Annotated in this window: 36 protein-coding genes (2 of these 36 cut by a window edge); 18 read left to right on the forward strand and 18 right to left on the reverse strand. The window is 64.5% G+C overall.

Features of this window, described 5'->3' with window-relative positions; all coding sequences use genetic code 11:
- From CH290_RS11145 to CH290_RS11170, 6 genes are all read left to right on the forward strand, one after another.
- Positions 1–343 carry the final stretch of a hypothetical protein gene (locus tag CH290_RS11145; protein WP_033188827.1) on the forward strand. It extends 983 nt beyond the left edge of the window, so 343 of the gene's 1,326 nt are visible here — the last part of the coding sequence; the start codon falls outside the window, past its left edge; it ends in the stop codon at positions 341–343.
- Positions 344–505: 162 nt separating this feature from the next.
- Positions 506–1,540: a substrate-binding domain-containing protein gene (locus CH290_RS11150; protein ID WP_441347084.1), complete on the forward strand. Its 1,035-nt coding sequence runs from the start codon at positions 506–508 to the stop codon at positions 1,538–1,540.
- Positions 1,541–1,603: 63 nt separating this feature from the next.
- Positions 1,604–2,662, forward strand: a complete 1,059-nt coding sequence (locus CH290_RS11155) for an ABC transporter permease (protein ID WP_019667632.1) — start codon at positions 1,604–1,606, stop codon at positions 2,660–2,662.
- A 6-nt stretch (positions 2,663–2,668) separates the two neighbouring features.
- The gene (locus CH290_RS11160; RefSeq protein ID WP_037181875.1) at positions 2,669–3,481 is read left to right on the forward strand and encodes an ATP-binding cassette domain-containing protein; all 813 of its coding nucleotides are present in this window, start codon (positions 2,669–2,671) and stop codon (positions 3,479–3,481) included.
- A gap of 184 nt (positions 3,482–3,665) precedes the next feature.
- Positions 3,666–4,076, forward strand: coding sequence for an MmcQ/YjbR family DNA-binding protein (locus CH290_RS11165; protein WP_033188864.1), 411 nt, complete (start codon positions 3,666–3,668; stop codon positions 4,074–4,076).
- Between the two features lie 26 nt (positions 4,077–4,102).
- Positions 4,103–4,759 (forward strand): nitroreductase family protein, encoded by a 657-nt coding sequence (locus CH290_RS11170; RefSeq protein ID WP_033188829.1) that lies wholly within the window; start codon positions 4,103–4,105, stop codon positions 4,757–4,759.
- A gap of 35 nt (positions 4,760–4,794) precedes the next feature.
- Here the strand turns inward: CH290_RS11170 and CH290_RS11175 are convergent, their stop codons facing one another.
- Positions 4,795–5,589, reverse strand: a complete 795-nt coding sequence (locus CH290_RS11175; RefSeq protein ID WP_033188830.1) for a HugZ family pyridoxamine 5'-phosphate oxidase — start codon at positions 5,587–5,589, stop codon at positions 4,795–4,797.
- A gap of 115 nt (positions 5,590–5,704) precedes the next feature.
- Between CH290_RS11175 and CH290_RS11180 the strand changes: the two genes are divergently transcribed.
- On the forward strand, positions 5,705–5,917 hold the full coding sequence (locus tag CH290_RS11180; RefSeq protein ID WP_230620921.1) for a hypothetical protein: 213 nt from the start codon (positions 5,705–5,707) through the stop codon (positions 5,915–5,917).
- Between the two features lie 94 nt (positions 5,918–6,011).
- Here CH290_RS11180 and CH290_RS11185 read toward each other — a convergent pair whose 3' ends face one another.
- Positions 6,012–6,281: a putative quinol monooxygenase gene (locus CH290_RS11185; RefSeq protein WP_019667638.1), complete on the reverse strand. Its 270-nt coding sequence runs from the start codon at positions 6,279–6,281 to the stop codon at positions 6,012–6,014.
- 49 nt (positions 6,282–6,330) lie between these two features.
- Here CH290_RS11185 and CH290_RS11190 point away from each other — a divergent pair, with 49 nt between their 5' ends.
- On the forward strand, positions 6,331–6,687 hold the full coding sequence (locus CH290_RS11190; protein ID WP_033188832.1) for a VOC family protein: 357 nt from the start codon (positions 6,331–6,333) through the stop codon (positions 6,685–6,687).
- Between the two features lie 72 nt (positions 6,688–6,759).
- Here the strand turns inward: CH290_RS11190 and helR are convergent, their stop codons facing one another.
- Both helR and CH290_RS11200 read right to left on the reverse strand, forming a co-directional pair.
- Positions 6,760–8,955, reverse strand: coding sequence for an RNA polymerase recycling motor ATPase HelR (helR, locus tag CH290_RS11195; RefSeq protein WP_033188833.1), 2,196 nt, complete (start codon positions 8,953–8,955; stop codon positions 6,760–6,762).
- Positions 8,956–9,269: 314 nt separating this feature from the next.
- On the reverse strand, positions 9,270–9,920 hold the full coding sequence (locus tag CH290_RS11200) for a DedA family protein (RefSeq protein WP_033188834.1): 651 nt from the start codon (positions 9,918–9,920) through the stop codon (positions 9,270–9,272).
- A 179-nt stretch (positions 9,921–10,099) separates the two neighbouring features.
- Here CH290_RS11200 and CH290_RS11205 point away from each other — a divergent pair, with 179 nt between their 5' ends.
- The 3 genes from CH290_RS11205 to CH290_RS11215 all read left to right on the forward strand — a co-directional run bounded on the left by CH290_RS11205 (position 10,100) and on the right by CH290_RS11215 (position 12,572).
- Positions 10,100–11,311 carry a sensor histidine kinase gene (locus CH290_RS11205; RefSeq protein ID WP_033188835.1) on the forward strand — a complete coding sequence of 404 codons (1,212 nt, stop codon included), beginning with the start codon at positions 10,100–10,102 and terminating at the stop codon, positions 11,309–11,311.
- Complete coding sequence (locus CH290_RS11210; RefSeq protein ID WP_019667643.1) at positions 11,302–11,946, forward strand: response regulator transcription factor; 645 nt, start codon at positions 11,302–11,304, stop codon at positions 11,944–11,946. The genes CH290_RS11205 and CH290_RS11210 overlap by 10 nt, the downstream gene beginning before the upstream one ends.
- Positions 11,947–12,023: 77 nt before the next feature.
- Complete coding sequence (locus CH290_RS11215; protein WP_033188836.1) at positions 12,024–12,572, forward strand: dihydrofolate reductase family protein; 549 nt, start codon at positions 12,024–12,026, stop codon at positions 12,570–12,572.
- Here CH290_RS11215 and CH290_RS11220 read toward each other — a convergent pair.
- From CH290_RS11220 to CH290_RS11235, 4 genes are all read right to left on the reverse strand, one after another.
- A complete protein-coding gene (locus CH290_RS11220) occupies positions 12,554–13,318 on the reverse strand; it encodes a YqjF family protein (RefSeq protein WP_230594365.1) in 765 nt (254 codons plus the stop codon). The two genes, CH290_RS11215 and CH290_RS11220, sit on opposite strands and share 19 nt — an antisense overlap.
- Before the next feature lie 338 nt (positions 13,319–13,656).
- Complete coding sequence (locus CH290_RS11225) at positions 13,657–14,211, reverse strand: alpha/beta hydrolase family protein (RefSeq protein WP_230620922.1); 555 nt, start codon at positions 14,209–14,211, stop codon at positions 13,657–13,659.
- Positions 14,212–14,705: 494 nt separating this feature from the next.
- A complete protein-coding gene (locus tag CH290_RS11230) occupies positions 14,706–15,200 on the reverse strand; it encodes a DUF6328 family protein (protein ID WP_033188839.1) in 495 nt (164 codons plus the stop codon).
- 26 nt (positions 15,201–15,226) lie between these two features.
- Positions 15,227–15,682 carry a tellurite resistance TerB family protein gene (locus CH290_RS11235; protein WP_033188865.1) on the reverse strand — a complete coding sequence of 152 codons (456 nt, stop codon included), beginning with the start codon at positions 15,680–15,682 and terminating at the stop codon, positions 15,227–15,229.
- Positions 15,683–15,853: 171 nt separating this feature from the next.
- On the opposite strand from CH290_RS11235, the gene CH290_RS11240 reads away from it, so the two are divergent.
- Both CH290_RS11240 and CH290_RS11245 read left to right on the forward strand, forming a co-directional pair.
- Positions 15,854–17,344, forward strand: a complete 1,491-nt coding sequence (locus tag CH290_RS11240) for an amidase (protein ID WP_020113221.1) — start codon at positions 15,854–15,856, stop codon at positions 17,342–17,344.
- A gap of 87 nt (positions 17,345–17,431) precedes the next feature.
- Entirely contained in the window at positions 17,432–17,710 is a 279-nt protein-coding gene (locus CH290_RS11245; protein ID WP_020113222.1) for a DUF7218 family protein, read from the forward strand.
- 29 nt (positions 17,711–17,739) lie between these two features.
- On the opposite strand, the gene CH290_RS11250 is transcribed toward CH290_RS11245, so the two are convergent.
- The 3 genes from CH290_RS11250 to CH290_RS11260 all read right to left on the reverse strand — a co-directional run bounded on the left by CH290_RS11250 (position 17,740) and on the right by CH290_RS11260 (position 19,006).
- Entirely contained in the window at positions 17,740–18,081 is a 342-nt protein-coding gene (locus tag CH290_RS11250; protein WP_020113223.1) for a GNAT family N-acetyltransferase, read from the reverse strand.
- Positions 18,081–18,575, reverse strand: a complete 495-nt coding sequence (locus CH290_RS11255; RefSeq protein ID WP_027499078.1) for a carboxymuconolactone decarboxylase family protein — start codon at positions 18,573–18,575, stop codon at positions 18,081–18,083. The genes CH290_RS11250 and CH290_RS11255 overlap by 1 nt, the downstream gene beginning before the upstream one ends.
- 98 nt (positions 18,576–18,673) lie before the next feature.
- The gene (locus CH290_RS11260) at positions 18,674–19,006 is read right to left on the reverse strand and encodes a hypothetical protein (protein WP_027499079.1); all 333 of its coding nucleotides are present in this window, start codon (positions 19,004–19,006) and stop codon (positions 18,674–18,676) included.
- A gap of 184 nt (positions 19,007–19,190) precedes the next feature.
- Here CH290_RS11260 and CH290_RS11270 point away from each other — a divergent pair, with 184 nt between their 5' ends.
- The 3 genes from CH290_RS11270 (at position 19,191) to pabB (ending at position 22,225) form a co-directional block, all read left to right on the forward strand.
- Positions 19,191–19,529 (forward strand): RNA polymerase-binding protein RbpA, encoded by a 339-nt coding sequence (locus CH290_RS11270; RefSeq protein ID WP_026348228.1) that lies wholly within the window; start codon positions 19,191–19,193, stop codon positions 19,527–19,529.
- A 289-nt stretch (positions 19,530–19,818) separates the two neighbouring features.
- The gene (locus CH290_RS11275) at positions 19,819–20,154 is read left to right on the forward strand and encodes a chorismate mutase (protein ID WP_020113226.1); all 336 of its coding nucleotides are present in this window, start codon (positions 19,819–19,821) and stop codon (positions 20,152–20,154) included.
- A 7-nt stretch (positions 20,155–20,161) separates the two neighbouring features.
- Entirely contained in the window at positions 20,162–22,225 is a 2,064-nt protein-coding gene (gene pabB / locus CH290_RS11280; protein ID WP_033188866.1) for an aminodeoxychorismate synthase component I, read from the forward strand.
- A 60-nt stretch (positions 22,226–22,285) separates the two neighbouring features.
- On the opposite strand, the gene CH290_RS11285 is transcribed toward pabB, so the two are convergent.
- From CH290_RS11285 to CH290_RS11315, 7 genes are all read right to left on the reverse strand, one after another.
- Positions 22,286–22,894: a DUF8020 domain-containing protein gene (locus tag CH290_RS11285; protein WP_019667657.1), complete on the reverse strand. Its 609-nt coding sequence runs from the start codon at positions 22,892–22,894 to the stop codon at positions 22,286–22,288.
- An 85-nt stretch (positions 22,895–22,979) separates the two neighbouring features.
- Positions 22,980–49,946 carry a non-ribosomal peptide synthase/polyketide synthase gene (locus CH290_RS11290; protein WP_094620646.1) on the reverse strand — a complete coding sequence of 8,989 codons (26,967 nt, stop codon included), beginning with the start codon at positions 49,944–49,946 and terminating at the stop codon, positions 22,980–22,982.
- A gap of 569 nt (positions 49,947–50,515) precedes the next feature.
- Entirely contained in the window at positions 50,516–52,117 is a 1,602-nt protein-coding gene (lnt, locus tag CH290_RS11295; RefSeq protein ID WP_033189725.1) for an apolipoprotein N-acyltransferase, read from the reverse strand.
- Positions 52,107–53,702 (reverse strand): amidohydrolase, encoded by a 1,596-nt coding sequence (locus CH290_RS11300; RefSeq protein WP_033189724.1) that lies wholly within the window; start codon positions 53,700–53,702, stop codon positions 52,107–52,109. Before CH290_RS11300 ends, lnt begins: the two co-directional genes overlap by 11 nt.
- A 17-nt stretch (positions 53,703–53,719) precedes the next feature.
- The gene (locus CH290_RS11305; RefSeq protein WP_179275334.1) at positions 53,720–54,205 is read right to left on the reverse strand and encodes an FxsA family protein; all 486 of its coding nucleotides are present in this window, start codon (positions 54,203–54,205) and stop codon (positions 53,720–53,722) included.
- A gap of 99 nt (positions 54,206–54,304) precedes the next feature.
- Positions 54,305–54,964 carry a response regulator gene (locus CH290_RS11310; RefSeq protein ID WP_027498505.1) on the reverse strand — a complete coding sequence of 220 codons (660 nt, stop codon included), beginning with the start codon at positions 54,962–54,964 and terminating at the stop codon, positions 54,305–54,307.
- Between the two features lie 15 nt (positions 54,965–54,979).
- The gene (locus CH290_RS11315) at positions 54,980–56,140 is read right to left on the reverse strand and encodes a sensor histidine kinase (RefSeq protein ID WP_020110050.1); all 1,161 of its coding nucleotides are present in this window, start codon (positions 56,138–56,140) and stop codon (positions 54,980–54,982) included.
- A 17-nt stretch (positions 56,141–56,157) separates the two neighbouring features.
- Here CH290_RS11315 and CH290_RS11320 point away from each other — a divergent pair, with 17 nt between their 5' ends.
- Together CH290_RS11320 and CH290_RS11325 are read left to right on the forward strand one after the other, a co-directional pair.
- Positions 56,158–56,925 carry a TSUP family transporter gene (locus CH290_RS11320; RefSeq protein WP_020110051.1) on the forward strand — a complete coding sequence of 256 codons (768 nt, stop codon included), beginning with the start codon at positions 56,158–56,160 and terminating at the stop codon, positions 56,923–56,925.
- A protein-coding gene (locus CH290_RS11325) for a TldD/PmbA family protein (protein WP_371828591.1) crosses the window boundary here: on the forward strand, positions 56,907–57,671 show its 5' portion. 807 nt of this gene lie beyond the right edge of the window; the window shows 765 of its 1,572 coding nt (coding positions 1–765); its start codon is at positions 56,907–56,909; its stop codon lies beyond the right edge, outside the window. The genes CH290_RS11320 and CH290_RS11325 overlap by 19 nt, the downstream gene beginning before the upstream one ends.

The raw sequence follows: 57,671 nt of genomic DNA on the forward strand, positions 1-57,671 counted from the left end.
CATCCCGATCGCATTCGGCTACGTGCTGGCTCACTACCTGACCTATTTCGTCGAGAAGGGCCAGAGCACCGTTCTGCTACTGACCGATCCGCTCGGTGACGGATGGGATCTGCTCGGGCAGCAGGGGTGGGAAGTGTCCTACGTGTTGTCCGAGCACCCTGGCGTCGTGTCCTCGATCAAGGTTCTGTGTGTTCTGCTCGGCCACATCCTCGGAGTCGCCGCCGCCCACGACGCATCCCTGCGAATTCTGCCGCGCGCCCACCGATTGAGTGGTCAGTTGGCTCTGATGGTGCTGATGGTCTTTTTCACCTTCGGGGGCCTGTTTCTGCTGTTCGGGGGCTGATTTCCGACCCGTCTCTTCTTACTCGAGCAACGAGTTAAATGAGCGAACTTTCTATTGTCAGGACAAATGCTTGACATTGGCGTGTGATCCGGATTACATATTGAGCGCAACATCGATTGGTTCACCCGTTCCATGGCGGAACGGCGTCGAGAAAGAGAATTGATGAAACTTCAGACGAGTCACGGCACTGGCCGACCAGGTTCACTCCGCGTGCTCCGTACCGGCGCCGTCCTCGGGTTGGCGCTGTGCGCCACCGTGGCTGCGGGATGCTCCAGCACCGGCGGTGCTCCGGAGAGCTCCGGCGGAGGCTCCAACGCAGGTACCGCCGACACACCCCGCGCGACCATCGCAATGATCACGCACGAAGTTCCCGGCGACACGTTCTGGGACCTGATCCGCAAGGGCGCAGAAGCCGCAGCTGCAAAGGACAACATCGAGCTTCGCTACTCCGCGGACCCGGAAGCTCCCAACCAGGCCAACCTCGTGCAGAGCGCCATCGACTCCGATGTCGACGGTATCGCCGTCACGTTGGCCAAGCCCGACGCCATGGCACCCGCCGTGGAAGCGGCCACCGCCGCTGGTATCCCCGTCGTCGCCTTCAACTCCGGCTACGACGCGTGGGAAGGTCAGGGCGTGCAGCAGTACTTCGGCCAGGACGAGACCCTCGCCGGACGCACGGCCGGTGAGCGACTCACCGCCGACGGCGCCAAGAAGGTCCTCTGCATCATTCAGGAGCAGGGACAGGTCGCCCTCGAGTCACGTTGTGCAGGCGTCACGCAGGGCTTCTCCGGTGGCAGCACCGAGATCCTGAACGTCAACAGCAAGGACATGCCGTCCGTCGAGGCGACAATCACCGCCAAGCTGCAGCAGGACCCGACCATCGACCACATCGTCGCGCTCGGTGCCCCCATCGCACTGACCGCCGTTCAGTCGAAGTCCAACGCCGGCAGCGATGCCACCGTCGTCACGTTCGACACCAACGCTGCCCTCGTCGACGCCATCAAGGCCGGCGACGTCCAGTGGGCCATCGACCAGCAGCCTTATCTGCAGGGCTACCTCGCAGTCGACTCGTTGTGGCTGTACCTGAACAACGGCAACACCATCGGAGGCGGCACCCCGGTTCTCACCGGTCCCGCGTTCATCGACTCGTCCAACATCGACGCCATAGCCGAGTACGCCCAGAACGGAACTCGCTAGGCGCGCGCCCGACGCGGCCACCCCTCGGCCGCGTCGGGCGCCACCAGCACGGAAGGATTTGTCATGAGCACACAGGCCGATTTGGATCTGTCCAAGCACACCGTCGTCACCGATGAGCGGGTGAAGAAGCAGAAGCCGTTGCAGCGGTTGCTGGTTCGTCCGGAGATCGGCGCGCTGTTCGGCGCGATCGTGATCTTCGTCTTCTTCTGCATCGTCGCTCCACCCTTCCGATCCCCGGAAGCTCTCGCCACCGTCCTCTACGCCTCGTCGACCATCGGCATCATGGCGATCGGAGTGTCGCTGTTGATGATCGGCGGAGAGTTCGACCTCTCCACCGGTGTCGCGGTGACGTTCTCCTCGATCATGGCCTCGATGATCGCCTACAACCTGCACCTGAACGTCTGGCTGGGATCGCTGCTGGCGCTCGTACTCGCTCTCGGGGTCGGATTCCTCAACGGCTATCTGGTGATGAAGACGAAGATTCCCTCGTTCCTGATCACCCTGTCGAGCTTCCTGATGCTGACCGGTATCAACCTCGCGGTCACCAAGCTCGTCACCGGGCAGGTCGCCACCCCGTCGATCTCGGACATGGCCGGCTTCGACTCGGCGAAGAAGGTCTTCGCCTCGTCCTTCCAGATCGGAGATGTCTCGATCCGCATCACCGTCGTCTGGTGGCTGTTGTTCACCGCCATCTCCACCTACGTGCTCATGAAGACCCGCATCGGCAACTGGATCTTCGCCGTCGGCGGCAACCAGGACTCGGCTCGCGCCATCGGTGTTCCCGTGACGAAGGTCAAGATCGGGCTGTTCATGTTCGTCGGATTCTGCGCCTGGTTCGTCGGCATGCACCTGCTGTTCGCGTTCAACACCGTCCAGTCCGGTCAGGGCGTGGGCAACGAATTCCTCTACATCATCGCCGCCGTCATCGGTGGCTGCCTGTTGACCGGTGGTTTCGGTACGACCATCGGAGCGATGATCGGCGCATTCATCTTCGGCATGGCCAACCAGGGCATCGTCTACGCCGGATGGAACCCGGACTGGTTCAAGTTCTTCCTCGGCGCGATGCTGCTGTTCGCCGTCATCGCGAACAATTCCTTCCGCAACTACGCAGCAAAAAGGTGACCGGTCATGACCACACACGCACAAACCCCGATCGAGAACGTCCCCTCGGGCGGCAAGACACCGCTCATCGAGCTCAAAGGCGTCGGTAAGTCCTACGGCAACATCATCGCCCTCAAGGACATCAACCTGCGCGTCGGCGCCGGCGAGGTCACCGGTGTTCTCGGTGACAACGGCGCCGGCAAGTCCACCTTGATCAAGATCATGGCGGGCCTGCACCAGCAGACCGAAGGCGAACTGCTCGTCGACGGTGTCGACACCAAGTTCAGTTCCCCGAAGGACGCACTGGGCAAGGGCATCGCGACGGTCTACCAGGACCTCGCGGTGGTCTCCCTGATGCCGGTCTGGCGCAACTTCTTCCTCGGCCAGGAACTGCGCAAAGGCCCGTTCCGGACACTCGACGCCACCGCGATGCGCGCGACGACCATCGAAGAGCTGCACAAGATGGGTATCGATCTGCCCGACGTGGATGCACCCATCGGATCGCTGTCCGGCGGCCAGCGTCAGTGTGTGGCGATCGCCCGAGCTATCTTCTTCGGCGCACGCGTGCTCATCCTCGACGAGCCGACCGCCGCGTTGGGTGTCAAGCAGTCCGGCATGGTTCTGCGATACATCTCCGCCGCGAAGGAGCAGGGCTTCGGCGTCGTGTTCATCACCCACAACCCGCATCACGCGTACATGGTGGGGGATCACTTCGTGCTCCTCAACCGTGGTCGCCAGAAGCTCGACTGCACCTACGACGAGATCAGCCTCGACGATCTCACCAAGGAAATGGCGGGCGGCGACGAACTCGAAACCCTCACCCATGAGCTGAGGCGCTGAGTCACGTCGCAATTCGGCGACATGGCCGCGTTCGACCGGGTCGGCCCGCTTGTCTCCCACCGGAGACAAGCGGGCCGACCCATTTCTCGTCCGCAATACGTACACGCAACCGCCGTGTGCGCGTCGGTGTCGCGCGATAGGTTCTCTGGCACGAGGCCCGACGAACACCTGCGGTGAGGCGAGCATGAGCGACTATCCCGATGTGCCGGAGAGCATCCTGAAGGTCATCAGAGCGGTGTGCTCGAGATTGCCCGAGACCGTCGAGGAGCGCGCGTGGACCGGGGTGCGCTGGCGGGTACGCACCAGGACGTTCGCGCACGTGTTGGTGGTCGAACCGGGCAGGCCGGCGTCCTACGCCGACGCTGCGGGACTCGCGGAACCCGCCACGGTGTTGACGTTCCGATCCGAGGCGCCCGAACTGGACGTGCTGCTGCGGTCCGGGCCGCCGTTCTTCGCGACGCCGTGGGGGCAGGACACGGTGGGAATGCTGGTCGACGACGCCGACGAGGACGAACTGTCCGAGCTGCTCACCGACAGCTACTGCCTGCTCGCTCCCAGGAAGTTGGCGGAGTCCGTGGATCGTCCGGGCACCTGAGTCGTGCCGGTGACACACTCGAAGACATGACAGCGTTCCCTGTACTCGACCTGACCCCGGACGAACTGCTGACCACGACCCGCACCGTGCGCAAAAGACTGGACCTCACCCGTGACGTCGACCCGAATCTGATTCGCGAATGTCTGGAGATCGCGTTGCAGGCACCGTCGGGTTCCAATCGGCAGGGCTGGCAGTGGATGGTCGTCACCGACCCCTCGCTGCGTACGCAACTGGGGGAGATCTACCGCCAGGAGACCGAGAAATACCTGGCGTCGCGGGCGTCGGCGGCGAAACTGTTCGCCGACGACCCCCAGCGAGCACCGGTGCAGAAGCGAGTCGGTGACAGCGTGGCCTGGCTGGGTGACCACATGGGGGAGGTGCCGGTTCTGCTCATCCCGTGTATCCGCGGGGCCGCCCGGCTCCCGGCCGGCAATCAAGCCGGCCTGTGGGGATCACTGCTGCCCGCCGCGTGGAGCTACGCGCTGGCCGCCCGAGCGCGAGGACTCGGCACGGCGTGGACGACGCTGCACCTGTCCCGGGAAGACGAGGTCGCAGAATTGCTGGGTATCCCGCAGGGCTTCCATCAGGCCGCGCTGATCCCCACTGCGTACTTCACCGGTGAGACGTTCAAGCCCGCTCCGCGTGAACCGATCGATTCGGTTCTGCACATGGACAGGTGGTAGGCGCGGTCGTCGGCGGGCCAGTGGTGCAGGGTACTTCAGCTGCGAGCCCTACGCGCGAGTTCGACAGTAGCTGCGCGGAGGTCGTCGATCTTGGTTATCGGTGACGCGTAGCCGACTCTGGTCGTGGCATGTCCACGAGGTGTGGTGACGCTGAGATCGAGGCCGTACCGATCGGCCGTCGTGCATGTGGCGACGGTTGCATCGGGATAACCGCCGAGGTTCTGCGCCATCGCCAGTAGCGAATCGGCATGATCCTCGTTGAGATGCGAGATCGCGTACGCCGCTCCGGGTGACACCGGATCGGCAGTGGCGGTCTCGTAGTCGGCGGCTGTGGCCGAGTCCATTCGCCCGTAACCTCCGACCCAGCGGGCTCGTTCGACTCGGAGCACCCACAGCGAGAAATCGCTGTAATCGATGTAGTACTTCGCCGCGGGCACAGCATCGAGGTGTGCGGCTCGAGCGGCGTCGAGTTCGGGTCCGGTGGGAGCGTCCACCCGGCCGGCAAGCGTCACCCGGGAGATCGCCAGAGGATCACTCGCGGTTTCCGGGGCGACGATCGAAACACTTGCGCGTCGATCACCGTGCAGGTTGCGTCCGTGTTCGGCCATCCGAGAGACACACAACACGGGCGAGCCACCCAGAAGTCCGTAGGTGACGTACGACGCCCACGGATCACCGTCGGCGGTCAGGGTGGCGAGCGTCGCGATGTTGGTCGACGCGGCGACGGTGCGAGCTTCCTCTGCAGGCGTCGGTCGGCGGACGTCCTCGACATCGACGAGCGGGGGAGGAGTCGACGGTGCATCACCTGGGTCGCCATGATCGAGTGCCATGCCGGGCAGTCTACGGAGTCGCCGTGTGGCACGGGCAACTGTGTGACGCCGTTTGGAGACCGACCCGTCTGGGCATGTCAAGGCCGTGATGAGGGTGTTGCGCACCAACCGGACGGTGCGAGCGGTAATGGCGGCGATGGGGTTGTTCGTGGTGGTCGCTGCAATCTGGGCCGGCGTGGGGTATGTCTACGCCGACGACAGTAAGGCAGCGTCGGCGACGACGGTCGGTTTGTGCGTGCTGGGTGTGGGGTGGCTTCTGGTGGCGCTGGCCGTGACGATCAAACTGGTTCGGCTCAAGCTGAGGCGCAAGGCCAGCACCGACGAGTAGTCGGGGGGCGCCCCGGATCGTTCGTCGATTCTGTACTGTCACGAAGTCACGAAGTCCCGAAGTCCCGAAGTCCCGAAGTCCCGCACTCCCGAAGTCACCGGCACTCGAACTCACGTACGTCGGCGGAGAGAATGGCGGCCTGCTGACCGGCATCGGGACCGGAGCCACGAAACGCGTGAAGATGCTCGACGTCGTCCCACCTCTCGTAGATGTCGATGCGCCCGCTGTCGAGCAGGTCGGCAGCGATGGAGAAGTCCAAGCACCCTTCCGATTCCCTGGCCAGCCGCACTACCTCCACACAATCGGACAGGTAGGAATCTCTGGAGTTCGGTTCCACGGTGAGGTGCCCTGCAACGATGATCATGTGGGTACCGACATCGCGGTAGCCGGAAACTCATCGCCGAGGAGCAGCCGTGCGGGCACGAAAGATCGTCACCAACCTCACCGTCCCCGACATCGATGCAGCGAAAGGCTTCTACGAGCAGTTCCTGGGCCTGGAGACCCAGGAATTCAATCTTGGATGGGTGGCACGGTTCACCGCACCCGACGGCGACACCAGCGTCCAGCTCGTCACCCGTGACCGAACCTCACCCGTCGACTCCGTGATGTCGGTGATGACCGACGATGTCGACGCCGCGTACGACGAAGCCGTCGGCGCCGGGTACGAGATCGTGCGTCCGGTGACGGACGAACCCTGGGGCGTGCGGAGGTTTCTCGTCCGCGCGCCGGACGGAAACGTCGTGAACATCGTCCGTCACCACGGCGACTAGGCCTTCACCCGGCGATGAGGGCTCCACGGCGATCAGGGCTTCACGGCGACTGAGCTTCACGGCGACTGGGCTTCACTGCTGTACGGACTCCAGTACCGCCAACGTGCGGGTCGCTCTGGTCATCGCGACGTACCGATCGACTGCGCCCTCGATGCCGCTGCCGAACGCGGCCGGTTCGACGAGAACCACCAGATCGAACTCGAGCCCTTTGGACAACGACGGGGTCAACGACCGGATGCGATCGGTCTCACGGAACGTCGCGGCTCCGATGACGCATCCGATGCCGTCCGGGTTGTCGGCGAGCCAACGCTCGGTGATCGACGCGAGTTCCGACGGGGCCCCGTACGTCACCGGGACACCGCCGGCCCGAATGGATGTGGGTACGTTCGCGTCGGGGAGCACTCGTCGAATCTCGGGTTCGGCGACGGCCATCACCTCCTCCGGGGTGCGGTAGTTGATGGTCAGTTCCTGGATGGTCACGCCTTTCGTGTCGGTGTCGGTGACGCGTCCGATGCCCACTCGTTCGAGTCGGTCCATCCACGTCTCGGTGAATCCGTGGCGCGCCTGCGCCCGGTCGCCGACGATGGTGAAGCTTCCGGACGGGCAGCGCTGCACCAGCATCTGCCATTCCGCGTCGGTCAATTCCTGTGCCTCGTCGACGACGATGTGCGCGAACGGCCCGGCCATTCGGTCCGGTTCGGTGTGCGGAAGCACGGAATCGTCGACCAAGGCGTCGCGAATTCCGTCCTGCCGGAGTTGGGCGTACAGGCCGTCCTCGTCGTCGAGCTGCAGGAGTTCCTCGACGACCCGGTCCATCCGCCGTCTCTCGGCGGCTGCCGCGGCCGCGCGTCGGCGCAGGATTCGCCCTGATTCGGGGTCGCCGAGGCGGCGACGGGCCGCATCCAGGATAGGAAGATCCGCCGTGGTCCATCGAGAAGGGTCGCTTCGCTGCAGAAGCGCGACTTCGGCCGAGGTCAGCCACGGCGCGCACAGACGCAGGTATGCGGGTACGGACCACAGGTCGGCCACCAGGTCGGCCGCCTCGACCGACGTCCACGAATTGTCCAGAGCTGCACGCAGTTCGTCGTTGGCCTGAAGCGACGCACGGACCTCGGACTCCGGGGCCTCACCGACGTACTTGTCGACGAGGATGCTCACCAGGACGTCCCACACGAGCTCCCGAGCGTCGTTGTGCGGCGTCGTCGAATCGGCGGCGTCGAACGCTTCTTTCCAATCGGCAGCCGAGAGGTGAAGATCCGCCCACTCCGTCTCCACCGTCATCGGCTTCGTGGGGGGCTGTTCGTAGAACCGAACAGCTCGTTCGACGGCCCCGACCATGTCCACCGATGATTTGAGCGCGGCGACGGCCTGGTCGTCCTCGGTTTCGGCGGTGTCGCCTTCGGCCACGAGGTCGGGCAGCGTGCACGTGAGCACGCCCTCCTCACCGAGGCTGGGAAGAACATCGGAAACGTAGTTCAGGTACGGCTTGTGCGGTCCGACGAAGAGCACCCCGCCCCGATTGTGGCCCAGCCGCGGATCCGAGTACAGCAGGTAGGCGGTGCGATGCAGCGCCACAACGGTTTTGCCGGTACCGGGACCGCCGTCGACCACGAGCGCACCGTCGGATCCTGCTCTGATGATCGCGTCCTGGTCGGCCTGAATGGTGCCGAGAACGTCACGCATCCTCGGAGACCGTGTGGCTCCGAGGCTCGCGATGAACGCAGATTGGTCGTCGAGTGCCGCAGATTCGGCGCCTTCGCCCGCGCGGTCGGTGAACACCTCGTCCCAGTAGTCGGCGACGCGGCCGTTCGCCCATCGGTATCGGCGACGTCCGACCAAGCCCATAGGGTTTCGATGAGTGGCACCGAAGAACGGTTCGGCAGCGGGGGAGCGCCAGTCGAGCACCAGTTGCTCGCCTGCGTCGTCGAGCAAGCCGACGCGTCCGACGTAGATCGGATCGGAACCGTCGGCGGGCTGCATGTGTCCGAGGCACACGTCGAGGCCGAACCGTCGTAGAGAGCGAAGGCGTTGGGTCAAACGGTGAACTTCGAAGTCTCGTTCCATCGCTTCCTGACCCATTCGCCCGGTGGACCGCCGCGTGGCGTCGAGTCGAGCCGTGGCGTCGGCGATCGACGACGCCAGGCTGGATCGAATTGCGGCGAAGTGCTTTTCGTCCTCGTGAATCAATTCGGCTGCGGCCTTTCGAGCCCGGTTTCCGGTCAGGTCGAAGGCCGAGGTCGACGTGTGGTCGCTGGTCGAGGGTGGCATGCGCGCACGCCTTTCGTTCCGGTGAGTGTCAGGTTCGGTGCGCTATTCTGCGGCACTACCGGGGTCTTGCCACAAGCCCATGGGTGCGCTATAGATTAATAGTGGAAGAGACACGTCGTCTCGATTCCGCTTCAGAATCCCCAATTGCCACCGGCGCCCCACTCGCCGTGCTGGGCACTCTGCAATTCGGAACTGCAACCGGATTGCCCTGAAAATACACTGATTACAGTGGTCGACGCCGAGAAATTGTGCCTCGAACCCTGTCGAGGGTGGGGGAGGCGTCCCTCCGCCCGGACTCCGCGACGAGGGTCGGCTCAGGCCTTCTCGGCGGTGCGCAGCCGCAAGATCACAAGGATCACTACGGCAACCGACGCCGACACGACGACGACCTTCTGCAGAATCCCGGCGTACCCCTCCACGAGATGCCAGTTCTCGCCGAGTCGATAGCCGGCGGTGACGAAGACGGTGTTCCATATCAGACTGCCGACCGTGGTGAGCAGAACGAATTTCAGCGGCCCCATCCGCTCGATCCCGGCCGGCAGCGAGATGAAACTGCGAAACAGCGGGATCATTCGTCCGAGCAGGACTGTCTTGGAGCCGTGCTTCGCGAACCAAGCCTCCGATCGATCGAAGTCACGGGCTTGAATCAGCGGCATTCGCACCACCAGCGCGCGAGTACGTTCCCGCCCGACGATCGCGCCGACGCCGTAGACGACGATCGCGCCCAGAACCGACCCGAGCGTCGTCCAGAAGAGCGCGGCACCGAAGGAGAACACTCCGTTGCTGGCGGAGAAACCGGCGAGAGGCAGGACCAGTTCACTCGGGATCGGCGGGAACAGGTTGTCCGCTCCGACGACGAGGGCTGCGCCGGGGCCACCGAGGGCATCCATCACGTCCACCGCCCAACCGGCGAGCCCGCTTGGAGGTTCCGCCTCGCTGGCGGCTGCAATCAACATGTGGGACATGACATTTCTCCTCGTTCGTAGATGACGTGGCTCCTCCAGGAAGGACACCGAGAACGTTAGGAGCGCCGGGCCCGTAGGACATCGAGGACAGCCGTCGATCGTCGCGGTGGTACGCCCCCGTGCACATAGTGCGGTTTTCCGCAGTGTCGAGACCCGATGTGCTCGGTTACTCTGCATGCGTGCCGGGGAACCACGTCGAGTACCCACCCGAGCAGTCGGATCGTATCGCCGGCAGCTCGCTTATCGGGCGATGGCTGCTGGCTCTGGCGGGAGTACTGCTCGGTGGTCTCACGTCGGTTGCGGGCTTGCTCTTCATCGCGGTGGCGTCGGTTGCCCTCGTCTCAGGGCACGTGCTCGGAAAGCGTGGGGAGCCTGTTCGTGCCGCCGTTGCGGAGGGTGCGCTGACGTTGACTGCGCTCGAGGTTCGGAGGATCATCCGCTTCCACGGTCGGTTACGGACAGACGTACTCACTCCACGACGATGCAGGACATATCTTGGAATGCGCTGGGCTGTAGGGCTACTCGGACTGGGCGTGGTTCTACTGCTAGTGCTGTGTCTCGCCGTGGCCGGGTCGATGCTGTCTGCATGGCTTCTGAACGGCAGTTGGGGCTTGATCGAGAGTTCGGACCGAGTCGACGCGCTACTCGTGGCAAGTGCGGCGCTGCCTGGAATCTTGTTGATGTTCGTAGCCGCCGTCGGGGTGGTAGGGGTGGGGTCGCTGGATCGATGGTTCGGCGCTCGAGTTCTGGGACCGCAGTCCGACAGGTTGCTGCGCCACCGCGTCGCAGAACTGACGAGCAGTCGGAACCATGTGGTCGATGCCATCGACGACGAACGGCGCCGAATCGAGAGGGACCTGCACGACGGTGTGCAACAGCAACTGGTCGCACTCGGGATGCTCATCGGCCAGGCACGACGCGCCGACGAACCCGGCGAGCTACTCGATCGCGCGCGAGCGACGGCGCAGGAAGCGATCGGGGAACTGCGCGAAGTCGCCAATCGGGTGTACCCGATTGCCCTCGATCACTCCGGCTTGCGCCAGGCGCTGGAAACGATGGCCGAGCGAGCCACTGTTCCTGTCCGAATCACGTACGAACTGAAGGAGAGGGTGCGGCCCGCGGTGGAAACGGCACTGTACTTCGTGGTCGCGGAAGCGGTGACCAATGCAGCCAAGCACGCATCCGCTCAGGTGGTGATCGTGACTGTCACCCGCCAGAAAGTCGAACGCATACGTGTCGTCGTCACCGACGACGGTGCCGGAGGAGCGAATCCTTCGGGCACCGGTCTGTCCGGGTTGGCTCGGCGCGTCGCGGCGTTGGACGGCACCTTGACCGTGGACAGCCCCTGTGGCGGACCGACCGTCGTGACCGCGAGCGTTCCATGCGGGTGATGGTCGCCGAAGATTCGGCCTTGCTGCGCGAGGGACTGGTGCGCATGCTCGCCGACGAAGGCCACGATGTGATCGCGTCCGTTGGCGATGCGGACGCACTCCTGGATGCCGTCGAGGAGAATCGCCCGGACATCGTCGTCACCGATGTGCGCATGCCCCCGGATCACACCGACGAGGGTCTGCGGGCTGCACTGACCATCCGCACACGATGGCCCGATGTCGCGGTTCTCGTGCTGTCCCAGCATGTGGAGACTCGATACGCGGGGGAGTTGATCAGTGGTTCCGACGGGAAGGTCGGGTATTTGCTCAAGGACCGCGTGGTCGAGATAGACGAATTCCTGGACGCCCTGAACAGAGTTGCCGACGGCGGAACCGTGTTCGACCCCGAGGTCGTGCGACAACTGTTGTCGCGCACGAGCAAATCGAACCCCGTGGACCGACTCACTCCGCGCGAACGCGACGTGCTCGAACTGATGGCTCGGGGCTTCACCAATGCGCGGATCTCTGCCGATCTGTTCATCTCCGTCAGTTCGGCCGAGAAGCACATCAACTCGATCTTCGAGAAACTTGGACTGTCGAACTCCGCCGGCCTCAGCCGTCGCGTCATGGCCGTCGTGACCTACCTTCGTAGCTGACGATCGGTATCGGGGCGTTCGATGGTTCACCGAGACATGCGCTTCCCAGTCTGCCGACCGAGTGGTATCCATGAAGTGTGCGCAAGCTGGTCATCACACAGAACATCACCATCGACGGCGTCATCGAAGCAACCGACGATTGGTTCACCCAAGCCGGGAACGACCCGGAGCTCGACGCGGCATTGGCGGCTCAGCGCGACGCCTCCGACGGCTTCCTGGTAGGCCGAGTGACCTTCGAAGGTATGCGTGACTACTGGGGACCGAAGACCGACGACACAACTGGCGTGACCGATCATCTGAACCAAGTCGCCAAGTACGTCGTGTCCACGACACTGCAGGAACCCGGGTGGGCGAACTCGACCGTATTATCGGGTCCGCTGGTCGACGAGGTGACACGGATCAAGAAGACGACCGGTTCCGACATCGTGTGCACCGGAAGCATCACGTTGTGTCGCAGTCTGATTGCGGCGAATCTCGTCGACGAGTACCGATTGTTCGTGTATCCGTATGTTCGCGGTCACGGCGAACGGTTGTTCGACGGTGCACCATCGCTCGGGGTACGCCTGCTGGAGTGCCGGGCGTTTCCATCCGGCGCATCGTTGATGCGTTATGCGTCCCCGTCGTGACGTAGAGGTACGGTGTACGGTCTGCCGAACTGCGTGGAGACACCTGGTGCGTACAACACCGAGTCCGGTGGACTGTCGGATACGTTCGGAAGTCCCGCTGCACCGAGGAGTTGGTCGTCGCAGTGGGTGACGGCGGCGTCGTACAGCTGCCAGCGGCGATGGACATTCGGCAAGTACAGAAGCCGTCCTGCCAAGGAAGTGTGCAGACCCCAACGCGCGGTGAGGAATTGAGCAAGTGGGTCGTCGGACATGTCGCAGGAGCCACGATGCACCCCGAAACTCGTTGTGCTTCCGCGCTGCGGCGGCGCGAGACGATTGCTTCGGTAGGCAATCGACGTCTCGTCGTCCTCGATGGTGATCGACGCCCAGCGATACGGAACACCGACGAGGTTGGTCCCGGCAACCACCGCGAGACGGCTGGCTTCCAGCGATCGGAACACCACCCCGCGCCTGCCGTTCGCGTCCACCGAGTACAGCCGAACGTTGATCTCGGGAAACGTACCGAAATAGGGGACAGGACGACCGTATCCGAGCCCGGCTCCCACCATCCGAAACCCGATCAGTCCGACCCACGACGTGCCGTCGAACTCGTCAGGGACAGTGCCTGCAGGCAAGAGCGGTGCAACACGCCGACTCGGAACGCGCCAGTGCAGGAACACCAGGCGTTCCCAGCGCTGGTCCATGAGAATCGGGCGTGGTAACAGCGGGGGCCTCGGCCACAGTCGTCGTCCATCGTCGGGATTCATTTGATCAACAGTAGGCGTGCACATCCGCGCTCAACCGAAAACTTCCTCGGCGCCTCGGTTCGCCGCTCCAGCCGATTCGGATTCGCTCGTTTGCGTCGTCCACGAACCTGTGGGTCGATCGGTGCTCTGCCGGTCGCCTCCACCGTGGTGTAGTCGGCGGATGGGAATAGATGCGCGCACCGTCCTTGTGGATGTTTCCGAGCAGGTTGGCGTAGGGGGGAGTAGTTTCCGCATTCGTCGAGCCTGCGGCGCACTAGCTGAAGCGTTGAATCGCGTGCGGCGGAAATTTCACGACACGCCTGCACCGCCAACGAGGCGGAGGGGCGCCGCATCGTCCGTCACGGCAGGTCGCGTGTCGTTGTGGTCAGCACCCATTCGATGGCGGTGGTCACTGCATCGCGTGATTCCGGCGAATCGTCGAACATGTCGAATCCGTGAGTGCCCTCGGGTACGTCGATGATGTCGAGTTCCGCTTCGGCTTCCGATGCGGCCGTGATGAAAGCGTCGACGCCGGCGATGAATTCCGGTCGCTCTCGCCCCACCTTGGTGAGCAAGATCGGGAGCCGGCCGACGCTTCGGATCGCACCGACAGAGTCGACGTGCGGATCGACGCCCCATTCCGGGACGGTGTCCAGCACCGGGTAGGTGAGCGCGATGCACGTCAGCCACGATGGCGGGTCCCTCAGCCAATCGGTAGTGAGCAGTCCGCCTCCGGAGAAAAACCAGAGGGCGACCCGGTCGCGGTCCACTCCGGGTAGCGTCCGGGTGAGTTCGACGCCAGCCGCGACTTCCTCCGCAGCTGATCTGCAGTGCGCCAGGGTGTCCATCTGATGTTGAACGGTGACGCCGATGGCACCTCGCTCGGCGACGATCGATCCGTAGCCCACATACATGGGGTGGTCCCGTGGCCGCCAGTCGTGAACGCCGGGAGGGCGTGGCCCGCCGTGTACGAAGACAACAATCGGTTGTTTCACACGCGCTGGTTCGGGTGACTCAGCCGACCGATAGACGTCGATGGGCACTTAAATTGACATAATGTAGATTATCGGCAAAAGCGCGACCAGCGTGTACGCCCGGATGAGCGCCCAGTGATCGACCGATCCGTTGCGCGTACATGTGCCCGCCTTCGAACCGGATCGACGATCGTCCTAACTGCGCCGTGTGCTGGCTGATGCCTTCCAGCGTCCGCGTGCACCCTTGGGTCGATCCGTGCGCCATGATTCGATTCGATTCGATTCGATTCGGCTCGCAGGCCGGAACCGTCTCCTCGTGGTAGCGCGACCTCCGACTCGGAACCTTGGCCGCTTCCCTGTAATCGTGCCACTCTCTGTTATTTCGTCACAGTGACGAAACTTACGGTTGTCGCCGGTCGCCGTCACGCGTCGAGTCATGTCTTTCGGTACGCGCGAGGCAGAACGAACCAGAATCCGATCATGATCACCGCGACCACGACGGCCGCCGGTAATGCCGCAGTCACGCCGAGGACTATCTCGAATGTCAAGGCAACAGCTCCGATCAACGTGATACCCAGCATCACGATGCCGCTGATCGCGAGCGTGTTGCCCACTCGCACCAACACACCGATTGCACGCTGACGAAACAGCAATCGATGCATGCCCACCGGCGCAACCAGCAGTATCGTCGCGAGAATCGACGCCGACACGGTCACGAGATATACGACGTGACCCGCTGAAGAGAGATCGTCGAAGCGACTTTGGAACGGCAAGGTGAGCAGAAATCCCGTCAGCAGCTGGACGCCGGTCTGGACGACCCGCAGCTCCTGTAACAGTGCGAGCCAGTTCCTGTCGAGCTGCTGAGTGGGAGTTTCGTTGCGCGCCTTACCGTTCCATTCGAGGTGATCCGGATCCTCGTCGGTGCTCATTGCATCAGACTAGCTGCGGAGACTACTCAGAGTTCGAATTCGCTGGGGTCGATTCCTACCGAGAAGCACGCGTTCTTGACAGCGGCTTTCTCGTGATCGTCGAAGTGTCCATCGGCACCGCCGATGATGATGCCGATCTGGATCACCGCACGAGCTTGATCGGGTTTGCCCTTCAACTTGCCGATCGTGGCAATTGCCTCCACCTTGCCGAAGTCGAAATCTCCGGCAAGCTTGTCGCAGTACCAGTCGAACTTCTGGCGAAGCTCCTCGGCGGGAAAAACTTTGAGCGCTTCGTTGCCGGAGATCAGTGCCGCTGTCTTCTGCCGCTCGGCCGGATCGATGGTGCCATCGGCCGCAGCGATCAGGGCACACATGGCCATGCTCCCGTTCGCGAACTCCTTGTTCTTGAACTGGACGGTCTTGGTCTGCAACTGCCCGTTCAGTTCGGTGGCCTTCGCCTTCAACTGGTCCCAGAAAGCCATGACATTCCTTCGCTCGCGTTGCCCGGACCGCACTCTCCGTGCGGTCGCCACCATTGTGCCCGTCGGTCGACCGGTTTGCCGGAATCAGTCACGACGATCTCGGGCGAGCACTCAGTGAACTCTGGCGGCGACTTCGGCCCCCAGGCTGGTCGTCGGCAGTAGGATCGGCGCGTGAACCTCGAGGAGTACGTGTCCAAGGACGCAACCGAACTCGCATCCTTGGTGGCGGGCGGCGAGGTCACCGCACCGCAATTGCTGGAACTCGCTCGCCGACGCGCCTACGACGTCGACGGCAAGCTCAACTCGATCGTGGCTCGAACCGATTCCGCAGCAGACGACGCGGCGCAGACCCTCGGCCGCGGACCGTTCGCGGGTGTTCCGTTTCTACTGAAGGACCTGGCACAGGAATACAAGGGATACCCGACGTCCTACGGGTCGCGTTCACTTGCCGACGACATCGCGACCGAGAACTCGTTGATCACTCAGCGATTCCTCGACGCAGGTCTTGTCGTCTTCGGTAAGACCAACACACCGGAACTCGGCGCCAAGGGCGTCACGGAATCGGACTACTGGGGTCCGGCTCGCAATCCGTGGAACCTGCACCGAACACCCGGCGGTTCGTCGGGTGGTTCGGGTGCCGCCGTAGCCGCCGGGATCGTTCCAGCGGCCGGCGCGAACGACGGCGGCGGTTCCATACGAATACCGGCCGCATGCAACGGTCTCGTCGGACTCAAGTTGAGTCGGGGGTTGTCGCCGTACGGACCACAGACCGGCGAAATCATGTTCGGGATGGTCAGTCAGGGCGTCGTCAGCCGGACGGTCCGCGATAGTGCGGCCCTCTACGACGCCATCGTCGGGCCGGACCCGAGCGCCGGCTACCTCGCGCAGTTTCCTACGGAGCGATTCGTCGACGCGATAAGAACCCGCCCGACCGGACTTCGAATCGGATGGTCCACGTCGTCGACCGTGAATCCGTCGCCGCATCCGGAGGCTGTGGCGGCCGTGGAACACGCGGCCGCGCTGCTGGAAGAACTCGGCCACCATGTCGAAGAGGTTCCTCAGCCGTACGACGACTGGGCACTGTCACGTGACTTTCTGACGATCTGGTTCGCGCAGGTGTACGCGCAGGTAGCCGAGATCAAGGCCAGGACCGGTGCCAAGAATTCCGATTTCGAGGCGGACACGCTCGCCGTGGCCGAGTACGGTCGCCACACCGGATTCGTGGCCCCGGTAGCAGCGCTCGAGAACACGAAGGTCTACACGCAGTCGCTCGCAGCGTTCCATCGAAAGTTCGATTTTCTTCTCACCCCGACCTTGGCTACTCCCCCGCTTCGCATCGGTGCTGCCTCGACTCCGCCGATGATGCAGCGCGCGGCGCGAGCGGCAGGTGTTCTTCGCGCTGGACGGATCATGGATCTGACAGGGATTCTCGACGATGTCGTCCAGAACAACCTCGGGTGGGTGCCGTACACCCAGCTCGCGAACGTCACCGGCCGACCGGCAATCAGTGTCCCGGTCCACTGGACCTCGGACGGTTTACCACTCGGCGTTCAATTCGTCGGACACCTCGGCTCCGACGGCGCTCTTCTTCGGCTTGCCGCGCAAATCGAAGAGGCTGCTCCGTGGATTCACCGCTTTCCTGCAACTGCCACCCCTGTCTGAGGAACGCGCCCGTTTGACGGCTGCGGGCAGCGGTTATCTCGTGTCGGACAGCGATGCACGCTGCCGGACACGAGACGAGGAGAAGACATGGCGGCCGACAAGTCCAGTAGCTCTCAGCCTCAGCTGAAGGACGAGGACCTCTACGAGAAGCTGCGCGAGGAGGGCAATTCCAAGGAGAAGGCAGCGCGGATCTCCAATGCCGCCGCCAACCAGGGTCGTTCCACGATCGGCGCGAAGGGTGGCGAATCGGGCTCGTACGAGGACTGGACCGTCGACGAGCTGAAGTCACGCGCCAAGGAACTGGGTATCGAGGGTTACTCCGACCTGAGGAAAGCAGAGCTGATCGACACGCTCAGGGAACACTGACCCCCGGACATCGGCCCGGCGGACCGGCCTCAATTCCGGAGATACGCCAGGATGTCCGGGGTAACCGCATCGGTGATGTCCTGGTACGCGTCGTGCTTGGTCAAGAACTTGGCCACCAGCGGGCACACCGGAACGATGCGACGTCCGCGCGCACGGACGTCGTCGAGGGCAGCAGTCACCAGAACCGAGCTCAGACCATGGCCGGCGTAGGCGTCGTCGATTTCGGTGTGAAAGAAAATCCGTTGCTCGCCGCGGTCACGAAACTCGGTGAATCCGATGACGTGTCCGTCGAGTACGAGCGTGTAACGCCGCCCGTCCGTGTCCTCCGAGACGACCACACGATCGCGGATGTCGTGCTGCTCGTTGCTCATCATTTCCCTTTCGGCGACGTCGTGTCGGAGTGCGGACGAACCTGATGCCGACTCACGATGGAGATTCGATTGAACGCATTCATGGCTATCGCGACCCAGCTGACGGCAGCCACCTCGACCTCGGTCAGGACACTGCTCGCTGCAGCGTAATCGCGGTCCTGGTCGACGGAACCAGGAAGCCGAGTCACGGACTCGACCAAGGTGAGCGCTGCGCGCTCCTTGTCGCTGAACAGTGATGTCTCGCTCCACGCCGGTAGAACCGCGAGCCGCTGAGCACTTTCGCCTGCCTCCAGCGCGGCGGTCGAATGAACGTCGAGACAGTAGGCGCACCCGTTGATCTGAGACACGCGAACGTTCAGCAACTCGACGAACCGTCGATCCATCCCCGCGGTGCCGGTCGCGGTGCGAACAGCTTTGGCCACTGCCAGCTGAGCTTTGAACACGTCTGGATTCGCTTTGTCCAGCAAGACCCGGCGCGGAGTGACTTCGGACAACGGAGGCCTTTCGACGATGCGGTGGACGTTCGCGAACAACGATAACCCATGTAGTTGACGTCGCAACTATATGGTCACGAACCGTCGGGTGCCGTCGGTCAGCGCAGCCGTTCGGCATCCCTAGCGAGGGCAACGAGATCTCCGCACAACCGCGCGAGCTCGTCCGCACCCGCACCCTCGGCCACAGCCGTCGCAACATCCTCCGCTGCGCACCGGACCTCGAAGTTGCGGTCGATCAGTGCGGATGCCTCGTCCGCACTCAGCACCACGGCGTCCTCGGGAATCGACGTGCCCTTGACCGCCGACCTGTGTTCGTAAGCACGCTGCCGACACGACTGCCTGCAGTACCGCCTGCGCCGTCCCATGCCACCGTCGGCGACGTCCCGGCCACACCAAGCGCAAGCGTGCACGCGACGCGACTTCACCGACATGCCGACGAGCCTACGACGGTCTGGCGGTAGAATGGCGCAAACGTGTCTGCGGGTCGGCTCGTGTCGTGCGAACGTCGAGCCCGTGGCCGGGAACGATTCGCCGCGCCGGCGCGTTGTACATCCGTGAGTCGAATGCAGTGCGCGCTGCGGACGAGCACGCACTATCGAGGGAGAGGACGCCACAATGGCAGATCGAGTACTACGAGGTAGCCGACTCGGCGCCGTGAGCTACGAGACCGACCGCGACCACGACCTTGCGCCACGCCGCGTTGCGCGTTACCGCTGCGACAACGGTGAGGAGTTCGATGTCCCGTTCGCGGACGACGCCGAAATCCCCGGAACGTGGCAGTGCCGTAACGGTTTGGAAGGCTCACTCATCGAGGGCACCGCTCCCGAGGCCAAGAAGGTCAAGCCGCCCCGTACCCACTGGGACATGCTTCTCGAGCGTCGGTCGGTCGAAGAACTGGAAGAGTTGCTCAAGGAGCGCATGGACCTGTTGAAGGTCAAGCGCCGCGGCGCCTGATCCACGCACACGGTCCCGACAAACCGCACCTGCCGAATGCAAAACATTCGGCAGGTGCGGTTTTTTTGCTTTTGCTCGGAACGAAAGTCTGTTTATATCCCCCAGGGTCTGCAATAGAGCAACATTCGTCACCTCGGAAGTGAATTCAGGCAGACAAGATGCCATTATTGTTGACACGATTCGTTCGGTCTTTCGCAGGTAACGGACCCGCGGGACGATGCGATCAACAATCGAGCGAATACACGAAACAGTCGCAGTTCCGGACTGCTGAACGAGGGGGCAACTACACGTGACCGACGAGCCCGGCAGTCAACTCGAATCGCTACGCGGTGAGCTCGATGCTCTCGACGCTCGTATTCTCGAGTCCATTCGGCACCGCATCGAAATCTGCTCGCGGGTTGCGTTGGTCAAGCGTGAGTTCGACATTCCGATGATGCAGCCCGGTCGTGTCGGGGTAGTGCAGGACCGCGCACGCGCATTCGCCCGAGAGCACGGGTTGTCGGAAGATTTCCTGACCTCCGTCTACGATCTCCTGATCGGCGAAGCGTGCCGGGTGGAGGATCTCATCATCGACGACCGCGAGAGCATCGATGCGGATGTGTCCGTCGGCGAACGTGGCCGGTGATGACACCATGCCCGTGCGAACCCTCCTGATCGACAATTACGATTCGTTCACCTACAACCTCTACAGCTTGCTGTGTGAGGTCAACGGGATCGAACCTGTCGTCGTACGCAACGACGTCGACTGGAATTCCCTGCCGCTCGGCGATTTCGACAACGTCGTCGTCTCCCCCGGACCCGGCCGTCCGAGTACACCCCACGACCTCGGCATCAGCGCGCGAGCGATCACCGAACTCGATCTACCTATTCTGGGTGTGTGTCTCGGTCACCAGGCGTTGTGTCATCTTCTCGGCGGCGAGGTCGACCTGGCGCCGACACCCATGCACGGCAGGCTCTCCGACATCACCCACGACGGAAGCGGTCTGTTCGCCGGTATCCCGTCGCCGTACTCGGTCGTGCGTTATCACTCCTTGACGGCCACCTCCCTGCCCGACGAGCTCGAGGCGTGCGCGTGGACCGACGATGGCCTGGTCATGGCCGTCCGTCACACGTCCCGTCCCATGTGGGGCGTGCAGTTCCATCCGGAGTCGATCAGCACCGAGTACGGACGCGAACTACTGTCCAACTTCCGCGACCTCACTCGCGAGACCATGCACGCTCCCGCTGCTCCCCCACGGTCTCGATACTCGATCGAAAGCCGCTGCATCGAAGGAGCTTTCGACACACGGCGTGTCTTCGAGCTTCTGTACGCGACCGGCCCCAACGCGTTCTGGCTGGACGGAAGTTCTGCAGTCGAGCCGGATTCACGGTTCACCATCATGGGTGACTGCTCGGGCCCCCTCGCGGAATACCTCACGTACCGCGTGGCCGAGCGTCGGGTGGACGTACACCGGCCCGATGGGTCGACGGAGTCGTTCGAGTCGACCTTCTTCGACTACCTGAACGGCCAGTTGAAACAGCGTGCCGTACCTGCTCTCCACGACCTGCCCTTCGCGTTCGGTCTGGGGTACATCGGCTATCTCGGGTACGAGTTGAAAGCCGACGTCGGCGGTCAACTGGTACACACCTCCGCAACACCGGATGCATCGATGGTCTTCGCAGATCGCGCGCTGGTGTTCGACCACGAGGCCGGCAACTGTCACGCACTGGCACTCGTGACCGAGTACGGCGACGCGACGACGTCTGCCTGGTTCCAGACCGTCGCCGACGCCTTGGGTTCGCTCGGTGAGGAGATCGAGAGCGCCGAACCCGAGCCTGTTCCGTTGCTTGCACCGGAATTCGAGACGGCACTTCACCTTCGGCACGACAGGGAGAAGTACCTCGGGCTCATCGAGCAGTGTCTTGCGGACATCACGTCCGGTGAGACCTACGAGGTGTGCCTGACGAACGTCGCGACTCTTCCTGGTCCCATCGATGCCCTGGAAACGTACACGTATCTGCGAGAGATCAATCCGACTCCGTACAGCGCGTTCCTCGGTTTCGACGATCTGTCGGTCGCGAGTGCCTCTCCCGAGCGGTTCCTGCGAATCGACGCCGACCGCGTGGTCGAGTCCAAGCCCATCAAGGGAACCCGCCCGCGAGGCAGCACTCCCGAACAGGACGAGCTTCTCCGGACCGACCTGGTCGGCAACGAGAAGGACAAGGCCGAGAACCTGATGATCGTCGACCTGGTTCGTAACGACCTGGCGCAGGTCTGCGTGCCGGGTTCGGTCCACGTGCCCAAGCTGTTCGACGTCGAGACCTACGCCCCGGTACATCAACTGGTCTCGACCGTGCGTGGACGGCTACGCGACGACGCATCCGCGGTGGACTGCATCAGCGCCGCTTTCCCGGGTGGCTCGATGACGGGTGCACCCAAGATTCGGACCATGGCGATCATCGACAAGCTCGAAGACGGGCCACGCGGAGTTTATTCCGGTGCGATCGGCTATTTCTCGTTGACCGGTTCGGCCGACTTCTCGATTGTCATCAGGACGATCGTCTCCACCGAACACGAGGTGACGTTCGGTGTCGGCGGCGCAATAGTCGCCCTGTCGGATCCGGAAGAGGAATTCCAGGAGACGATGGTCAAGGCGGTGTCGATGCGTCGCGCGCTCGCGCACGGCACGAAAAAGGAGGACCGTTCCGGCGAGTGACGCCGGCCCGGTCCTCCCACGGAGATCCGATGCCCGGCCGACCATGTCGGCCCAAGGAAACTACGGTGTCGTGAAGTACTCGAACACCGCGGGCTGCACATTCGGGTTTGCGTTGACGGTGCCGATGATGGTTCCGGCAACGACGCCGATGGCGGTACCGATGATGCACCCGGCAATGAAGTTCGGGAAGATCGACACGCAACCGATTGCAAAGCCGAGGCCGGCGCCGACTGCGGTTCCGACTGCTCCGCCGCCGGTGTATCCGATCACGATCTGATTGATCATGTTGTCGAACGCGGCTTGCTTGCTGACCGGTCCTGCTGCGTCGTTGATCAACGACGCCGGCTGCGGGGTCAGGAGCAATTGCCTGTCCCCCACCACTGCTGGGGCGATCGAATAGGTCGCGCCGTTCACGGAGTACGTCAGCGGCAGACTCGCGAGAACCGTCCCGGAGTTACCCACGACGTCCACCGAATTGTCACTGCTGTCGATACGGAAAGCGCCTGCGTCGAGGACTGTGCTGACGGATCCATCCGTCGTGACGGACGTTTCGTAGCCCACGGATTCGGTGGGGTCCGCATTCGCGGTGCCACCGCCGACAGCGATTGCCACCGACGCAACCGCGAGAACGGTCGCCGCCGTCGTCGCAACTGATTTCCTTCGTTTCACAGGTATCCCCAGACCGTAGTCGAACCACTGTTACCGGACGCCCAATAGTATTCCTCGGTCGTCCATTTCAGAAGAGAAAAGCACTCTATTTCGCCAGATAATTCTCCAGAACATTGCCGACTTCGGAAAGAACTTCGGGTTCGATCATTTGATTGTGAGCACAATCGATCGTCCTGATTTCAAGTTCTCCTTCGATGAATGCATTCCATACCGCTGGATCGCGGTCGACCCCGTCACCCGACCCGCGACCTGCCGCGAAGAACAAGACATTCCCGTCGAAGACGTCGGGCACGAAACGACTCATGATCGACGTCGAATTGGCAAAACCGTCGTTGATGCGCTCGAGGTGCTCCGGGGTCAGACCGGTGTCCTGTCCGAACGACGCCGACAACAATTCGACAGCGCCCTCGTAGGTCAGCGGCCCATCCGACGCGACGGTCGGCAGGTCGAGTCCGAGCCCCTCGAGTAGTTCCTCGACGCTGAGCTTCCCCTGAGGAGTGTCGTCACCGGACTCGACGTAGCTGTCCATGATGGTCAACGAATCGACATCCGCTCCGCCCCGCCGGAGCTCGACCGCCACCGCATGGGCGACAGCACCGCCGAGAGACCAACCGAGCAGGTTGTACGGACCGGCGGGACGGACCCGACGGATCTCCTGCGCGTACCGAGCTGCCAGCGCCTGGATCGAATCGAACGACCCTCCCTCGGTGATACTCGGCAGCTGCAGGCCGTACACCGGTCGATCGTCGGCGAGGTGCCGGACGATTCCCGAATACCCCCACGACAACCCGATTCCGGGATGGATGCAGAACAGCGGGTCTCCGCTGCCTTCTGCGCGGAGAGGTACGACCACACCGAATGCGCTGTTCAAGCCCGCCCCAGCCGTGTCCTCGCTGCTGTCCACCCGCGCCGCAAGTCCGGCCGGCGTCGGATCGAGGAACAGTGCCTGCAGCGGAACCCTCACACCGGTCGCAGATTCCAACGCCGGTACCACTCGGGTTGCGACGAGTGACGTACCGCCGAGGTCGAAGAAGTTGTCGTCGACTCCGACGCGCTCGACACCGAGGACGTCGGCGAACACATCCACGACCGCCTGTTCGGTTGCGGTCGACGGCGCGCGGTACGGCACGGTGGACGCCGTCAGCTCCGGCACCGGCAACGCACGGCGGTCGAGCTTGCCGACGGGCGTCAGCGGAATCTCGTCGAGGAAGACGATTGCCGTCGGAACCATGTGTCGGGGAAGAACCGTCGCCACGTGTTCGGTGACCTCGACGGACCCGACCTCCACCCCGGAGATCGTTCGAACGTACGACACGAGCACCGTGTCGCCCGACGGCGCGGTGTGCCCGATCGTCGCAGCGAAGTTCAGCGCAGGGTGGTCGGTGAGCACCGAGTCGATCTCACCCAGTTCGATCCGGAAGCCACGGACCTTGACCTGGAAGTCACTGCGACCGACGAACTCGATCTTCAGTTCACCCGATTCGTCTCCGTGCGCCGAGCTCACCCACCGCACGACATCGCCGGTCCGGTACATGCGTTCGCCCGCTTCGCCGTACGGGTCGGCAACGAACCGTTCCGCCGTCAAGGCGAACCTCTCCACGTAACCGCGGGCCGTTCCCGGTCCGGCGATGTACAACTCACCCGCGACGCCCGCCGGCACCGGCCGAAGTCTGGCGTCGAGCACGAGGAAGCGGAACCCGATCGCCGGGCTGCCCACGTCGATCGTCCGTCCCGGTACGAGCGGGCCGCCGACGCTGGCCTGGATCGTCGTTTCCGTCGGTCCGTAGCCGTTGAACATCATTCGGCCCGGTGCCCACCGTGCCACCAGTTCCGGAGTGCACGCTTCGCCACCGACCGCCAGGACGCCGACGTCGCCGAGGCGCGTGGGGTCGATCGACGCGAGCGCAGCCGGCGTGAGGAAGGCGTGCGTCACCCGCGAGCGCTCCAGCAGATCGGCCAGGTCGTCGCCGCCGAAGACACCGGGAGGAACGATCACCATGGTGGCGCCCACGCCGAACGCCATCGTCAACTCGTAGATCGATGCGTCGAAACTCGGGGACGCGATGTGCGAGATCCTGGAGTGCTGCGTCGGGTGGAAACGCAACGTGACCTCGTCCTCGAGGTTCGCCAGGCCTCGGTGCCGCACCGCGACGCCCTTCGGTCGACCGGTCGATCCCGACGTGTAGATCAGGTATGCGGGGTTGTCGAGGTGAAGCGGAGTGACCCTGTCCGCGTCGGTCACCGGCGAGGTCGGGTACCGCTTGATGTCGGCGGCGAAATCCTCGTCGTCCACCACGAGCCAGGTGATGCTGTCCGGCAGGGAATCTCGGTGGTCTCCTACGGTCAGTCCGATCGGCGCACGGGAATCGTCGAGCATGTGCGCGATGCGATCCGACGGGTAGTTCGGGTCGACGGGAAGGAACGCGGCACCCGTCTTCGCGACGGACCAGATGGACAGAATGGACTCGATCGACCTCGGCAGAGCCAGCGCAACGAACGTCTCCGGCCCGACACCGAAATCGATGAGCATCCGCGCGATACGGGTCGACCACTCGTCCAACTGGCGGTAGGACAATTCGACGTCGCCGTACTCGACGGCGATACCGTCCGGGTTCGCGGCGGCAGCGTCGGCGAGAATCATCGGCCACGTCCGGAACGGACCGCCCGCCTCGCCCCTGGCCGGCGCGAGGGCCGGATGCTCGTGTTCGCCGAGCACGTCGGCATCCCCGATCGGTGCGGACGGTGCCGACACGGCAGCGCGCAGGATACGAACGAATCTGTCCGCGAACGTCTGAACTGTCGCAGCGTCGAACAGCGACGTCGCGAAGTCGAATGCACCGTCGATACCGGCGGGTTCGCCGGCGTCGACGAACGTCTCCGCCAGCAGCAACTGAAGGTCCTGCTTGGCAACCGGCACATCGAAATCGACGCCTTCGACGGTCAGCTCCGGTAGGTCCAACCGTGCAGCTGTGTTGTTCTGGAACGACAGCGCAACCTGCGACAGCGGAGCGTACGACGTGGACCGAGTCGGGTTGAGGACTTCCACGACACGCTCGAACGGAATCTCCGTGTGGCCGAACGCTTCGAGGTCCGACTCGACGACACGGCCGAGCAACGACTCGAAGGACTCCGCACCGTCGACGACCGTGCGCAGGACCAGAGTGTTCACGAACATGCCGACGAGGTCGTCCAGCGCCGCCTCACCGCGACCGGCGACCGGTGTGGTGATCGCGATGTCGTCGATTCCGCTGAGCCTGGCCAGTGTCGCCGCGAACGCACTGTGCACGACCATGAACATCGTCGCACCGCGGTCACGGGAGAACTCCACCACCCGACGATGCAGATCTGCATCGATGTCGAACTTGACGCGCCCACCGCGGAAGTCCTGGTTGGTCGGACGTGGACGGTCGGTGGGCAAGGGCAGCAGATCAGGTGTACCGCGCAGGGCGGTTCGCCAGAATCCGAGTTGCTGTGCGGCGACGCTGTTCTCGTCGTCCTCGGAGCCGAGCAGTTCTCGCTGCCACAGCGTGTAGTCGGCGTACTGCACTTCGAGGGGACTCCACGCCGGTGCCGAACCCGCCGTCCTCGACGAGTACGCGACCATGACGTCGCGTGCGAGCGGTGCCATCGAAGCTCCGTCCGCCGCGATGTGGTGCACGACCACGGCGAGCACATGGGAGTCCTCGCCGGTTCGATAGAGCGCCAGACGAATCGGGATTTCCGTCGTGACGTCGAACCCGCGGCCCGCGAAGCGACCGAGCGCGTCGACCAGTTCGTTGTCACGCACCGATTCGACCGTCACCTCGGGGATGACATCCGCGGCGGAGTGAATCACCTGTGCGGGCGACCGCCCGACGTTCGGGAACGTCGTACGCAGCGACTCGTGCCGCTCGAGTACGTCCGCGACAGCTGCTCCTAACGCGGACTCGTCCAACGACCCGGTGAGTTTCACGACCAGAGGAACGTTGTATGCGGGCGAGGCCGGATCGAACCGGTTGATGAACCACATGCGCTGCTGGGCCAGCGACAGCGGTACCGCCTCAGGCCGCTCGACGGACCGCAAGACCGGACGTCCGCCGGAATCTCCCGCCGATCCGGCAACGAGGCCGGCGAGTCCCGCCACGGTCGGAGCCTCGAAAATGCTGCGCACACCGATCCGAGTCCCGAATTCGGCATTGACACGGGCAATCACCCGAGTCGCAGACAGCGAGTCACCACCGCGATCGAAGAAGTTGTCCAGCGCACCCACGCGGTCTGCTCCGAGGATCTCGGCGAACACCTCGGCCACCGATGCCTCGGCGTCCGTCCGAGGTGCGACGAAATCCACACCGTCGGAATCGAACTCGGGCGTCGGCAGCGCGCGCCGATCCAGCTTGCCGACCGGAGTCAGCGGGATGTCGTCGAGCTGAACGAACGCAGACGGCACCATGTGCCCCGGTAGCCGCTCGGACGCGTGCGCCGTCAGCTCACCGTGATCGAGCGTCGAACCCGATGTCGACGCACGGACGTACGCAACCAGAACGGTGGCACCGGACGGTGATTCGGCGCCGATCGTCGCAACGAAATCGACAGCCGGATGCGTGGCGAGCACCGCGTCGATCTCACCGAGCTCGATGCGGAAGCCGCGCACCTTGACCTGGAAGTCACTCCGCCCGACATACTCGATCGTGTAACTCCCGCCGGCTCCACTGTCCCCGATGGTCGTTCCGCCGGCTCCACTGTCCCCAATGGTCGTTCCGCGGGCTCCACTGTCCCCAATGGTCGTTCCGCCGGCTCCACTCCTCCAGCGGACGAGGTCGCCCGTGCGGTACATCCGCTCACCGGGAGCGCCGAACGGATCGGCCACGAAACGCACCGCACTCAGAGCCGGACGGTCGTGGTATCCCCGGGCGAGACCGACGCCGGCCAGATACAGCTCACCTGTCACGCCCACGGGTACCGGTTGCAGCCTGCTGTCGAGCACGACCTCGTGGACGCCTCGGATCGGACCACCGATCGTCAGAGCAGCCGACGCGTCCAGTGGATCACTGATGTTGGACATGATGGTGGCTTCGGTCGGGCCGTACCCGTTGTAGAGCTTGCGTCCCGGGGCCCACTTGGACACCAGTTCTGCCGGTACGGCCTCACCGCCGACGACCACGTGAGCGAACGTCTCCAGGCCACCGGGATCGACCGACGCCAGCGCCGACGGAGTGATGAACGCGTGCGTCACGGCTTCGTCGGACAGGATTCGGTGCAGTTCCTCGCCGCCGTAGACCGTCGGTGGCACGATGACCATCGTTGCTCCGGCACCGAAGGCCAGCAGATATTCGAGCACCGACGCGTCGAAGCTCGGCGACGACACGTGCAGAGTTCTGGACTCGGGCGTGACCGAGTATCGCTCGGCCTGTTCGTGCGCGAAGTTCTCCAGACCGGAGTGCGTCACCACGACGCCCTTGGGCAGACCCGTCGAGCCCGAGGTGTAGATGGCGTAGGCGGTGCTGTCGACCCCGAGGCCGGCGACACGTTCGTGTTCCGCCAGCGGTTCGGCAGGCATGGCCTGCAGCTCGGCGTCGGTCGCTGGATCGTCGAGCACGATCCAGGGCATGCCGTCGGCGACAGTTTTCGGGAGGTCCCCGAGCCTGTCGGCGATCGTCAGTCCGAACTGGGCGCCCGAGTCGGTCACCATGTGTTCGATGCGATCCCGCGGATATCCCGGGTCGACCGGAACGAACGCTGCACCTGTCTTGGCGACGGCCCAGACAGCGACGACCGATTCGATCGAGCGTGGAAGACCGAGCGCGACGAACGACTCGGCGGATACGCCGCGCTGCAGCAGCAGCCGAGCGAGGCGAGTGGAACGGCTGTCCAGTTCGTCGTAGCCGAGCGATTCGGTACCGAACCGCAACGCGACCCGGCCGGTGGACTTCTTCGCTGCGTTCTCGAAGATGTGACCGAGGAGGACGGTGGAACGTCCCCGAGGTCCGTGGACCGGTGCGAGGGCAGCGCGCTCGGACTCGGCCAGCAGGTCGATACGGGCCAGCGACGTTCTGTCGTTCTCGACGACGGCGTGCAGAACCCGAGAAATACGCGCGATGATCCGCTCGACGTCGTCGGCAGTGAACAGCTCGGGCAGGTACTTGACCTTCAGGTGCAACCTGTCGTCCACGGACGCGACGAGTGTCAACGGGTAGTGCGCTGCATCCGTACCGAGAACGTCGGCAACCTTCAGCCCGGCGATGTCGGTGTCCTCCGACAGCCCGGCTTTGTCCACCGGGTACGACTCGAAGACCGTCAGGGTGTCGAACGAGACACCGTTTCCGGCGGCCCTCTGGATATCGGTCAAGCCGAGGTAGTGGTGATCGAGCAGGCTCGCTTGTTCCACCTGTACCCGGTCGACGAGATCTCCGACGGCTTCGGCCGGATCGAGCGAGATGCGCACCGGCAGTGTGTTGATGAACAAACCGATCATCGATTCGATACCGGGGATCTCCGGTGGTCGACCCGAGACAGTCGCCCCGAAGACGACATCGTCACGACCGGTCAGTGCCGCCAGTACGACGCCCCATGCGCTCTGCACGATGGTGTTGAGCGTCGCGCCGCGGTGCGCTGCCAGATCCCGCAGGGCAGCGGTGGTCTCCTTCGACAGCGATTGCGTCGATTCGACGGACACGGCCTCGAGCTTCCGCCCGCGATCCGCGTCGGCCAGCAAGGTCGGTTCCTCGACACCGGACAATGCCCGAACCCACTCCGCCTTGGATGCGGCTGCATCCCGGCGCCGCATCCAGCTCAGGTAATCGCGGTACGCGGGAACGCGGGGCAACATCGAATCGTCGCCGGCCGTCGCGTACAACGTCAGCAGTTCCTTGATCAGCAGCGGCGTGGACCAGCCGTCGAGCAGGATGTGGTGGTTGGTGAGCAGCAAGCGCCACTCCCCCGTGCCGTCCGCACCGACGGATTTCGTGATCAGCGTGAACCGAAGCAGCGGAGCGTGATCCAGCGCGAACCTGCGTGCGCGGTCCTGCCGGAGCACCGAGTCGAGCGCTGCGTCGGGATCCGGCGTACCCGACAGGTCCACGTGCGACCACGGCACGTGGATCCCCGTCTGTACGACCTGCACCGAATCACCGTTCGAGTTGTGCACGAACGCTGTTCGCAGGTTCGCATGCCGGTCGAGCAACGTCTGTGCCGCGGCTTTCATACGATCCGCATCCACGACGCCGCGAAGCTCGAGTCCGAGCTGCACCATGTAGGCGTCGACGCCCGTATCGACCTCCAGTGCGACATCCGCGGCGACCTCACCTGCGAGTCTCGCGTGGAACAGGAGCCCGGACTGCAGCGGAGACATCGACCAGACATCGTCGAGATCCGGGAATCGATTTTCCAGAGCGCTGATCGTCGGCTGATCGATGTCGACGAGCTCGAGGTCGGACGGTGTGTACCCGCCGGCTTCGGGCGCGTCGGCGTGAGTGGTCAGTGCTGTCAGTGCCTCCACCCACAGTTCCACCAGGCGATCGACCTCGGGTGCGGTGAGGACGCCGGACGGGAACGCGAACGTCGCGTCCAGTACCGGACCTTGGTCGGTGGTGTTGGTGACCGCGTTGATGTCCAGCAGCGCCGGCACCGGCATGTCGGGATTCTGTGCATCGCCGAGCGTGGTGTCGGACACCGGGATCCAGCCGACGTCGTCCATTCCCTCGGAACTGCCCGTGGCGAATCGACCCAGGTAGTTGAAGCTGACCTGAGGCTTCGGGAATCCGGCCAGCGCGGCCCGGCCTTCGTCGGTGAGGTACCGCGCCATACCGAACCCGATGCCGTGGTCCGGGATGGCCAGCAACTGTTCCTTGACGGCCTTGATCGCCTCGCCCGCAGCCGACCCTCCGGCAAAGGCGTCGGCGACGTCGATTCCGTTCAGGTCGAGGCGGACCGGGAAGATGGTCGTGAACCATCCCATCGTGCGGCCGAGATCGGCACCGGGTACGACGCCGTCCTCGCGTCCGTGCCCTTCCAGGCTCAACAACGCATCGCTCAGCGGCGTGTCGCCATCGGCGCCGCGTTCGTTGCGCCAGGCGATCAACGCCAGTGCGAGGCCCGCGAGCAGACCGTCGCCGACGCTTCCGTGGAACTTCTCCGGGACTGTGGTGAGCAAGCGCTCGGTGACGGTGACCGGCAACGACGCCCTGATGCGTTCGACCGTAGCGTCGACGTCCACTGTGGGGTCGAGCGCACGAGCTCCGATCAGCGGATCGGGTCCGTCGAGGATCGACGTCCACAACGCGAGTTCGTCGGTGCGCTCGGCGGCGACGTCGACCAGTCCGGTTGCCCAGCGACGCATCGACGTGCCGGTGGGAGCAAGTGCCGGCTGGTCCCCCGCTACTACCTGAGACCACGCCGACGCGAGATCCGGAACCAGAATTCTCCACGAGACACCGTCGATCACCAGGTGGTGTGCGACGACGAGCAAGCGGCCCGCACCGCTGGGAGATTCGAACCAGACCATCTGGATCATGCGGCCGGTCGACGGATCGAGTCGGTCCGCTGCCTGATCCAGTTCCGCAGCAGCCTGTGCCGAAAAGGCGTCGCCGGACACGTCGTCGACCGTCACATGGTGGAGCACCGAGGAGGCCGAGACCGAGCCCACGGCCGCGACCGTCTCGGTCCACACGCCGTTGTCGTCGCGATACAGCTGTGCCCTGAGCATGTCGTGGGTATCGAGAATCGCCTGGACCGTGCTCTCGAGAGTCGACCGGTCGATGGACTTCGGCAGCTGCAGAAGTGCAGTCTGGGTGTATCGACCGAACTCCTCGCTCCGCTCGAGCATCCACTGCACGATCGGAGTTAGAGGTAGATCTCCGACGCCTCCTCCTGGCAGTTCCTCCAGCACGACGACGTCGGCGTCGCCGACGAGTGCCACCACCTCGGCGAGACCGGCGACGGTCTTGCGCTCGAACACGTCGCGGGGGGCGATGACGAGACCTGCTGCCTTGGCGCGAGACACGAGCTGAATCGACATGATGCTGTCTCCGCCGAGAGCAAAGAACGAGTCGTCGACGCCGACGGTGTCCAGCCCGAGCACCTCGGCGAACAGCGCGGCCAGGCTGTGTTCGATCTCGGACGCGGGTGCCCGGCTCTGAGTGACCCGAGACGAGAAGTCCGGCGCGGGTAGCGCTTTGCGGTCGAGCTTTCCGTTCGCGGTCAGCGGGAGCTCCGCCAGCACGACGAGTGCCGCAGGCACCATGTACGACGTCAACGACGAGGCGACGTCGTCGAGAACACCTGCGACGTCGAGCGTGCGCCCGGCCTCGGGTACGACGTATCCGACCAGTCGATCACCGGCCCCGTCGTCGCGCACCGAGACCACGGACTGCGCAACTCCGTCGACTCCGAGCAGAGCCGATTCGATCTCGCCGAGCTCGATACGGAACCCGTGCAGTTGGACCTGCATGTCACTACGACCGAGGTATTCGAGCCGACCTTCGCGGTTCCATCGAGCGGTGTCGCCCGTTCGATACATCCGTGCGCCGTCGGTGGCGTCCGGATCGGCGACGAAACGCGTTGCCGACAGTCCGGCGCGTCCGAGGTATCCCCGGGACAGCTGGCCACCCGAGACGTACATCTCGCCGGTCACTCCAGGCGGAACGAGCCGCAACCTGTTGTCGCGGACCGACACCGAGAGCCCGGGGATCGCCTGGCCGATGACGCTCGCCGACGCCGAGGCAGCGAACTGCTCGGTCAGCGCAAGGTGGCTCACGTGCACGGTGGTCTCGGTGATTCCGTACATGTTCACCAACGTCGGAGCGTTCTCCGGGTGGCGTGCGTACCACCGGCCGAGCTGACCGAGGTCGAGCGCTTCACCGCCGAAGACGATGTACCGCAACGCAAGTCCTGCGGAATCTGCAGGCGCGACACGGTCTGCCTCGGCGAACTGGTAGAACGCCGTCGGGGTCTGATTCAGAACCGTGACCTGTTCGGCAACGAGCAACTCTCGGAACAACTCCGGCGAGCGAGCGGTGTAGTAGTCGACGACCACGAGGGTGCCGCCGTAGAGCAGTGGCCCCCACAACTCCCACACCGAGAAGTCGAAGGCGTAGGAGTGGAACATCGTCCACACATCGGTCTCGTCGAACTCGAACAAGTCGACGGTGTTCTCGAACAGCGTGGCCACCGTGGAGTGCGCAACCTGCACGCCCTTGGGACGGCCCGTACTGCCCGAGGTGTAGATGACGTAGGCGATCGACTCCGCGTCGACGAGTCCGCCGACTTCGTCCGGCGTCAGCGGACCCGAGTCGAGACCGTCGAGCACCTCGACCACGGACGGATCGTCGAGCAGAACGGTCGTCAGTTCGTCGGTCGGCACCGCCGTGACATCGGCGATCGTGGACACCACACAGACCGGCCGAGCGTCCTCGAGCATGAACGCCAACCGGTCGGCCGGATAGGTCACGTCCACCGGCAGGTAACCGCCGCCTGCCTTGAGGACCGCGAGCAGGACGACGACCAGTTCGGCGTTGCGCGGCATCGCCACCGCGACCAGGGTTTCCGGACCGACTCCTCGCGACACGAGGTGACGGGCAAGCTGATTGGACCGCCCGTCCAGCTCGGCGTAGGTGTAGCGGCGACTGCCGAACACCACCGCAGTGTGATCCGGGAACCGTGCAGCCGACGCTTCGAAACGCTGCGCCAGAGTGTCGTTCGACGGAGTCGATCCCTCGTGATTCCAGTCCACCGTGAGCGCGTGAACTTCGTCGTCCGTCAGCATGTCGACATCGCCGATGGCGCGGTCGGGGGCAGCAGTCACGCCGTCGACGAGCATCGAGAACCGTCGGACGAACTCCCGAACCGTCGACTCCTCGAACAGATCGGTGGCGTACGTGAACGCCATGTCGATGCCGGAGGGAACGCCGTCGTCGTCGAAGTTCTCGGACACGGTCAACTGCAGATCGAACTTCGCGATGCCTGCATCGATGTCGACTCCGTCGACGACGAGATCGGGTAGCTCGAGGTGCGCCCGCTGATTGTTCTGGAACTCCAACAACACCTGGAACAACGGAGAATGATCCGTCGACCGCGACGGCGCGAACTCGTCCACCAACCGCTCGAACGGCACATCGGTGTTGTCGAACGCAGCCAGATCCGCCGCCCGCGTCGCCGCCAACAACTCCACGAACGACAGGTGCGCCGACACCTCCGTCCGCAACACCAACGTCCCCACGAACATACCGACCAACGCATCCAACCCGGCCTCACCACGACCCGCGATCGGCGTACCCACCACGATGTCCTCGGTACCACTCAACCTGGCCAACAGAGCGGACCAGGCTGCGTGGACGGTCATGAACATCGTTGCCCCACTGCGCCGGCTGATCCCGGTCAGCGCGGCGTGGGTGTCGGACGAGAGATGGAACGGTACCGAGGCACCGCGAAGCGACTGCTGGTTCGGCCGTGGCCTGTCGATCGGCAGCGGCAGAACCTCGGGTACGTCCGCCAGCGTGCGCGCCCAGAAGGCCAGTTGGCGTGCGGCCAGTGACGCCGAGTCGGACTCGTCACCCAGAAGAGCCTGTTGCCACAGTGCGTAATCGGCGTACTGCACCGCGAGAGGTTCGCGGACAGGGGCAGAACCTGCCACCCGCGCCGAGTACGCGATCATCACATCCGAGGCGAGCGGCGCCATGGAGGCACCGTCGGCCGCGATGTGATGCACGACGATGGCCAACACATGCTGGTCTTCACGACCGTCGAGCCGGTACAGCGAGGCACGGAACGGCATGTCGGTCGTGACGTCGAACCCGTGGGATGCATCCGCCATGATCCGTGCCGTCAGATCGCCCGCGTCCACGTCGACGACATCGAGGACATCGAGGACGAAACGGTCGTCGGGGACCGAGTGGATGTGCTGCCTCGGCCGCTCACCCGCCATCGGGAACGTCGTACGCAGACTCTCGTGCCGCGCAACCACATCCGAGACCGCTGCCCCGAGCGCTTCGACATCGAGATGTCCGGTCAAGCGCACCGCGAGTGGGATGTTGTAGGCAGCCGATTGCGTGTCGAACTGGTTGATGAACCACATCCGCTGCTGTGCTTGCGACAACGGCACGATCTCCGGGCGCACCGCAGGCACCAACGGGGGTCGATCCGCGGCGGATTCGTCGGACTGCGCTCGCAGCGACAACGTTGCGACGGTGGGTGATTCGAAGAGCGCACGCACAGTCACCGAACTGCCCAGGGCAGAGTTCACCCGCGAAGTGACCCTGGTGGCACTGAGCGAGTCACCACCGAGATCGAAGAAGTTGTCGTCGACACCGACGGAGTCCAGCCCGAGAACCTCGGCGAACACGTCCGCTATCGCTCGCTCGGTATCCGTCGTCGGATCGCGATGCTCTGCCCCACGCGACAGGTCGGGGACGGGTAGCGCGCGTCGGTCCAACTTGCCCGCCGGAGTCAACGGAATCGACTCCAACACAACGAACGCCGACGGAACCATATGCGACGGCAACACACCCGCGACGAACTCCCGCAAACCCTCCACATCCACAACCGCACCCACCACCGGCAACACATACGACACCAACACCGTCGCACCCGACGGACCATCCACACCCACCGTCGTCACGAAATCCACATCACCATGACCCACCACCACCGAATCGATCTCACCCAACTCGATCCGGAAACCACGCACCTTCACCTGAAAATCACTACGACCCACATACTCCAACACACCCGAACCAGACCACCGCACGACATCACCCGTGCGATACATCCGCACACCACCACCGAACGGCGCCGCAACGAACCGCTCCGCCGTCAACGAAAAACGATCATGGTAACCACGAGCCACACCAGGACCCGACAAATACAACTCACCCACCACACCCACCGGAACAGGCCGCAGCATGGAGTCGAGAACGACAACCGAGAATCCGCGCACCGGTGAGCCGATATCGATGGGTGCACCTGGACGCATGGGTGTACCGAGCGACGCGAACACGGTCGCTTCCGTCGGTCCGTAGGCATTGAACAGATCGCGGCCCGGGGCCCACCGTTCCACCAACTCGGAACCGGCGGCGTCGCCGCCCGTCACCACGACCTGCAGATCGTCCAGACCCGATGGATCAACCGACGCCAACGCAGCAGGAGTCACGAACGCATGGGTCACCGATTTCTCGGCCAGCACCGCTGCGAGCTCGACGCCGCCGTAGACGTCGGTCGGCGCGATGACCATGGTTGCGCCGCCACAGAACGCCAACACCATCTCGAGCACCGACGCATCGAAGCTCGTCGACGCGAAGGCGAGCACACGCGAGTCGGTGGTGACCCGGAAGCGGGTCCGCTCCTCCTCGGCGAGATCGGCGATACCGCGGTGCGTGACCACCACGCCCTTCGGCACACCTGTCGATCCCGAGGTGTAGATCAGATACGCCGCATCGTCCAGCGACGGAACTGCCCGGCTGTCCGGCCGTCGACCGTCGACTGCCACAGAAGTCGACTCGGATGCAGACCAGTCGATCTCGTCGAGGACGATCCAGTCGACCTCCCGCCCCGCTTCGGTCAGCACGTCGGTGTACCGAGCCACCGAGATACCCACCGGTGCCGAGGAGTCGGTCAACATGTGTTCGATGCGATCCTGCGGATACGACGGATCGACGGGGAGAAACGCTCCGCCGGCCTTCGCCACAGCCCATACCGAGACGACGTACTCGATGGAACGCTGCAGTCCCACCGCCACATAGGTGCCCGGGCGGACACCGCGCGAGCGCAGCACGTCGGCAACTCGCGAGGATCGCGCGTCCAGTTCCTGATACGTCACGGATTCGTTGCCCGCGACCACGGCGATCGCGTCGACACCGCCGGTGCCGACGGCTGTGTTCACGGCGTCGGCGAAGACGTCGGACAACAGTCGTCCGGCAACGGATTGCGCGCCGTGTACCGGGATCAACAGGTCACGCTCGGACTCGGACAACAGTTGCAGCTGCCCGACAGGTAGTTCCGGCTGGGTCGCGAACGCGTCCAGGACGGCCACGATCCTGCCGAGAATGGTCTCCACGGCATCCTGCTCGAACACCTCGGGCAGGTACTTCGCTTCGACGTGCAGTCGATCGTCGGCCATCGCGACCAACGTGAGCGGATACTGCGCGGTGTCGCTGCCGTCGACGATTCCCGACACACGCAGCCCTGCGATGTCGGTCTCGTCGGACAGTCCACCGCGGTCGACGGGGTACGACTCGAACACCGTCAAAGTGTCGAAGGCGACCACTGGACCGACGGCCCGCTGGATCTCGGTGAGACCGAGGTAGTGGTGGTCGAGCAGACCTGCCTGCTCGTTCTGCAGGCGGATGACGAACTCGCTCAACGACTCCCGCGGATCGAGCGTCACTCGAACCGGGAGAGTGTTGATGAACAGGCCGATCATCGATTCGATGTCGTTGATCTCCGGCGGCCGCCCGGACACGGTCGCGCCGAACAGGACGTCGGTGCGTCCGGTCAGCGTCGCGAGCACTGTGCCCCACGCTGCCTGTACCAGGGTGTTGATCGTGACACCACGGTCCCGAGCGAACACGCGGAGCGCAGTGGTGTCCGCCGCGTCGAACGACGTCAGCGCACGACCGGCTCGGGTCGATTCCTGTCGCCGGCTCTCGACCGGGGTCAGGAGAGTCGGCTCGGACAGTCCCTCGAGCGCCGAGATCCAGGCCTGACGACCGGCTTCGCCGTCGCGCCTGTTCATCCACGCCAGATAATCGCGGTAAGCGGGCACCCGAGGGAGCACCGCGTCGTCGCCGTCCGTCGCGTACAGAGTCAGCAGCTCGCGGATGACGAGCGGCGTCGACCAACCGTCGATCAGGATGTGGTGGTTGGTCAGCACGAGTCGCCACTGTCCTTCGGCGACCTGGACGAACGTGAACCGCAGCAGCGGTGCGTCGGCCATGTTGAATCGGGTTGCGCGGTCGGCGGCGAGGATGCGATCGAGCTCGGCGTCCTTGCCCTCTGCCGGCACGTCCCGCAGGTCGATGTCCGACCACGGAACGTCGACGCTTCGCTGAACGACCTGCAGGGCGTTGCCGTCGAGGTCGTGAACGAAGGCCGACCTGAGGTTGGCATGGCGATCGAGCAGAACCTGAGCGGACCGATGCAACCGGTCCGCATCGACCGAGCCGCCGAGTTCGATGACGAGTTGGACGATGTAGGCGTCGACTGTCTGATCGGACAGCTCGGCATGGAAGAGCATGCCCGATTGCAACGGAGACATCGACCAGATGTCGGTCAACGTCGGATACCGCTTCTCGATGTCGACGATCGAACTCTGCGGCAGCGCAACGAGATCGAGGTCCGACGGGGTGAACCCACCAGCGCCTGCACTGCGCGCGTGCCGGGCGATGCTCGTCAGAGCGTTCACCCACAGGGTCGTCAACTGTTCGACGTCGTCTCGTTCGAGCACTCCCGACGGGTACGCGAACGTGGCGCGGAGGGCGTCACCGCGCTCTCCGCTGGTGGTGACTGCGTTGATGTCCAAGGCGGCCGAGACCGGTAGATCCTGGTTCTGGACATCGCCGATTCTGTCGTCTTCGACCGGGAGCCAGCCTACGCCGCGAAGATTCTCGGGAATTCCCGCGCCGTACCGTCCGAGATAGTTGAAGCTGATCTGCGGCGACGTCAAGGGTGCCAGTACGTTTCGCGACTCGTCGTCCAGGTAGCGGAGCATACCGAAGCCGATGCCGTGGTCCGGAATTCCGAGAAGTCGTTCCTTCACGGATTTGATCAACGCGCCGGCCGACGAACCGCCGCTCATCGCGTCGTCGACATCGATGCCGCGCAGATCGATTCGAACCGGATAGATGGTGGTGAACCATCCGACGGTACGAGACAGGTCCGCGCCGGGGACGATGTGGTCCTCGCGTCCGTGGGCCTCGAGCGAGACGAGCGAATCCTGGGTCTCGATACCTCGTGCACGTCGCCACGCGCCGACGGCCAGCGCGAGACCGGCCATCAAACCATCGTTGACGCTGCCGTGGAACACTTCCGGAACGGATGTCAGCAATGCCTCGGTCACGTCGGCCGACAGCTCGACCTCGACGTGATCGACCGTGGCGTACACGTCGATTTCCGGGTCGAGCGCTCGCGAACCGACCAGCGGATCGTCCCCGGACAGTGTGTCCTTCCACAACGCCAGCTCGCCCCGGCGGGACTCCGCCGCGTCGGCGAGACCGTGAGCCCAACGCCGCATCGACGTACCGACGGGAAGCAGGCTTATCGCCTCACCGGCCTCGAGCTGTGCCCATGCCGTGGCGAGGTCGGGAACCAATACACGCCACGACACGCCGTCGACGACGAGGTGATGCGCGACGATCAACAGTCGTCCGGACTTGTCGGCGGCTTCGAACCAGACGAACTGGATCATGGAGCCGCTCGCCGGGGCCAGACGTGCTGCTGCGCGTTCGAGCTCGGCCGAGGCGACCGAGGAGAACTCGTCACCGGTGCTCGAGCCGACCGAGACATGGTGCACCACCGCGGCAGCCGCGACGGAGCCGATGGGCTGCACGTCCAAGGTCCAGTGCTCGTCCTCGTGACGAAGGCGCGCACGCAGCATGTCGTGATGATCGAGCACCGACTGTACGGTCGCTTCCAGTGCGGATCGATCGATGTCGTCCGGCAAGGTCAGCAGCGCTGTCTGTGTGTGGCGGTCGAACACGTGCGTCCGGTCGATCATCCACTGGGTGATGGGCGTGAGCGGCACGTCACCCACGCCGCCGCCCGGAAGTTCTTCCAGCACCGTGACCGAGTCGCCGTCCGCGGACGACGCGACCTCGGCGAGTGCGGCAACCGTCTTGCGTTCGAACACATCCCGCGGCGACAGGACGAGGCCTGCTGCCTTGGCCCGCGACACCAACTGGATGGACATGATGCTGTCTCCGCCGAGAGCGAAGAACGAATCGTCGATACCGACCTGCTCGAGGCCGAGAACTTCGGCGAAGAGTCCAGCCAGCAGCTTCTCGATCGCGGTGTCCGCCGCTCGGCCGATGTCGGCCGGACCGTCGAACGTGGGCTCGGGAAGCGCACGGCGGTCGAGTTTGCCCGCAGGGGTCAGCGGAATCGACTCCAGCCGAACGAACGCGGTGGGGACCATGTGGGCGGGCAACACCGCGGCGACGTGCTCGCGCAGGATCGCCGCATCGACAGTCGGCGACGCGGACTCCGCGGCGACGAACCAGGTCACCAGGATGGTGTTGCCGGCCGGTCCCTTGACGCCGGCTGTCGTCGCGAAGTCGACACCGTCGTGCGCACCGACTGCCGCGTCGATCTCGCCGAGTTCGATGCGGAAACCGCGCACCTTGACCTGCGAGTCACTGCGACCGACGAACTCCAGTGCACCGGCCCGGTTCCAGCGAACGACGTCGCCGGTCCGATACATCCGGCTCCCCGGTTCACCGTAGGGATCCGCCACGAAGCGCTCGGCCGTCAGCGGAAGTCGACCGTGGTAACCGCGGGCGAGAGCCGGACCGGCAAGATACAGCTCACCCGGTACACCGACAGGCACCGGCCGCAAACGAGAATCGAGTACGACCTCGGCGAAACCGATTGTCGGAGAACCGATGTCCACGACGCCGCCGGGGGCGAGCTCGTTGCTGATCGACGAGAAGATGGTGGCCTCGGTCGGTCCGTACGCGTTGAACATCTTCCGGCCGGGCGCCCACCTGGACACCAACTCCGGCGGGCATGCGTCGCCGCCGGTTGCGATGACGCGCAGTTCCGGCAACTCCGTGTGGTCGACCGTTGCCAGCGCCGCAGGAGTGACGAAGGCATGGGTCACGTGCTTGTCGCGCATCAAGTTCGACAGGTCCGGGCCGCCGTACATCCCGGACGGTGCGATCACCATTGTAGCGCCTGCTCCGAACGCAAGTACGAACTCCAGGACGGACGCATCGAAACTGGGTGAGGCGAACGCCAACGTACGCGATCCCGGCTCCACCTCGAACCGTGAACGTTCTTCCGCGGCGAGGTTGGCCAGACCGCGGTGGGTCACCACCACGCCCTTGGGCACACCTGTCGACCCTGAGGTGTAGATCAGATACGCAGCGTCGTCGATTCGCAGCGGCTCCACACGCTCGGCGTCGGTGATCGCTGAGGTCGAGAACGTGGACGTCACGTGCTGGAAGCGCGGGTCGTCGAGAACCACCCAGACGACACGGTCGGACAACGCCGCCAGTGCGGAGTTGTCGGCGAGCGTCGTCAGTCCCAGCGCAGCACCTGAATCGGTGATCATGTGCGTGATTCGGTCTGCTGGGTACGTCGGGTCGACAGGCAGGAACGCCGCTCCGGCCTTCGCCGTGGCCCAGATGGCGACGATGGAGTCGACGCCACGCGGAAGTGCGAGCGCAACCACGTCACCGGGGCCGACACCGTGGTCGACGATCAGACGAGCCAGTCGGGAGGACCGAGCGTCCAACTCCCCGTACGTCATGACCCCGTTGTCGACATCGAGCGCATGGGCCGACTCGCCTGCGGACGCGACGGAGTCCGCCAGCAGTTCGGGCAACAGCCGAGGTGGCATCGGCGTGGCGCCGCGAACGGGCGTCAGCGCGTCGAGTTCGTCCGCGGACAGTATGTCGATGTCGCCGACGGCAACGCCGGAGTCCGAGGTGACCGCGTCCACGATTCGAACGAATCGGTGCGCGAACGTGTCGACGGTGGCAGCGTCGAACAGGTCGGTGGCGTACCGGAAGGAGGCCTCGATACCGGCAGCCTGTCCGGACGCGTCGAAGCGCTCGGACACGGTCAGTTGCAGATCGAAATTGGCGATGTCGTTCGCCAGATCCATTGCCTCGACGTTCAACCCGGGCAAAGTGATGTTCGGGCGATCCGTGTGCTGGAATTCCAGCATCACCTGGAACAGCGGGGTATGCGAGGTGGACCGGACGGGATCGAGCGCATCGACGACGCGCTCGAACGGAATGTCCGAGTGAGTGAACGCCGCGAGGTCGGTGGCCCTGACATCGGCCAGCAGGTCGCGGAAGGACCGCGCGGCGTCGATCTCGGTCCGCAGAACGAGTGTGTTGACGAACATTCCGACGAGATCGTCGAGTGCGGCGTCACCGCGACCGGCGATCGGTGTACCGACCGAGATGTCCGACGACGCGGACAGGCCGGACAGAAGCACCGCGAGCGACGCGTGAACGATCATGAACACGCTGGAATCGCGCAGCGTGGCCAGCTCCGTCATCCGTGCGTGGACCTGGGAGTCGATCGAGAACTCCACTGCCGCACCGCGGAAGGACGATTCGGCCGGACGCGGACGGTCCGACGGGAGGTCCAGAACATCCGGGGCTCCGGACAAGGTGTCCACCCAGAAGCCGAGTTGCTTGCTCATCACGGAATCGGTGTCCGATTCCTCACCCAGGAAGGCGCGCTGCCACAGCGAGTAATCCGCGTACTGCACAGGCAGAGCCGACGTCGTCGGCGCCTCGCCCTGGGTACGCGCGCTGTAGGCGACGATCAGATCCCGAGCGAGCGGACCGGTCGAGAATCCGTCGGAGGAGATGTGGTGCACGACGAACGCGAGCACGTGATCCTCCGGTCCGACCTCGATCAGTCGAGCTCGGACGGGGACACTGCTGGCAACGTCGAATCCTTCGGATGCGACCTCGGTGACGAGGCGAAGGACATCGTCCTCGGACTCGGCCGGGATCGGAGTCAGATCGGGCAGCGCCTGGTGCGATTCCAGAATCGACTGGACGGGACCGTCGTCGGTCAGAGGGAAGACGGTCCGCAAGGCCTCGTGGCGGTCGACGACGTCACCCAGTGCACTGCGCAGTGCGGTGGTATCGAGCCGGCCGGTCAGCCTCATCGCGAAGGCCACGTTGTACGCAGCCGACGATGTGTCGTACTGGTTGATGAACCACATACGCTGCTGTGCAAGAGAAACCGGGATGGACGCCGGTCGCTCCACTGGAACCAGTGCCGGCTTCGGGTCGGTCCGGTAGCCCTGCGATTCGACGGCCGCAGCCAGCGAACGCACGGTCGGCGAGTCGAACAGATCGCGAACGGTCAGGCTCGATCCGAGAGCCGAGTTGATGCGCGCCACGGCTCGCATCGCGACGAGAGAGTTGCCACCGACGGCGAAGAAGTTCTGGGTGACGCCGATGGGTTCTCCGCCCAGAAGCGCGACGAACTCTCCGACGATGATCTCCTCGACCGGATTCGACGGTGCGACGATCTCGTCGTCGGTCAGCGTGAACACCGGGTCCGGCAAGGCTTTCCGGTCGAGCTTTCCGCTGGAGTTCAGCGGGAACTCGGCCAGTTCGACCACGAGCGACGGCACCATGTACGCCGGAAGGGACTCGCCGACGGCGCGTGCCAACTCGGCTGCGTCGACGGTTGCTCCCCGCACTGGCACGACGTAGGCCACCAGAGCCTCGCCCGTGGAGACGGTGCGGTGCACGACGGCCACGGCGCGCGCGACGGATGGGTGGCGAAGCAGCGCCGATTCTACTTCCGGCAACTCGATTCGCAGTCCGCGGAGTTTCACCTGAAAATCGGTTCGGCCGATGTACTCGAGATTGCCATCGGCGCGCCACCGCACGAGATCACCTGTGCGGTAGAGACGTTCGCCCGGTTCACCGTACGGATCGGCGACGAAGCGATCGGCTGTCAGATCACCGCGACCGACGTAACCACGCGCGAGTTGGACACCCGCCAGGTAGAGCTCACCCGGTGCACCGATCGGCGCAGGCTTCAACGACGCGTCGAGGACGTAGGTGCGCGTGTTCCACACCGGAGCACCGATCGGAATCGACACCGGATCCGACGAGACGCAGTGGTACGACGTCACGTCGACCGCTGCTTCGGTGGGACCGTACAGGTTGTGCAACTGCGCATCCGAGAAGGCAGCGAATGCCTCCACCGTCGCAGGTGGCAAAGCCTCGCCGCTGCAGAACACCAAGCGCAGCGACTCGCAGTCCTCGGCGTGCGCACCGTCGACGAAAACGGCGAGCATGGACGGCACGAAGTGAAGGGTGGTGATCCTCTCACGCAGAATCACCCGCGACAGATACTCCGGATCACGGTGACCGTCGGGAGCTGCGATGACCAGTTTGGCGCCGACCTGCAAGGGCCAGAAGAACTCCCACACCGAGACGTCGAAGCTCGCCGGAGTCTTCTGCAGGACGTTGTCCGACGGCTCGAGCCGGTACCGGTCCTGCATCCACAGCAGCCGGTTGACGATGGCCTCGTGCGAGACGGCCACGCCCTTCGGCCGCCCCGTCGAACCGGAGGTGTAGATGACGTAGGCGGTGTTCGCGCCAGTGATGTCGCCGAGACGCTCCGACGAGCCCAGCGGAGTCGTCGCCCTGTCCGAGACATCGATCAGGTCGACGGCGAGGACCGGAGTGGCCACCGACACGTCGATCCAGTCCCTGCTCGTCGTCAGGATGCAGACGGGCTGCGCGCTGTCGATGACGTACGCCGATCGGTCCACGGGATGGTCCGGGTCGATCGGTACGTAGGCGCCGCCGGCTTTCATGATGGCGTACATGCCGACCAGCAGATCGGCGGACCGTCGAATCGCCAGTCCTACATGCGATTCCGGTCCGACTCCCAGCGACACCAGGTGACGTGCGAGCTGGTTGGCACGCTCGTCCAGCTCGCGGTACGTCACGTGCTCGTCGTCGAACACCAGCGCGATCGAGTACGGGCTTCGCGCGACCTGCAGGTCGAACAAGCTGCCGAGCGTCGGGTCCGATCCGACCTGGGGAGGGAGCCGGTGCTCGGTGGAGTTCCATACGGCGAGCACGGTGTCACGCTCGGACACCGACAGGATGTCGAGATTCCGAAGCGGCGCCTGCGGCGCACGGGTGATCGACTCGAGCAGCCGGAGAAAACGATCGACGAAGCGGTCGATGGTGCCCGGGTCGAACAGCGCGGTGGAGTACGTGAACGCCGCACTCGACGTGCCGCTGTCCCCCGCTGCTTCGTCGATCCGAAGCTGGAGATCGAACTTGGTGGTGTCGGTGTCGATTTCCTCGATGTTCACCGTCAGATCGGGTAGCTCGAGGTGCGCCCGCTGATTGTTCTGGAACTCCAACAACACCTGGAACAACGGAGAATGATCCGTCGACCGCGACGGCGCGAACTCGTCCACCAACCGCTCGAACGGCACATCGGTGTTGTCGAACGCAGCCAGATCCGCCGCCCGCGTCGCCGCCAACAACTCCACGAACGACAGGTGCGCCGACACCTCCGTCCGCAACACCAACGTCCCCACGAACATACCGACCAACGCATCCAACCCGGCCTCACCACGACCCGCGATCGGCGTACCCACCACGATGTCCTCGGTACCACTCAACCTGGCCAACAGGAGCGCCAGTGCGGAATGGAACACCATGAACGGTGTCGCGTCGTGTGCGGCGCCCAGCCGCACGAGCTCGGACCGCAGTTCCGCGGGAATCTCGAATCTCGTCGTTGCGCCCGCCACGGATTGAGTGCTGGGGCGCGGTCGATCGAGAGGCAACGGCAGAACGTCGGGCGCATCCGCCAGTACTCGGGACCAATACGCCAACTGGCGGGACATCAGAGATTCCGAGTCGGACTCCGACCCCAGCAGTCCGCGCTGCCACAGCGAGTAATCCGCGTACTGAACTGCCAACGGTTCCCAGGCCGGAACTTCGCCGGCCACCCGGGACGAGTACGCGATCATCACATCGGAGGCGAGCGGCGCCATGGAGGCACCGTCGGCCGCGATGTGATGCACCACGATGGCCAGCACATGCCGATCCTCACGACCGTCGAGCCGATAGAGCGTAGCTCTGATCGGCATGTCGGTCGTGACGTCGAAGCCGCGTGCAGCGTCGGACGACACGTGCCCGGCCAGTGCGCTCTCGTCGATGGACACCATGTCCAGCGACAGATCGACGTCGGCCACGTCGAGCACTACCTGCCGAGGCAGCTCGCCCACCGTCGGGAACACGGTTCGAAGACTCTCGTGGCGTTCGACCACGTCCGTCACCGCTGCGCTGAGCGCCGCGACGTCCACGGCACCGGACAACCGCACTGCCAGTGGGATGTTGTAGGCAGCCGACTGCGTGTCGAACTGGTTGATGAACCACATCCGTTGCTGGGCGAGCGACAGCGGAACCACGTCCGGCCGCTCCGCACGAACCAGCGCGGGACGATTCGACGAGCCGGCGGTGTCCTCGGCACGAGCGGTCAACCCGACGACCGTCGGCGCCTCGAACAGATCGAGAACCCGCAGAGACGAACCGAGATCGGCGTTCACCCGAGCGATCAATCGTGTTGCGACCAAGGAGTTTCCGCCGAGATCGAAGAAACTGTCGTCGATGCCGACCTTCGGCGAGTCCAGCAGGTCCGCGAAGACCGCGGCCACTCGTCGTTCGTTGTCCGTCCGTGGGGCACGGAACACCGAGTGCGACGCCAGCGTCGGAGACGGTAGTGCGCGTCGGTCCAACTTGCCCGCCGGAGTCAACGGAATCGACTCCAACACAACGAACGCCGACGGAACCATATGCGACGGCAACACACCCGCCACGAACTCCCGCAAACCCTCCACATCCACAACCGCACCCACCACCGGCAACACATACGACACCAACACCGTCGCACCCGACGGACCATCCACACCCACCGTCGTCACGAAATCCACATCACCATGACCCACCACCACCGAATCGATCTCACCCAACTCGATCCGGAAACCACGCACCTTCACCTGAAAATCACTACGACCCACATACTCCAACACACCCGAACCGGACCACCGCACCACATCACCCGTGCGATACATCCGCACACCACCACCGAACGGCGCCGCAACGAACCGCTCCGCCGTCAACGAAAAACGATCATGATAACCACGAGCCACACCAGGACCCGACAAATACAACTCACCCACCACACCCACCGGAACAGGCCGCAGGCGCGAGTCCAGGACGAGCTGTTCCGAACCCGAGATGGGAGCGCCGATGTCGACACCACGATCAACCGTCAGTGGCTCGCTGACCGACGAGAACACCGTGGCCTCGGTCGGACCGTACGCATTGAACAGCGACCGCCCTGCACCCCACCGCTCGACCAGCTCCGCACTCGCTGCATCACCACCGGTCACCACGACCTTCAGATCATCCAGACCCGACGGATCCACCGACGCCAACGCAGCAGGCGTCACGAACGCATGGGTCACCGACTCGCCCGACAACACTGCAGCCAACTCGGAACCGCCGTACACATCCGTCGGCGCGATCACCAGTGTGCCGGCGCCGCCGAAGGCCAGCAGCACTTCGAGCACCGACGCATCGAAGCTCGTCGAGGCGAACGCGAGCACACGTGAGTCGGTGGTGACCCGGAAGCGAGCCCGCTCCTCCTCCACGAAGTCGCCGAGTCCGCGGTGCGTGACCACCACGCCCTTCGGCACACCTGTCGATCCCGAGGTGTAGATCAGATACGCCGCATCGTCCAGCGACGGCACCGGACTCGGTGTTTCAGGCCTCGGTGTTTCAGGACTCGGTGTTTCAGGACTCGACACAGTCTCGGCAGCGACGAGGTTCGATTCGTCGAGCGAGACCCAATCCACCGAGGGCCCGGACTCGGCCAGTACGTCGATGTACTCCGACGTCGACACCCCTACCGCGACACCGGAATCCGACAGCATGTGCGCAAGGCGATCCGCCGGGTACGACGGGTCGACCGGTACGAACGCACCGCCGGCCTTGGCCACTGCCCACACGGCAATCACGTACTCCACCGAGCGCCGCAATCCGACTGCCACGAACGAACCGACACCGACGCCGCGTGCGACCAACAGCTCGGCCACTGCAGTCGACCGAGAATCCAGCTCTCCGTAGGTCACCGGTGCACCCGAACCCGCAACCACCAATGCCTCGGCACTCACCCCCGCAGCCTTCACCGCGGAGGCGAAGATCTCCGGCAACAACTGCCCGCCCACCGACGACGCACCGCGAACCGGGACCAGGGCAGCCCGCTCGGCGGACGTCAGAACATCGACGTCGCCGACCGGACGGGCCGGATCGGTGGCCGCGCTGCGCAGCAACGTCACGAGCCTGTCGAGATGCGCCTGCGCTCGGCCGTCGTCCGCTTCCGAGTCATGGACGAACCGAATCGACATACCGGCGGGAACGCCGAGCGCATCGAACGTCTCGTGCACGGTGACCACGACGTCGACCACATCGAGATCGTCGCCCAGGTCCTCGACTCCGAACGACAGAAGCACGCGGATCAAGTCCGCTTTCGTGGACCCCGCCGAGTTGACCGTCGCACCGACCGACTCCAGCGATGCGCCCGCGTGAGCCAGTGCAGCCGAATCGATGTCACGCAGCCGAGCACCCAGATCGGAGAACGACTCCGCTGCGTCGACCGACGACCGGAGGACGACGACGTTGCCGTCGGTCGATCGCGTACGCACGCCGATCGAGATGTCGGTTTCGTCGGCCAGTCGTGACAGCAGCACGGCCAACGCCGAGTGGACGGACACCAGCACGCTGGCGTTCTGTTGATTGGCCGCCGACAACAGGCCGCGGTGGGTGGCGGCGTCGATCGACGCGGAGGCTGTCCTCGGAGTCGGAGCGCCCGTCCGTTCCCCCTTGGATCCTGCGCTGGCGAACCCGGCGAAACCGACGGGGCTGGGCGCGTCGGAGAGCACCGAGGTCCAGTAGTCGAGTTCGGAACGCTCGGCGCGCCGAATCCTTCCCACGTCCGCACTCGGGCGATGAACGGTATCGACCGCGTCGTGCGGGCTCGCTTCGACGAACGCGTCGACGACCTCGACGAACGTGCGGTGGTGACGGACGAGGTCCTCGTCGACGTAGCGATTCGGGTTTCCGCGGAAGTCCACGAACGTTCGTGCAGGGCTACCACTCTGGTAGATGTTGACCAGCAGGTCCTCGACCGGACCGGAAGTGACGATGTTGAATTCGCCTGCAATGGAACCGAGTTGGATCTGCTGGTGGAACAGCATCACGTTGACCATCGGACCCGTGAGGTCGGCGTCCCGGCCGCGCGTCGCCAGTTCGCGCCGAATGTCTTCGAGGCTGAACCTCTGGTGACGCAACGCACCCATGAGTTCCAGCTGCACCTGCTGTACGAGGTCGCCCACGGTGCCGTCGGGATCCACACGGATCGACAGCGGAGCGACGTTGACGAGCATGCCACCCGAACGACGGAGCAACGCGGTGGTTCTTGCCGACACTGGAATGTTGATCAGCACCTCGTCGCGCCCGGTGACCCTGGCGAGGTAGCACGCGAACGCGGCGATGACGACGGCCGCGGACGTCGCGCCCTTGGTCGCGTCCGATGCTTCGAGCGCATCGACGATCTCGGTGCGCAACGCTTCGCTCGACAGTGTGCTTGCCGCGACGGTCGCGCCGGGTGTGTTCGCGAGGGAAGCACCACCACGCGCGTGGCCGACGTGTTCGACCCAGTAGTCGCGGTCCGATTCGAATCGACCGGAGGAGCGGTACTCCTGGTCCAGCTGGTACAGCTTCTGCAGTTCGGCGGCTTTGGCCGGTGGCGGCTGTGTGCCTTCCTGCTCCGCGGTGTAGAGCTCCGCCGTCCGATTCACCATCGTCATGGCTCCGTAGCCGTCGAGCGCAACGTGGTGGATCTTGCTGTACCAGAGGTACCGGTCGTCCTCGACGTGAAGAATCCAGACGTCCACCAGGCGATCGGTGGTCACGTCGACCGGAGCGGTGTAGTTGCGATCGATCCACGTCTTCGCCGCGGCCATGGGGTCGTCCTCGGACCGCAGGTCGAGGTAGTCGACCGAGTCGTCGATGCTGTGATCGATCACCTGCATCGGTTCGCCGTCGACCTCGAACAGACGGATGAAGGCGGACTGGAACTCATGGCCGGCTTGACGCGTCGACTTCCTCAACAACTCCAGGTCGAGGTCGCCCCGCAAGTCCACGTACTGCGCGATGCAGACAGGAACCGACGGCGCCAACTGCTGCGCGAACCACATTCCACGCTGAGCCGACGACAACGGGAACGGCTCCGATGCACCTCCCTCGGGAGGAAGTGATCCATGGGACTCGCCTGAGACCGCGGCGCGCATTCAGACACCTTTCCGAGTCGACGTCGAAAGAGACGACGAACGCAGCGAAGAATTGTCAGGGACAGTTGCCGAGGTACGTGCAGTCAACAGTCATTTCCGTTCCGAGCGTGGTTCAGCAACTGGGCCCTGGTCGAGTACAGGTCTATCGGTACGGCTATCCGCCTACCCGACCGTTCACAGTTGGTTCGTTGCGCGCTGCGGTCGGGATTGGGTTCGAAAAGAATGCCGAAAAAGGCTCGATGCCGGTTTTCGATACATTCGATGGACTTGGGGATTCATTCGGAGAAATTGGTTGAATTCGATAACCGAGCAGCGCACACATCATCGACGACCCCTCCCGTACGTACACGTCACCGACCGCGCAATTGCGGGAAATTGCGCGCCAACGATCAGTTGCGATCCAGGGACCACAGCGGTCTACAAACATACAATAAGAACCCGCCGGTTTTGTAGCGGATCACTATTGAAGAATCGAGCCTACGTCACGATTCGTTACACGAATCGCGCTCTCGAACAGGCCGACCAGGAATCCTCCGTCCGAATGACAGCTCGACATTCCCGAGAACCGCTCACGGTCGAATATCGGATTCGAAACCCTTTTCCTGCGCGTTTTCGGACTTCGAGTTTGTTCTTCTGCCGATCACTGCGGTGCCGATCACGAACGCCCCGGCCAGCACACACAGCAGATACTCCGGCCACGGACCCACTGCGGTGGCAATCGTCGTATCGGTCCGAAGAGCGACACGTTGAACGAGAACCTCCGGCACGAACAGATCGCTCGCCTGCTCGACGTCGCCCCGCGGCGACACCGTCGCGCTGATTCCGCTCGTTGCGGCGACAACGACGTCGCGGCCGTGCTCGACCGCGCGAACACGGGACATGGCCAACTGCTGGTACGTCATCTCGGTGTCCCCGAAGGTCGCGTTGTTCGTGGGGATCGCGATGAACTGGGCACCCGATCGAACGGACTCGGTCAACGCTCGGTCGAACGCCACCTCGTAACAGGTTGCGATTCCGACTGCCACGCCCGCGGCGTGGACGACACCGTTGCCCGTGCCTGGCACGAAATACCCGGCACGATCGGCATACTCGGAGAACAACCGGAAAAAACTTCGGTAGGGCAAGTACTCACCGAAGGGTTGAATGATCTTCTTGTCGTGTCGTTCACCCGGACCGTCGGCACCGTTCCAGGCGATCACCGAATTGGTGGTAGTCCTGTCGTCGTTGACCAGAACGGAACCGACCAGAATCGGAGCACCGACGGCCTCCGACGCCTCGGTGATCAGTGCCGCCGCGTCCGCGTTTCGCAACGGGTCTATGTCCGACGCATTTTCCGGCCACACGACGATGTCCGGTTCGGCCACTCGGCCCGCCGCCACGTCGTCGGCCAGGCGCAGCGTCTCGCGGACGTGGTTGTCCAACACCGCACGTCGTTGCGCGTTGAAGTCGAGGCCCAACCGAGGAACACTCCCCTGCACGGCCGCCACGGTGATGGATGGTTCGTCCCCGGACGCCTGCGCGGGCGCGAGGGTCGGCAACAGTGCGAGCGCGGCAACGGACGCGACCACGGTGGTAGCGGTGGCTGTTGCCCATCGGCCACGCGAACGTGGCCCGAGGGTGCACGCCACGAGCGCTGCGATTCCGCATCCTGTCAACGCCACACCGAAACTCAGCAGCGGCGCTCCTCCGACACTCGCCAACGGCAGTAGAAACCCGTCCGGCTGGCCGAATGCGAGTCTGCCCCACGGAAAGCCCCCGAACGGAAACGACGACCGCGCCCACTCGACGAGACTCCATGCCAGGGCAATCGACAGTGGCCACCACCGAGACCTCCCGAGGACGGCTGCAAGGACGCCGAAGACACCGATGAACACGGACTCGGCGGCCGCCAGGGCCAACCAGGGCAACGGCCCGACGTACACGCCGATCCAGGGAAGCAGCGGGACGAAGAAGCCGAGGCCCGCCACGAATCCGTACCCGAAGCCTGCTTTCTTCGACGGGCGGTTCGAAGACCCGATACCCGACACGACCCCGACGAGGATCGCGACACCGACCGGGGCGAGGAACCACAGGTGCCGAGGCGGGAAGCTCGCGAACAGCAAGAGACCGGCGACAGCAGCGAGGACGGTGGAAACACCGACGCGCAGGAACGCGCGCGGATCACGCTTCATGGATCACTCGTCCGCGGTGCACCGTGCGCAGGCAACGAGGGCTCGGAGACTGCGGATCGAGGGCGGGCAGCGGGGGTACTCCGGCCCTCGGATCGGTAGACCACCGTGCAACCGAATCGGCGGGTGCGCGCACGACCAGCTCGTCGGCATCCCAGACTGCGTAGCTCGCGGGGGCACCGGGAAGCAACGTACCTGCCAGACCGTCGCGCACACCGCCCGCTCGCCACGCACCTCTGGTGGCAGCCGAGAACGCCGCCCGAGGTGACACCGCGCTTCCTGGAGTGCGGTGTCCGACTGCGTATCGCAGAACGCCCCATGGATCGACCGTCGTCACCGGGGCGTCCGATCCGAATGCAAGGGACACACCTCTCGATGCGAGCGAGGCGAACGGGTTCAGCTCCCGCGCCCGCTCCACGCCGAGTCTGGATGCGTAGAGGGCGTCGTCACCACCCCACAACCCGTCGAAGGCCGGTTGCATGCTGGCGATCACCCCGAGAGACGCAAGAACGTCCGCCTGCGCGTCCGACACCATCTCCAGGTGCTCTATCCGGTGCCCGAGCGCAGCTACCGCCGGACCGCCGAACACCTCGGCGGTCCGGAGCAGCGCCGCGGTGACAGCGCCGACGGCACCGTCCCCGATTGCATGAAATCCCGCCTGGATGCCGGCTTCGGTACACGCGGACAGATGAGCGGCGATGGACTCGACGTCCTGGAAGGCGATGCCGGTGCCGTCATGGTCGGCGTACGGCTCGGTCAGCCACGCCGTGTGGGAGCCGATGGATCCATCGACGAACAGGTCCCCGCCCAGCGCGGCCGCACCCGTCGACGAGAGCAGCTCGCGGGCGTGCTCAGCGCTGGTGGCCAGTTCGCCCCAATAGCCGCGGACCTCGACACCGTGCTGCGTCGCCGACAACTCGGCGAAGTCGGTGGAGCCCGAGATGTCCGGGCCCGCGCACTCGTGAACCGCGCAAATACCCTGGGCTGCAAACAGATCCAGTGCCGCGAGCCGGGCCCGCGTGCGCAGCCGCGGGCCGATCAATGCCCGAGCAGTGGACCGGACCGCGTGATGGGCGTCGGCCGTGACCGGCTCCTGCGGGTCGAACCCCAACTGGGAGCTCGTGATTCCGCTGGCAATCCGAAGGGGCGACGAGCAGGCGGCCGAATGTGCGTCGATCCGCGACAGGTACACGTTTCGGCCGGGCGCAATCGCGTCCAGATCGGCAGTGGTCAGCGCCCCGCCATCGCCCCACGTCGAATCGTCCCAACCTTGTCCCCACACCACATCGTCGGATGTCTGCTCGACGTGCCGCCGGATTCGGTCCAGGCAGTCGGCCCGAGTCGCAGCTCCCGTCAGATCCAGTCCGACGACGGACAACCCGAGTGCCGTCGTGTGCACGTGCGAATCGACGAACGCAGGCGCGACGAATGCGCCTGCGAGATCGATTTCCTCGGCGCCCGGATGCAGGGCTCTGCCCGTGCGATCCTCGCCGGTCCATGTCACGACACCGTCGGTGACGGCCATCGCCGTTGCGTCGGGTGCCGTCGGGCTGTAGATCCGTCCACCGAGGAGCAGTTGGGTACTCACGACAGACCAGTCTGCCCTCAGCGAGTGGGCTTCTGGAAATCCTGAGGCTGAGCTTCGATGATGGCCCCGGACAGCCGCGGGCCCGTCGAATCCGGGACGACCTCGCCGTCGATGACCGTCGGCCGCATCCGCGCCGTGGTCGCGGCGACAGTGGGCATCCACCGCGCTGCGGCGAGCAGGACCAACGGACGCAACGCCCACCTCGTGAACGGCAGCAGGAGCAGGATGCCGAAGAGCGACGTCACCAAGCCGGGCACGAACATCGCCACCGCGCCTATGGCGAACAGCACACCGTCCGCGACTGCGACACCGGGCGCACGCTCACCACGTCCGGCGGCGCGCAAGCCGTCCATCACCCGGCGTCCCTGAGAGCGGACCAGGATCAAGCCGACAGCCGACCCCGCCAGCAACAGCAGCACGGTCCACAGCACACCGATGGCGCTTCCTACTGCGACCAGGGCAGCTACCTCGACGATCACGTAAAGAAGAAAGAGAGCAAACACCGTCGTTCCTTTCGTTGCCTGTAGCGACAACGAACGAAGTGGTCTGGAATACTCCCGACCCCCGAGAGGTCTTCGTTTTTTATCAGGAACCGAGGCGCCCTACGACCCAGGACGAACGAGTCCGGTCTCGTAGGCGAGCACCACAGCCTGCACTCGGTCACGTAGACCGAGCTTCGTGAACATGCGACCGACGTGGGTTTTGACCGTCGCCTCGGACAAACCGAGCCGTTGCGCGATCTCGGCGTTCGACAATCCCGTCGCCAGCAGCTCGAGGACTTCGCGTTCGCGATCGGTCAAAGCGTCGAGCATCGCTGGATCACGCAACGGGGTGGCCTCGTCCGCGACCATTCTCGTCAGCAATCGCTTGGTGACCTTGGGCGAGACGACGGCATCTCCCCCGGCGATGCTGCGGATGGCGGACACCAGATCGTCCGGTGGAGTGTCCTTGAGGAGGAACCCGCTCGCACCGGCGCGGATCGCGCCAAGCACATGCTCGTCCAGATCGAAGGTCGTCATCACCAGCACCCGCGAGTGCGACGCCGAGGACGTGATCTGCTCGGTCGCCTCCACGCCGTCGATGCCGGGCATCCGTACGTCCATCAGAACGACGTCGGGCTGCAGGTCGGCCACCGCCTCCAACGCCGCTTTGCCGTCGGCGGCCTCACCGACGACGTCGATGTCCTCCTGCGCGTCGAGCACCATCGTCAGTCCCATACGCATGAGTTCCTGGTCGTCGACGATGAGAACGGAGATCGGCACCTGCACAACCTATCTTCACTCGAGCGGTAGCTCTGCTCGTACTCGCCACCGACCGTCCGACATCCTGCCCGCGTCCAACGTTCCCTGCAGAACTGCGACCCGCTCCCGCATACCCAGCAAGCCGTTTCCCGTCCCTTCGACGGCGATGGGCGGGGCACCGACACCGCTGTTGAGAATCTCGACGAGCACGTCCTCGTCGCGACGGATCACCGACACCGACGCTTTCGGGGCGTGTCCACCGTGCCGAAGCACGTTCGTCAGCGATTCCTGTACCAGCCGGTGGACACCCAGGCTGATCGCCGGACTGATGTCGTCGAGATTGCCGGTCTGCTCCAGCTCCACGTTCAATCCGGCCCTCGACATCATGTCCACCACCTTCGCGAGGCCGGCGGTGCCGTACATCGGCATGTCATCCGCGTGCGGGTTGGTGCGCAGAAGCGCAACCGTGCGCCGTAGTTCGGCGAGAGCCGCGCGTCCCGTTGCGGAAATGTTCGCCACGGCCTGCTCGGCACGTTCGGGATCCTTCCGGATCGCGTAGGACGCACCGTCCGCCTGGACGACCATCACGCTCACTCCGTGGGCGATCACGTCGTGCAGCTCTCGTGCGATGCGGGTGCGCTCCATCGCCACCGCATCCTCCGCCCGCCGATCACGGTCGTACTCCGCGACGGCGAGCCGTGCCTCGACCGCCTCGTCGTAGGCACGACGTGCGCCGAGGAACTCCGCCGCCAGCCAGGCCAGCGCGTACATCAGCACCGTGAACAGAATCGACGTGAACGGATCCTGATCGAGGAAGACCAACGACACCATCCCGTCGACGGCCACGGCCACGAGGTAGATCGCACCCTCGCGCCGACCGACGTACGCCACCAGCGTGTACAGCATGATCGGAAGCGCGAGCAGCGACGGATGCAGACTGGTAGTGTCCCCCAGCGCATGTCCGGTGAGAACACTCAGGATGGACACGATCAGTACCGCTCCGGACACTGTTCGCGGGTGTCGCCTGCGCCACGCGACCGGAGCCGACACAGCCACGGCGACCAGTACGAACAACGGCCACAGCACATCCGTGGCCGAGCCGATGAACACTATGGCGTCGGTCAGGAACAACGCGCAGGCCAGGAGAGAATCCGCGACGAAGGGCTTGCCCCTGAGCCACAGGCTGAATCTGCGCATGTGATTGAGTTTGCCGTATGACGGCTGCCGACTGGGGATTGCTCATGGTTGCCGCGTTCAGCGCCGGGTGGGTCGATGCCGTCGTCGGAGGCGGCGGCCTCATCCTGCTTCCGGCACTGCTCGTCGTGGCCCCTGGATTGTCCGCACAAGCCGCTTTGGCGACGAACAAGATGACCGCGGTGTTCGGAACGTGCGCAGCCGTCGTCACCTTCGCTCGCAAGATAAAGATCGAATGGCGAGTGATGGCGCCTGCAGGCCTTGCCGCAGCCGTCACGTCGGCATGCGGTGCGGCCGCAGTCTCTCTCATCGACCGCGACCTGTTCATTCCGATCATCATGGTCGTCCTCGTGGGAGTCGCCATCCTGGTGACGGCGCGGCCGACGATCGGCACTGTGGCAGCCCACAATCCACCGAGTCGACGCAAGTTTCTCGTGGTGGTCTTCCTGGCGGCGGGTGCATTCGGCTTCTACGACGGAATCCTCGGACCGGGCACCGGCACGTTCTTCATCATCGCGTTCGCCACCCTGCTCGGTACCGAGTTCGTCCGCAGTGCGGCGATGGCGAAAGTGCTGAACCTCGGTTCCAACGTAGGCGCTTTGGCCTTCTTCGCGATCACTGGCCACGTGCTGTGGCAATTGGGTGCTGCGATGGCCGTGTGCAATGTGATCGGCGCGCTGCTCGGGTCGAGGACCGCACTGTCGAGGGGATCGGGGTTCGTCCGAATCGTGCTGTTGGTGGTCGTGATCGGCATGGTTGTCCGCCTGGGATGGCAACAGTTCGGCTAATCTCCATCCCTGTGACCCTGCCTCCGCACACGCACACGCACACACGCACCGTCGATGCGGATTTTCTCGATCTCCCTCTGAAAGCACTGGCCGGCGCCGCACTGGAGGCGGCGAAGCGAGCCGGGGCATCCCACGCGGACTTCCGAGTCCACCGATTGGTCACCCAGTCGCTGAACATGCGCGACAGCGTCGTCCAATCGGCGGTGGACAGTTCGGAGATCGGTCTCGCGGTCCGTGTCGTCGTCGACGGCACATGGGGGTTCGCGTCCGAATCCGAACTGTCGGAAGCGTCGGCGTCGAAGGCAGCGCAGTCCGCCGTTGCAGTCGCACGGGCACTGCGATCGCTCAACCGCGAATCCGTCGAACTGGCCGACGAACCCGTGTACCGCGACGCGACGTGGGTGTCCCCCTACACCGTCGATCCGTTCTCGGTTCCGACGACGGAGAAGGTCGAGCTCCTCGCCGCGTACTCGGATTCTCTTCACACCGCCGAGGGCATCGACCACGTCACTGCGTCCGTCCTGCAGGTCAAGGAACAGACGTTCTACGCCGATCTCGCCGGCAGCTCGATCACCCAGCAGCGGGTTCGCCTGCACCCACAGTTCGAGGCCACCACCGTCGACCACGAGGCAGGCGTGTTCGAGACGATGCGCACGTTGGCACCTCCCACCAGTCGCGGATGGGAATATCTGGGACCCGGCAGCACCTGGGACTGGTCCGACGAACTGGAGCGGATTCCATACTGG

It is taken from the genome of Rhodococcus sp. 06-156-4 (assembly GCF_002259345.1).
Taxonomy (GTDB): Bacteria; Actinomycetota; Actinomycetes; order Mycobacteriales; family Mycobacteriaceae; genus Rhodococcoides; species Rhodococcoides fascians_E.

Bases quoted from the DNA above. Each gene is read 5' to 3' on its own strand.
- CH290_RS11320 (WP_020110051.1), top strand. From the start codon at position 56,158: ATGACGGCTGCCGACTGGGGATTGCTCATGGTTGCCGCGTTCAGCGCC.
- CH290_RS11270 (WP_026348228.1), top strand. From the start codon at position 19,191: ATGGCAGATCGAGTACTACGAGGTAGCCGACTCGGCGCCGTGAGCTAC.
- CH290_RS11290 (WP_094620646.1), bottom strand. From the start codon at position 49,946: ATGCGCGCCGCGGTCTCAGGCGAGTCCCATGGATCACTTCCTCCCGAG.
- CH290_RS11165 (WP_033188864.1), top strand. From the start codon at position 3,666: ATGAGCGACTATCCCGATGTGCCGGAGAGCATCCTGAAGGTCATCAGA.
- CH290_RS11250 (WP_020113223.1), bottom strand. From the start codon at position 18,081: ATGAGCAACGAGCAGCACGACATCCGCGATCGTGTGGTCGTCTCGGAG.
- CH290_RS11160 (WP_037181875.1), top strand. From the start codon at position 2,669: ATGACCACACACGCACAAACCCCGATCGAGAACGTCCCCTCGGGCGGC.
- CH290_RS11185 (WP_019667638.1), bottom strand. From the start codon at position 6,281: ATGATCATCGTTGCAGGGCACCTCACCGTGGAACCGAACTCCAGAGAT.
- CH290_RS11170 (WP_033188829.1), top strand. From the start codon at position 4,103: ATGACAGCGTTCCCTGTACTCGACCTGACCCCGGACGAACTGCTGACC.
- lnt (WP_033189725.1), bottom strand. From the start codon at position 52,117: ATGAAGCGTGATCCGCGCGCGTTCCTGCGCGTCGGTGTTTCCACCGTC.
- CH290_RS11230 (WP_033188839.1), bottom strand. From the start codon at position 15,200: ATGAGCACCGACGAGGATCCGGATCACCTCGAATGGAACGGTAAGGCG.
- CH290_RS11235 (WP_033188865.1), bottom strand. From the start codon at position 15,682: ATGGCTTTCTGGGACCAGTTGAAGGCGAAGGCCACCGAACTGAACGGG.
- CH290_RS11315 (WP_020110050.1), bottom strand. From the start codon at position 56,140: ATGCGCAGATTCAGCCTGTGGCTCAGGGGCAAGCCCTTCGTCGCGGAT.
- CH290_RS11155 (WP_019667632.1), top strand. From the start codon at position 1,604: ATGAGCACACAGGCCGATTTGGATCTGTCCAAGCACACCGTCGTCACC.
- CH290_RS11220 (WP_230594365.1), bottom strand. From the start codon at position 13,318: ATGAATCCCGACGATGGACGACGACTGTGGCCGAGGCCCCCGCTGTTA.
- pabB (WP_033188866.1), top strand. From the start codon at position 20,162: ATGCCCGTGCGAACCCTCCTGATCGACAATTACGATTCGTTCACCTAC.
- CH290_RS11210 (WP_019667643.1), top strand. From the start codon at position 11,302: ATGCGGGTGATGGTCGCCGAAGATTCGGCCTTGCTGCGCGAGGGACTG.
- CH290_RS11175 (WP_033188830.1), bottom strand. From the start codon at position 5,589: ATGGCACTCGATCATGGCGACCCAGGTGATGCACCGTCGACTCCTCCC.
- CH290_RS11150 (WP_441347084.1), top strand. From the start codon at position 506: ATGAAACTTCAGACGAGTCACGGCACTGGCCGACCAGGTTCACTCCGC.
- CH290_RS11245 (WP_020113222.1), top strand. From the start codon at position 17,432: ATGGCGGCCGACAAGTCCAGTAGCTCTCAGCCTCAGCTGAAGGACGAG.
- CH290_RS11225 (WP_230620922.1), bottom strand. From the start codon at position 14,211: ATGTATGTGGGCTACGGATCGATCGTCGCCGAGCGAGGTGCCATCGGC.
- CH290_RS11200 (WP_033188834.1), bottom strand. From the start codon at position 9,920: ATGTCCCACATGTTGATTGCAGCCGCCAGCGAGGCGGAACCTCCAAGC.
- CH290_RS11260 (WP_027499079.1), bottom strand. From the start codon at position 19,006: ATGTCGGTGAAGTCGCGTCGCGTGCACGCTTGCGCTTGGTGTGGCCGG.
- helR (WP_033188833.1), bottom strand. From the start codon at position 8,955: ATGCCACCCTCGACCAGCGACCACACGTCGACCTCGGCCTTCGACCTG.